Source organism: Bacillus sp. B4EP4a (genome assembly GCF_006680105.1).
GTDB lineage: Bacteria > Bacillota > Bacilli > Bacillales > DSM-1321 > Peribacillus > Peribacillus simplex_E.
Genome location: NZ_VHIK01000036.1, coordinates 1 through 57,671, shown reverse-complemented (window position 1 = coordinate 57,671; position 57,671 = coordinate 1). Strand labels below are relative to the sequence as shown.

The following is a 57,671-nucleotide window of genomic DNA, read 5'->3' as shown; positions in this document are numbered from 1 at the left end:
CATATGGTCGAATCCTAATAAATGCAGAAAACCATGCAGTGCTAAAAATCCAAGTTCCCGGTCAAATGAATGGCCATATTCTTCAGCCTGTTCTTTCGTGCGTTCAATGGAAATGATGATATCCCCTAACATGCGGGGCATTTCCGCACCGACAATTTCCACTTCATCTTCTCCCATTTCTTCAAGTGCAAAGGAAATGACATCTGTAGCTGAATCTTTATGTCGATATTCTTTATTGATTTCCCGAATCCTATCATTGTCTACAAATGTAACTGACAGCTCGGTGTCTTTTTCAATGTTTTCTTTTCTTGCCGCAAATTGCAGAATGCTCTCAACAAGCCGCTGAGCTTCCTCCGTTACTTCATTCGTTTCATCCATTAAATCGATAGCTAAAATCATTCTTTCACCTTCTGTCCTAATTTATCCGGCTCCGGATATTCAATCCTGGAGTGGAAGATACCATTCAGCGATTCACATAAGGAATGCTTCACGATACTCAATTCTCTCATAGTAATGTCACATTCATCAAATTGACCATCAGAAATCCTGTCCTGAATGATGAAACTTACCAGCTCTTCAATCTTATCTGGAGTTGGGTGCTTCATCGATCTCACTGCAGCTTCAACACTATCGGCTATGCCGATGACGGCTACTTCCTTCATTATCGCCCTCGGACCGGGATATCGGTAGGCCGCTTCGAGGGTGGTCTCATCCTGTTTTTTTGCCTTATGGTAGAAAAACTTCAATAAAGTCGTACCGTGATGCTGCTCTGCAATATCCACAATCTCTTTCGGGAATTTGTGACTGCGCAGCATCTCCCCGCCATCTACGGCATGGGCAATAATGATATCCCTGCTCGTTTCCGGCTGCAGCCGATCATGCGGGTTCTCTTCATTCATCTGATTTTCGATGAAGAAGTGCGGCCGCTTCGTTTTACCTATATCATGATAATAGCTGCCGACCCTTGCCAGCAATCCATTCGACCCGATGGCTTCACAAGCGGATTCCGCCAAATTGGCAACCATTACACTATGATGATATGTCCCCGGTGCCTCAATCAAGATCCTCCGCAATAACGGATGATTGGGATTCGCGAGTTCGATAAGCTTAATTGATGATAAGATCCCGAAACCAGCCTCGAAAAACGGTAACAGGCCCATTGTCAAAACGGCTGAACCCACTCCAGAACCTATGGCAGCAGCAGCATAATATAAGTACTCCATTCTAGTATAATGGCTGTCCATAATAAAGATGAGCGAAAAAACAAATGCCATATTGATTAAAGACAATAGCAGCCCCGCTACCAGCACCTTTGATTTGAAATTTGGCCTAGATAGAATGATGATTGCCGTCAATCCCCCGAAAATGATATAAAGCCCCATCGAGAAATCCAGATTTCCAGGTGTATCGCCATTAAATATAATCGTACCATACGAACCTAGCAATATGATCATTGCCACCGCTAACTTATCATTCAATAATATCTTGATGAGCATCGCCGCCATGGCACCCGGAAAAATGTATTCCAGGTTCGAGTTTTTCAGGTCTGCCAGAATGCTGACCGTTTTCATGGTAGCCATTGAAAGGATAAAGACAAGACTGAAGATCAATAACTGATTGTACTTGTTATCCTTTTTGGAAATGGAATAGTAGAAATAGTAATAAAAAGCGGCAAAAGTCAGGAATATGAATAACAGCAGGCCGATATACGGGTAAATGGTAGACTCCGTATTTAAGAAGCCTGCCAGTTCAAGCTGCCTATATACATCCCTGTCCACTAATTGATTTTCTTCAACGATGATTTGACCTTGAAGGATCCTGATTGGCTCCACGCTTTCAACCGCTTTCCTTCGCTGTTCTTCGGTTTTGTCCTTATCGAAAAATACATTCTGAATGATTGCCGTACGTGCAAGGGAAGTGGAGGCTTTTTTCATATCGCCACTAATGCTCATATAACCCAATTCCTCTACAACCTTCTTCTTGGCATTTTCGACGTCACTTGCAGCGATTCGGGAGCCCATCACATTATTCACGGCAGTAATGGTTGAATCCTTCGCTATTTTCAACTCATCTTCATCCGCCTGCACTAATGCCAGGAAAACGGATTCCTCGATATTTTTATTCACTTCATCGGTCAATTTTTCTTTTAATATGGAAACTTTTTGAGCATCCGTCTTTACGGGCTCTTTTTTATCATCTTTTTCCTCATCTTCTTTATGATCTCCATCGGGGTCCGTTTCTTTATTCACCTCTATTGCTGAATCGAAAATGGATGAAATCAGATCGACTTTATTTTTGGCATATTCCTTTTTTAAAGAATAAACATCCGCCACCTGTTTTGAAATCTCTTCTTTTTCCTGTTCCGTCTTATAGGTATCTTCCACAGTCTTGGTTGAACGTATTGTTTGTTCCGCAGGCTTAAAAAGCTCTACCTGAACCCTTTCCGGCTTAACATTGGAGAACATTAACCCATACGCAAACAAACCAAGTATGATGAACAAAAGCACTTGAAAAAAGCGATGGACCAACAGCCCTTTTATTTGAGTGAAAAATTTCTGGATACGATTCAAGGAAGGTCCTCCTAAAAAAAATGATGTTTATTATTCTAGATATGTAAAATCATAACAGTTTTTATGTGAATTTTCACCTTCGTATTGATAAATGAAGCTTCTTATCCACTTTTTCCCCATAAAGTTTGTCATTTAGACACATCACGAAAAATCCGCCGATTGAAATGGCGGATTTTTTCTTATGACTTCGCCTGCTCGTAAGCAGTAATGATTTTGGCGACAAGCGGATGTCTTACTACATCACTTTGTTCAAAATAAACAAAGGAAAGGCCTTTAACATTCTTCAAGATCTCTTCTACCCGGACCAGACCTGACTTCATACCTTTCGGAAGGTCAATCTGGGTCCGATCTCCCGTAATGACCATTTTCGATCCGAAACCAAGCCGGGTCAAGAACATCTTCATTTGGGCTTCCGTCGTATTCTGGGCTTCATCCAATATGACAAAGGCATCTTCAAGCGTACGGCCCCTCATATAAGCCAGAGGAGCTATTTCGATCGTTCCGCGCTCTATCATCCTTAGCGTCTGTTCCATCCCTAGAAGGTCATGGAGAGCGTCATACAGCGGCCGTAGATAAGGATCTACCTTTTCCTTCAGATCACCAGGCAGAAAACCAAGGCTTTCCCCTGCTTCGACGGCAGGCCGTGTCAGGATGATCCGTTTAACATGTCCATTTTTCAATGCATTGATGGCCATCACTACAGCAAGGTAGGTCTTCCCGGTTCCGGCAGGCCCAATTCCAAATACAAGATCCTGTTTCTTTATAGCCTGGATATAGTATCTTTGCCCGATCGTTTTGACTTTAATGGATTTCCCCTTAGCCGTTTTAGCGATTTCCTCATCATATAATTCACCGAAATACTCCAATGTGCCTTTTCTTGCCAATTCAATTGCATAAAGCACATCCCTGGAACTGATTGCAATTCCTTTTCTGACCACTGTCAATAATGCCTTGAGGATCTCCTCCCCCATCGTTACCCGCTCGATATCCCCGGCAACACTCACCGCTTCACCTCGGGTTATAACGGAAATGCCAAGCTCCTCTTCGAGCACTTTTACATTTGAATCCCCATTGCCCAATAATGCGATCGCTTCATTGGGTGATTCTATTTCGAGCTTAATTACTTTCACATCATCTGCCATTCGCTAGTCTCCTTGAATGATTGGCTGTCCAATCGCTATATCTTCAATAACTTGGTAATGTATAGATAATTTAACTTTACCATTCTCCATGCTTTCGTGCAAAATTTTTTCCTCGACGATTTCATCTTCCTCTTCTAAATGCTTTTTCAATTCTGCTTTAGCCATTTTCCTGCCTTCCTTCACCGCTTCTTTCTCCGTATAACTTCGTACAATATCTTCCTTGCTCCTCAAGGTCACTTGTTTATAGGAAATGGGAAGTTCCCATTGAAGAAAGTGAAATGGCCTCACTGTCGTTTCTTTTTCCTGTTTTTCATATCCCGGATCCTTGAAACCCCATACCGGAAGGGAAAATCCCCCCATTTTCAAAAAGTGCCTGCTCGTTTCATCTCCGTTAAAAACAGAAAACTTGGTTTTTAACGGAACTTCCACTTTCGCTTTATACCACGTTTTCCCTTTTATTACTCCCTGTGCGGATACAATTTCCTGTTTATCCTCTTTTCCAATCAATCCCGAAACAAGAAGCTGTCCTTTTCCTACATAATCATTCACATTAACAATAGATTGTCCCTTTTCAACGAACATATCAGTGATGATCGCCTTTTTGGAAGCTACCAAATTTTGCGGAGATGTTTCCTCGACCTCTTTAGGTTGCCGTTTTTCTACAACCCGAAAATGGTATGTCGTTCCCTTTAGCTCTACCCCTACCCATGTCAATGCACCAATCCGGTCCGACAACTTACGCTGAATCGTATCCACATCATCCACAAAGAATTGCACTTTCCCAATCTTCACGCCCATCTTGTCCAATTCTTTCCGGATGGCATGCTCGGTTGCGGGTTTGGCATCTTGAACCTCGATGCCCCAAACCATATTGGAAAGTACAAATATACAAAGCAGGAAAGCGATCATCCCCGCTAAAAACCCGCTGTTTTTCATGACTCTCTTCATTAGGAAAGGGAAACCCTTTCCCTGCATGAACTTTACTTTACAATCGCTCTTACGCATGACCTGACGGAGTTTGGGGATATCCCTGATATCCATATGGAAAATCAGGGCTTCACTTCCGACACGCTTCACATCCCAGATATGAAGCCCCCTTCTCGTCAGCATATTAATCAGCCGTTCTGCACCTTTGCCATAAGCCTTCACCTTTACATAGCCTGTATAATAGTTTGTCCATTGGTTTTTCATGGAGACCTCCCGGGATCATTCATTGATAAAATAGACCTTATCGATTTTGCCTTCGAGCATGATTTCTTCCGGCAAAATCGTCTTTATGACAAAGGCATTTCCCTTTATCAGCAACTGCCCATTTTTCAGCATCAATCGCACTTCGCTGTCTGTAAAAGCCAATAAGCCACGATGGTTTTCAATATAAATATGTAATTGTCCGATCATTGTAATTCGCGGCAGGTCCATCATGACATCTTGCGGAAGGTCCATTGTTTTGGTCATAAGCTGTTTCACTCTTTTTCCCCAATTGCGTGCCATAAAAAAGAACCCCCTTTCATCTCAATGTATGAAATGAAAGAGGGTTCTAGCACAAAATTATAAGTGAATGAGAGTCTATTTTTTCATGCTCATTTAATGACGGGCTTAAAAAAGCCCGGGGCTCCGAATCACCTTCTGGACCTCTGAAGACTTCTCTTCGCCCTTGGCGGTCCCAGCACTTCTGACATGATGATGCCATCAATCAGCTGTTTTTTACCAAAAGACGGCCCTTGGCGATAGACCGGACTTTTATTATCAGAAATCGTTGATGTAAGTTGATCCGCCTTCGCTTTTTGATATAAACGCTCCTGATCGTACTTCTGCTGAAGCCTTCTAAGCTCCGCAATCCTTTTGTTCGCATCGTTCGTCGTCTCATCGATCACTTCAACAGCCCGAGCTGCCTGCTGTTCGACTTTCCTTACAGGAGCAGGAGCAGGGGCAGGCCTTTGCTGCTGATTCCCTTGCTGCATTTCACCTTGAAGCTCCCGCATGACCTCCTGCCATTTCTTTTTCGGAGGCGTGTTAGGATCATCAAATTGCTGAGGCTGCTTTTTCTTTCCTAACATGGACGTTAAAATTCCGATCAAGACAATGATAAGGAATGGGTTCTTGAGAAAGAAATCAATAAAATCTCCCATTTAAAGACCTCCCTTCCCTGACCTAATTATTATTATTATTATGGTTATTGTTGTTATCTTTTGGATTTTCGGATATTTTACTGATGGAACCGCGCATATCCGTATCGGCCGTGATATTTTGGATATTCATATAATCCATCACTCCAAGGTTTCCGCTTTTCAGTGCATCGGCCATGGCCAACGGAACTTCCGCTTCGGATTGAACAACCTTCGCTCTCATTTCCTGAACACGGGCAACCATTTCCTGTTCAAGCGCAACAGCCATTGCACGGCGTTCTTCGGCCTTTGCCTGGGCTATTTTCTTATCGGCTTCGGCTTGGTCCGTCTGTAATATGGCCCCGATATTTTTACCGATATCCACTTCAGCGATATCAATGGAAAGAATTTCGAATGCCGTTCCTGAATCCAACCCTTTTGATAGAACCGTTCGTGAAATCAAATCGGGATGTTCCAGGACATCCGTGTGCATTTTCGAAGCACCGATCGTCGATACGATCCCTTCCCCTACACGGGCAATGATCGTCTCTTCACCGGCACCACCGACTAGACGTTCAATGTTGGCACGGACCGTGATCCTTGCCTTAGCTTTCACTTCAATACCATTCATCGCCACACCAGAGATGAACGGAGTTTCAATCACTTTCGGGTTAACGCTCATTTGAACAGCCTGCAATACATCACGACCGGCAAGGTCAATAGCTGCACCCCGTTCGAAAGGTAATGTGATATTGGCGCGTTCTGCAGCAATTAATGCATTCACAACTCGATCGACATTACCGCCTGCAAGGTAATGGCTCTCCAATTGATTCGTTGAAACATTGATTCCAGCCTTATGGGCCTTGATAAGAGGATTGACGACCCTGCTTGGTATAACGCGGCGAAGCCTCATCCCAACTAATGTAAATATACTGATTTTGACTCCTGCCGCTAAAGCGGAAATCCATAACATTACTGGTACGAATGTGAAAAACACTGCCAACACGATGATGGCAGCAATCACTGCCAGTACAATAAATATCGTTCCTGAAGTTATCACTTAATGATTCATCCTTCCTGTATCTTTTAATTTTAATTTGAATCCGGAATTTCCCGGACGACTACCCTTGATCCTTCAACTTTAACGATGATGATTGACGAACCTTTGGAAATAAAGCTTCCTTCGGTCACGACATCCACTCTTTCTTCTTTGACCAAAGCTGTTCCTGAAGGCCTCAAGTCTGTAAGGGCCTTCCCTTCTACACCTAATAAATCCAAACGATTCGGATTGCTCACATATCCTTGTTCCGTTTTTGTTGCATCGGTTAATATCATTTTCCTGAAAAATTTCATCTGTTTTCCAAACACCTTTACAAGTAGGATGAATACCAAAATGGATACGGTAACCGCAATTAGCAAGGATATCGTCATATGGACCGGATCACCTGTTGCGAGGAATAAACTCCCCACTATCGCGGTAAATCCGAGCAGCCCGATAATCCCCCCTGGGATAAAAAATTCAATTAGTACGAGAATGACCCCGATGATGAACATCGCTAACGATTCGTATCCGGTGATACCGGCGACAAGATGACCATAGAAGAATAAGACAAGACTGGTGATTCCAATGACCCCCGGAATTCCAAAACCGGGTGAAAACAATTCCATCACAATCCCGATTCCCGCTATCGTTAACAAAATGGGAACGACGATCGGGTTGGTCAAAAAGCGGGCAAGCTTCTCAGGAAAGCTTTCTTCGATTGACCGAATATCAGCATCCTCGACTCCAAGTATACTATACAGCTCCGCTTTCCCAGAGACGGTGCCTTCACTATATCCAGCCTTTTTTGCCTGTTCAGCTGTAAATGTCAGCAACTTCCCTTTTTCCGCTCCATATTCGGGTAGATCGATGTCAACATCCGCCATCGCCTGGGCGTAAATGGGATCACGTCCATTTTGTTCTGCAGCAGTCTTCATGGCAGCTAACCAATAAGATTGCGCTTTCTTACCTGCAGCGTTCCCTGTTGAATCAATCACAGCCGCAGAACCCATGGTGGCACTCGGAACCATATAAATCTCATCTGCGCTTAGAGAAATGTATGCCCCTGCAGATAAAGCCCTGTTATTGACGTAGGCAACTGTCTTGATTGGTGAATCCGACAGTAACTTTGCAATTTCCCCCGCTGCATCCACAGCACCTCCAGGGGTATTCACCTCGAAAACGACAAGATCTGCATCAGCTGCTTCAGCAGTGGTCAGCGCGCGTTCCAAAAAGGCCGAGAGTCCCTTTTCCACCGTTTCTTCAATTGGTACATGGTAAACGATCTTCTCGTTTGCAGATACCGTCGATCCCCCAAAAGAAGACATGGTGAACAGCAATCCAAATAAGAGTACAGATAAATAACGCCAAATTTTCAACGGAACGCCCCCTTTCCCGTATTAAACGCGGTAAGTGCCTCCAGTATTCAGGAGGAAAACCTACCAGTAAATTCAGCACACAACTAAAATTCGAATAAGGAGCAAATGAAGCAACCCTTTACTCTGTTCTTTAGTTATTACGTATGTATATGAAAAAGGTTTCAAAAAAAGCTAATAAAATTAAAAGTGCCCCTATTATCTTGGGCTACGTTTCAATAATATACGCATAAAAATCATGAAATACACAAAAACCACAGGCAATTTGCCTGCGGTTAGGTTTCGAGTTTTAAGTTTAGAGTTTAAGATAGATGTTGTTGTACTAATTTGTTTACTAGAGAACCATCCGCTTTACCTTTAACTTTAGGCATTAAAGCTCCCATAACTCGGCCCATATCTGCTTTGGATGTTGCATTGACTTCTTCAATCGTTTGTTTAACGATTTTAGAAATGTCTTCTTCTGAAAGTTGCTCAGGCATATATGCCTCTACGTATACTAGTTCGGTGCGGACTTTATCCACGAGATCTGAACGACCTGCGTTTTCAAACTCCTGGAGGGAGTCTTTGCGTTGTTTTAATTCGCGAGAGAGCACTGTCAATTCTTCATCATCTGTTAAATCTTGTCTCTGCTTCAGAGCTTCGTTTTGAATAGAAGCTTTCAGCATCCGAATAACAGATAGTTTGTCCTTTTCCTTGTTCTTCATCGCTTGTTTCATATCATTATTTAAACGCTCGAGAAGACTCATCTTTCCACCCTCTCTTAGAATTTACGTTTTCTTGCAGCTTCAGACTTTTTCTTACGTTTTACGCTTGGTTTTTCATAAAATTCACGCTTCCTAGCTTCCTGAAGCGATCCTGCTTTAGATACAGTACGTTTGAAACGACGAAGAGCATCTTCAAGCGATTCGTTTTTACGAACGACGGTTTTAGACATCTCTTTCCCTCCCTCCGAAAACAACACACTAACTCAAGTTGTCAACATGTTATACATGTACTAAACAATTATAATATATCATCTTTAGCAGGTCAACCAATAAAATCAAACTTATTTTGAATATCATCATGTTATTATCATAATTTTTCACGAAACGATGATTCAACCTGCATGAAAATCCAATTTATAGCATGTCTCCCGTCATTGGGCCATAAGCTTACTATGAGGTGACAGTCATGCATGAGCTATTTTTATTCCTTTTATTCATTGCGATATTTTTGGCAGGTATGTCGGTTTTACGAATCGGACTGTTCAATATGTCAGGTGCAGCATTAAAAACTTTTCTCTCAAAGGTTACGGATAAGCCATGGAAAGGCTTCATGGCCGGAACCATCTTTACCGGGATCCTGCAGAGCAGCTCGGCGGTAATGGTCATGACGGTCGGCCTCGTTTCCGCAGGAAGCTTAACGTTCCCGCAAACGATCGGGATTATTCTTGGAACGAATATCGGATCCACCTTTACAGCAGAGTTCATGACCTTCTCTCTGGATCGTTGGATCATTCCCGGTGTCGTAAGCGGCGCTTTCCTTTGCTTCATGCCAAAAACATTACCGAGAAGCATAGGGATGTCACTGATCGGAATCTCGGCCATCTTCGCGGCGATGAGTGGTTTTAAAACGCTTTCGACACCGATTGCAGCCTATCCATCCATACAAACGCTCATCCATTACATAGAGGGCCACATGAGCTATGCCCTATTAGCCGGGATATTATTGACGGCACTCATTCACTCCAGTTCGGCAACCATTGGGATAGCCATGAGCTTTTTGCTGAATGGGGAGTTATCCGTCTCTTCCGCAATCATCATCATGCTCGGATCGAATATAGGCACATGCATCACCGGATACATGGCCAGCATCGGTTCCGGTAGACAAGCTGCCTTCACAGCTTATTCACATATTTGGCTAAACGTCATAGGGGTTGCCGCATTCCTGCCTTTTGTGGACATCCTGGAAAGAACTGCTGCCTTTTTCACCGAAAACAAGGGGACACAGCTGGCCCATGCCAGTGTCATTTTCAATACCTTGACTTCTTTTGCCGTCTTGCCATTCGCACGGCAATTCTCCAACCTCATTCTTTTGGTGCATCGGCCAAACTTTAAAAAATAAGGAGCTGTCCAAAAGTCATTAGTGACTTTCTTTTAGGGCAGCTTCGTGTGAAGATTGGACATCATATGTAGCTGCACCAGATATAAAAGGATAAATGATTACTGGGAGGTTTTTTAGCTAATCTTTTTATAATTAGTTTTATGATTCAATAAGCTCAAACCACTCGATATAACAGGAGCTAATATCATAATAATCAAACCTATAAATAAAATGGTTATTGAAGTGTCATATACCCAAAATTTCACCACTCATCTAAAGTAGTGTTAATGATAAATGAAAAAATTAAAAACCTTTTTTCATTTCCCTCCCCATGTTCATGCATTTAATATAAGCAAGTTTACTCACTGTTGATCCCCCCTAATATTTATTAAATCCACAATAAGCTTTTTTTTGAATTTATGGGTTCCAAAAATGACAAGTACAAGTCCAAAAATGATACGGGTCCTCTTTTTTCATGGAAGAAATAGGCGCAATGCACAAACACATGGGATATCACCAGTTGAATTACAAACCGATTTTTTTATGTAAGTAATAAAAAAAAGGCGGAGAAAAATAAAATATTTTTCTCCGCCTTTTTTATTTCAGGGAGTTATTATACGGTCCCTTTTTAAAATCAATAATCGGAATCAGCCGTTAAGCCCTTTACGATGGAGACACCTGCACTCGCTCCAATTCTTGTTGCACCAGCTTCAATCACTTTCTGGGCATCACTCGTATTGCGGACTCCGCCTGAAGCTTTGACACCGATATCCGGGCCAACCGTTTTTCTCATAAGCGTGATATCTTCAACAGTCGCTCCGCCGGTCGAAAAACCAGTTGATGTTTTCACATAATCCGTTCCTGCTTTTACGGCCAATTCACATGCACGGACTTTTTCTTCATCAGTCAATAAAGAAGTTTCAATGATCACCTTTGAAAGAGCCTTACCAGTGGATGCCGCTACCACAGCACGAATATCCCGCTCTACCAACTCATCATCCTTGTCCTTCAATGCGCCGATATTGATCACCATATCGACTTCGTGAGCGCCATTGGAGATGGCGTCCTTCGTTTCAAAAGCTTTGGTTTCCGGTGTGGTTGCACCTAGAGGGAAGCCGATGACCGTACAAACTTTCACTTCTGAACCTTCCAAAAGTTCGCTTGCATATTTCACCCAAGTCGGGTTTACGCATACGGAAGCAAAGTTATACTCTCTCGCTTCTTCGCATAATACCTTTATTTGCTCTTTGGTTGCATCTGCTTTTAATAACGTGTGGTCAATTAAACCTGCTACATTTTGTGACATTAATAAATCCTCCTCAAAAACAATCTATAACTAGTTGTACGTACCTCTCATGATACCATAGTTTATCCACTTTGACGATATATATAGTCTTTACCCGAAAGTGCCAAGAAAACACATTAAAAAGAGGATAAAAAAAAGACAGCGATTAACCGCTGTCTTAGATATTGGATGCTTGTTGCAACGGAAAATCCTTCACTACCGTCACGAACTGACCTTCACTAAATGGATAGCCAGACTTTGTGATCTTCACTTTGACAATTTCACCGACCATTTCATCCGAAGCCGGAAAGACGATTTTCATGTAATTATCGGAGTAGCCCTCATAAAGGCCATTTTCCAACTTCGTTTCAGGAATGACTTCCAGAACTTCCCCCTCGAATCGGGAGGCATACTCTTTTGCCAGCTGATCCGACAACGCGATAAGGCGGTGGACGCGTTCATTTTTGATATCTTCATCCACTTGATCTTCCATACGGGCAGCCGGAGTCCCTGTCCGTTTTGAATATGGGAAAACATGAAGTTCGGAGAATTTATATTTTTCTATAAAGTTATATGTCTCCATGAATTCTTCTTCGGTTTCACCTGGGAAACCTACGATGACATCAGAGGTAACAGCAAGACCCGGAAGTGCAATTTTCAACTTTTCGATTCGATCACCGAAGAAATCCATCGTATATTTACGTCTCATCCGTTTTAGAACTGTATCGGAACCCGATTGGATTGGTATATGCAAATGACGTACCACTTTTTTCGAATTCGTCAGCACTTCAATGATTTCATCTGTAATTTGGCTGGCTTCAATGGATGAAATACGGATACGCTTCAACCCATCGACTTTTTCCAAGTCACGCAGCAGCATCGCCAAATTATAGTCTTTTAAATCATCTCCGTAGCCGCCAGTATGAATTCCGGTGAGGACTAGCTCTTTATAGCCTGCCTCGACAAGCTGTTCAGCTTGGTGAATGACTTCTTTTGGATCGCGGGAACGCATCAAGCCACGAGCCCAAGGGATGATGCAGAAAGTGCAGAAATTATTGCAACCTTCCTGAATCTTAAGTGAAGCGCGTGTACGGTCTGTAAAAGCAGGTACATCCAACTCTTCGTAGACACGGTTTTTCATGATATTTCCTACGGCATTGATTGGTTCACGTTCCACCTTGAATTGCTCAATGTAATCAAGGAGTTTAACCCTGTCTTGTGTTCCTACAACAATATCCACACCTGGTATGGCCATGATTTCTGCCGGCGACGTCTGTGCATAACATCCCGTTACCGCTATGACGGCATTCGGGTTCTTACGAATGGCACGACGGATGACCTGACGGCTTTTCTTATCGCCAGTGTTTGTCACCGTGCATGTGTTGATGACATATACATCTGATGCATTTTCAAACTCAACACGATCATATCCCCCAGTTTTGAATAATTGCCATATAGCCTCTGTTTCATAATGATTCACTTTACAGCCTAATGTATGGAAAGCGACCGTTGCCATTTTTCATCACCTCAAAAGTTCTACATGATAAGAAACAGCGGAAAGTGCATATAAAGGTGCTGTTTCAGTTCTTAATATTCTTGGTCCAAGACCGCAAGCCATAAAACCGGCATCAGTCAGTTTTTCAATTTCCTTATCTGCTAAACCACCTTCAGGCCCAAATACGAATAGGATGGATTGCCCAGCGGTAATATCTTTCAAGACAGAAGCGAGTACAGAAGTTTCCCCCCGTTTTGCCTCTTCTTCAAAAGCGATTAATTTATGATCGAAACCGGAAGCATACCCAGCTAGCTGATCTGCAGTCATCGGTTCCTTGATGGCAGGGATAACCGTGCGGTGGGATTGCTCAGCCGCCTCTTTTGAAATCTTCTGGAGTCTCTCCAATTTCTTACCTACCTTTTTGTGGTCCCATTTTACCACCGAACGAGCAGCAATAAAAGGGATAAATTCAACGGCACCCAGTTCAGTACCCTTTTGAACGATATATTCCAACTTATCCCCTTTAGGCAGACCGCTCGCTATCACAACCTTTACAGGAAGTTCCTTTTCTTCATTCTTCCATTCGGTAACTGTCCCTATAACAGCATCATCAGTAATTTCCGAAATTTCCGCGATAGCTGTCATGCCATTACCTTTCACCGTGATGATCCGTTCCCCTGGTCCCATTCTCATCACCCTGGCGATATGGTGAAAATCATCGCCTGATATCTTCACCGTGTTTCCATTGATGTCTACTTCGTTAAGAAAATACCGCTGCACACTGCCACCCACTTCGTCTAGTCTAAAAAACTCACAGGCTAACAGTCAGGAATCCAGAATGCAAGCCGTGCAAAGATTCAAGCTAAAAAAAGGTACTCTGACTATCAAAAAACCCGATAATCAGAGTAACTTTTTCAATTAATCATTTCTTTTCGCGATTATTGCCACCCAATCTTCCATCAAGATCGTTTCCTCAACGGTGAATCCAGATGCTATAATCGCTTCCTTCACATCTTGTTTCTTAGTTTGAATGATTCCGGAAGCGATGAAATATCCGCCAGGTTTAACCACTTTCGCTACATCATCCGTAAAACGCATGATCACTTCGGCAAGAATATTTGCGACGACGATATCCGCTTGTTCATTCACACCATCCAGTAAATTGCCTTGTGAAACTGACACTTTATCCTGCACGTTATTCAGTTCCACATTTTGTTTGGCTGACTGTACTGCCACTTCATCCAAATCAAGGGACTGAATCCGTTTTGCGTCCAATAATGCAGCTGCAATACTCAGAACACCAGAACCAGTTCCTACATCAACCACTAAATCCCCAGGCTGTACTGTACGCTCCAGCGCTTGGATGCACATGACCGTCGTCGGGTGTGTACCCGTTCCGAAGGCCATGCCTGGATCAAGTTCAATGATCAATTCGTCACTGCTTACTGGAGTGTAGTCTTCCCATGTTGGCACGATGGTAAAACGTTCTGATATCTTGACAGGGTTATAATACTTTTTCCAAGCCGTCGCCCACTCTTCTTCATTCACTTCACTAATTGAAACAACATTTTTCCCAAGGTCTATATCGAAAAGAAGGAGATTATTGATTGATTCCTTAATAGCATCAATGGTATCGCCAAGGAAACTGTTAACAGGCAGATAAGCTTTAATGACTACACCTTCATCCGGATAATCATCTGGGTTTAAGTGGTAGATCTCGCCAAAAACATTTTCTCGTTCCTTGACTAATTCTAGAGGATCCTCAATGACAACACCACTCGCACCTGCCTCATGAAGAATATTCGAAACAGGTTCAACCGCTTCATTCGTTGTTTGGATTGCAAATTCAGACCACTTCATAATCTACCAACTCCCAATTTGTTCTTTTACTTTTATTCACCTATCTTTAAAAGCACGCTTTACTTTTGAGAAAAAGCCATCATCTTGTTCATCTACACCTTGTCCGCTGATATCACTGAACTCACGAAGCAGGTCCTTTTGTTTTTCCGTTAATTTCTTAGGCGTGACAACTAATACGACCACATGCTGATCTCCTTGGCCATATCCTCTGACATTCGGAACCCCTTTGCCTTTTAAACGGAAACGAGTGCTTGTTTGTGTACCTGCAGGAATCTTCAGTTTCACTTTTCCATGAAGCGTCGGAACTTCTATTTCATCCCCTAATGCTGCCTGGGCAAAAGTAACCGGCATTTCACAATAAATATCATCGCCATCCCGCTCAAAGAATTCATGGCTGCGCACATGGAAGACTACATATAGATCTCCTGCCGGACCGCCATTGATTCCTGGCTCTCCTTGGCCGGTTACACGCAACTGCTGGCCATCATCAATTCCTGCTGGCACCTTGACTTGGATCTTTTTACGTTTTTGGACTTTTCCGTCACCGCCGCATGTTGAACATTTATTAGGAATGATTTTTCCTGTTCCTTGACAATGGTGACATGCTCTCCGGTTCACAATCCTTCCGAACGCTGTGTTTTGTTCAACATTCAATTGACCAGTTCCATGGCAATGTGAACAGTTTTCCACTTTTGTACCTGGTTTGGCACCGGATCCTTTACAAGTATCACAATTCTCTTCACGCGGAATTTCGATCTCAGTATCTTTTCCGAATGCAGCCTCTTCAAAAGATAGCGTCATCGTATACTGTAAATCCGCCCCTTGACGCGGTGCATTAGGATCTCTCCTGCGTCCGCCGCCACCAAAAAAGCTACTGAAAATATCTTCAAAACCGCCGAAACCGCCAAAGTCCTGACCGCCAAAGCCTTGATTTGGATCTGTGTGTCCGAATTGGTCATAATGGGCCTTTTTCTGTTCGTCACTCAATACTTCGTAAGCTTCCTTGATTTCCTTGAATTTATCCGCAGCATCGTCCGCTTTATTAATATCAGGGTGATATTGTTTGGAGAGCTTTCGATACGCTTTTTTGATTTCATCCTTCGAAGCACTCTTCGAAAGGCCTAACACCTCATAATAATCGCGTTTACTCATATCTAAAATCCACTCCCGATTCGATTCACATAAAGGTAATATTATCACTGAACGAAGATAATAATCAACTAGAAAAGTACAAACGGCTTTAACACATTTTTGCAAATGGTATTGCCAACGCCAATTTGCACACATTTCCCTTTAAAATCCAACGATTCCCCACCAGTGATTGTGATTGTAACACTTTCCGACAATGATTCCATTCACTGTAAAAAAAGCCAAAGTCAAGATAACCTGACTTTGACTTTTTTACAATGGCAGGCAGAAATACTGCCCAATATATCAGTGTCCCGATTGGGCCACTATTTATTTTTTCTCTTCTTCGTTAACTTCCGTGTATTCAGCATCAACCACATTATCGTCTTTAGCTGACTCGCCAGCACCAGCTTCGCCAGCTTGCTGAGCTTTTGCCGCTTCTTCATAAAGCTTCATAGTCAAAGCTTGAACGATTTCGTTAAGCGCATCTTTTTTCACGCGGATTTCTTCAAGCTCATTTTTCTCGATTGCAGCTTTCAGTTCATCCTTCGCTTCATTCGCTTTTGTTACTTCCGCTTCGTCCACTTTACCTTCTAGATCTTTAAGCGTTTTTTCCGTTTGGAAAACTAATTGATCAGCTTCGTTACGAAGTTCGACTTCTTCTTTACGTTGTTTATCGCTATCGGCATTTTCTTCCGCTTCACGTACCATGCGTTCGATCTCTTCATCAGAAAGTCCTGAAGATGATTTGATGGTAATCGCTTGTTCTTTGTTCGTACCAAGATCTTTCGCACGAACGTTCACGATACCGTTTTTATCGATATCGAATGTCACTTCAACTTGTGGAACTCCACGCGGTGCCGGTGGAATGTCACTCAATTGGAAACGACCAAGAGTTTTGTTATCCGCTGACATTGGACGCTCACCTTGAAGGACATGGATATCAACTGCTGTTTGATTATCAGCCGCTGTCGAGAATACTTGTGATTTACTTGTCGGAATTGTAGTATTACGGTCAATTAGTTTCGTGAATACTCCGCCCATTGTTTCAATTCCAAGTGAAAGTGGTGTTACATCAAGAAGGACAACGTCTTTAACATCCCCTGTCAATACGCCACCTTGAATTGCAGCACCCATAGCCACTACTTCATCAGGGTTTACACCTTTGCTTGGTTCTTGACCGATTTCCTTTTTGATCGCTTCAACAACCGCAGGAATACGTGTAGATCCACCAACAAGGATTACTTTGTCGATTTCAGATGCTGAAAGACCAGCATCTGAAATGCTTGACGAGTTGGTCCCATAGTACGTTCCACAAGTCCTGTAGAAAGCTCATCGAATTTAGCTCTAGTCATCGTTACATCTAAGTGAAGCGGGCCAGCTTCTCCTGCAGTGATGAACGGTAAAGAAATTTGAGTTGAAGTTACGCCGGAAAGATCTTTTTTCGCTTTTTCAGCTGCATCTTTCAAACGTTGAACCGCCATTTTATCTTTTGAAAGGTCGATTCCGTTTTCTTTCTTGAATGCTTCAACTAGGTAATCGATGATGACTTGGTCGAAATCATCCCCACCTAGACGGTTGTCACCAGCTGTGGACTTAACTTCGAAAACGCCGTCTCCAAGTTCCATGATCGAAACGTCAAATGTACCGCCGCCAAGGTCGAATACAAGGATCGTTTGATCTTCTTCCGTTTTATCCAAACCGTATGCAAGAGCTGCAGCTGTCGGTTCGTTGATGATACGTTCCACTTCAAGGCCGGCAATTTGACCAGCATCCTTAGTTGCTTGGCGTTCTGCATCATTGAAGTAAGCAGGAACAGTGATAACCGCTTTAGTAACTTTTTCGCCAAGATACTCTTCAGCGTATGATTTCAAGTATTGAAGGATGATTGCAGAAACTTCTTGAGGTGAGTATTCTTTTCCTTCAATTACTTCTTTATGGTTGGTACCCATATGGCGTTTAATGGAAATGATCGTGTTAGGGTTTGTAATCGCTTGGCGTTTCGCCACTTCCCCTACTTGCCTTTCTCCATTTTTGAATGCCACTACGGATGGAGTTGTACGGTTTCCTTCTGGATTCGGGATTACTTTTGGTTCCCCGCCTTCAAGTACAGATACACAAGAGTTTGTTGTACCTAAGTCAATACCAATAATCTTGCTCATAGTTTCACTACCTCCCAATTATTTATATGTAAAAACTCTATTCGTTCACTTTTACCATTGCAGGTCGAATCACACGGTCTTTAAGGATGTATCCTTTTTGGAATTCCTCGACGACGATGTTCGAACCGAAGTTTTCATCTTGAACTTGCATGACCGCTTGATGCAAACGCGGATCGAACTCTTCACCAACCGAACTGATCGGTTCGATGCCTTCTTTAGTCAATGCATCAGTAATCGCTTTATAGACCATTTCCATGCCGGATAGCAAGGATTTTGTCTGCTCATTATCCGCTTCGATTTTTGTAGCTCTTTCAAAATTATCAAGAGCCTCCACCAAATCACTAGCAATACTTTGAACTCTATATTTTTGAGCCGCCTCCATATCAAGCTTGGCACGGCGTCTTGAATTATCAAAATCGGCCTGCAGACGAAGATAACGGTTATCCATTTCTTCGATTTTCGCCTCAAGTTCGGCAATCTTTTCTTGAGCCAATTGAAGTTCATCTTTTTCAACCTGACCATGGTTTTCTTCCGCTGGAATTTCTTCTTCAGCGAAAACTGCTTCTGCAGCGCTTTCCTCGATTGTTTCATTTTCCAATGTTTGTTCTTCGTTTTTATTTTCTGTCACAATCTCACCTCCCTAAAAGGGTTATACAATTTATGCTAAAGTAATATGCCAGGCCGCGGAAAATACTCCTCCGCCACCTTAACAATATTACCTTTGCTACTATTTTTGATACAGTTTTGTCATCAGGGCCGTTAAATCTTTCGAGAAAAACGAAAGCAAACTGATCACTCTCGAATATTCCATTCTCGTTGGACCCAATATGGCCAATGTGCCAACTTGCTCCTGCCCGATTGAGTAGGTTGCCGTAATCAAACTGCAGTCAACGAGCACTGTGTTTTGATTTTCACGGCCGATTTTGACGTGGATGCCCGATGGATTTTGGGTAATAAGTTCATAAAATCCCTGTTCCTGCTCAATCATCGATAAAAGCGTGCTTACTTTAGCAATATCATGGAACTCCGGCTGCCTTAGCATATTCGTTTTCCCGCCGAAAAATATTTTTTCGGGCTTTGTGTCCGTCAGGGTCTCCGCAAGGACCGAGACCATCGATCCATAGTTATGAATGTGGCGGCTCAATAGAACTGCAACTTCCTTATAGATCTTATCCTTTAGATCAACTAGCGGAACATCGACCAAGCGGGAATTCAATATGTTCACCATCTTTTCAATTTCATTTATATCAAAAGAAGGCGGTAAGGAAATCATTCGATTTTCCACATGACCTGTATCCGTAATAATGATGGCTATTGCCGTTTCAGGACTTAAAGGAATGATCTGAATTTTTTTCAGCTTATGCTCATTCACTTTTGGCCCGAGTACAATCGCCGTATAATTCGTCAGTTCCGAAAGTATTTTCGCTGACTTCTGAACGATCTTTTCCAATTCATAAATTCGTTCTACAAAAACGGATTTTAATATCTTCATTTCATTCTTTTTCGGAGCTTGAGGAGAAAGTAAATGATCCACATAATATCTATACCCTTTTTCAGAAGGGATCCTACCGGAAGAAGTATGGGTTTTTTCTAAAAATCCCATTTCTTCTAGATCAGACATTTCGTTGCGAATTGTGGCAGAGCTGAACGTAATTTCATCTTTCTTCGACAAGCTTCGTGACCCGACTGGCTGGGCAGAATGGATGAAATCCTCGATTATCACTTGTAGAATCAATAATTGACGATCAGTTAGCATGTATGATCACCTCTGTTAGCACTCTGTCTCATCGAGTGCTAATATACTAATAAATTATCAAATGAAGCTTATGATGTCAACAATGAAAACCGCTAATTCATCGTTAAAATAACATAGATTTCCTTCAGTCGGAATCAATAACGCCTAAAAATGATTGGAACACTTCATTTCCCAGCAGTTTGCCCCGCTCAGTCAAGCGTACAAACCCGTCTTCCACCTTTAGCAGACCCTTTACCGACCCTTCTTCGAGCGGTTTCCTGAAAATCTCCGTCATTTCAACAAAAAATTTATTCTTAAAGATTTCCAATGAGACTCCTTCCGTTTTCCGGAGCCCCAAAAACATCTCCTCTTCCATCCGTTCATGAAGCGGTACCGGGTGTTCTTCCAACACAGGCAGCTCGTTCGCCAGCAATGGCGTGATATATTTCTTCACAGGCCCATTATTGGCCACCCTTTTACCTCCAGTATAGCCATGTGCACCTGCACCAATCCCATAATACTCCACATTATCCCAATATGTCAGGTTGTGCCTGCTTTCAAACCCTGCTCGGGCAAAATTACTGATTTCATATTGATGCAGACCATGCTTCTCCATCTCTTCCATCAGCCTCTCATACATCGAAGCCTCGAGCTCCTGCGGCGGCAGGTTTAATTTACCCCTTCGCATCTGATTATAAAAAACCGTCTTCGGCTCAACGATCAACGAGTAGCTGGAATAGTGCGGCAATTGAAGGGCAATCGCTTTATCCAGCGTATCCTTGAAATCTTCCATCGTTTGGCCCGGCAATCCATAAATCAAGTCGATGCTTATATTCGTAAAGCCAACCTCTTGGGCCAAATGAATCGTTTCATATACTTCAGAGGCCCGGTGAGTCCGGCCAATTCGTTTTAATAATTCATCATTGAAGCTTTGCACTCCAAAGCTAAGTCTATTGACCCCCGAATCATAAAGTATCTCGAGTTTTTCCCTCGAAAGATCCCCTGGATTGGCTTCGAATGTATATTCAGCCTTTTTAGGATCAAAGGGCAGGGTTTCATTGATTGCTTCACATAAGAATGCAAGCTGCTTTTCATCTAGAGAGGTCGGTGTCCCTCCACCGACGAAAACCGTCTCCAAACCTGCAGTCGGGTATTTGGAAAGCTGCATCACCATTTCCCTTTTCATCATCTGTAAATATTCGTCAACCGGCTGTCCCTGCAAAAATACTTTATTGAAATCACAATAATGACAAATATGTTCACAAAATGGTATATGGAGGTAGGCGCTTTTGATCATTGTGTTCACAACCTTTTAATCGAATGAGTCGATAGAAAAAGAGGCTAGATCTCCTCTACCCTCTTTTTTCTAACTATCGTTTATTTTATTTATTTTTTGGGTGTCGTATCATCCATTTTCAAAACAGCCATGAAAGCTTCTTGCGGAACTTCAACTGAACCTACTTGTTTCATCCGCTTTTTACCTTCTTTCTGTTTTTCGAGCAACTTACGTTTACGGGAAATATCGCCGCCGTAACATTTAGCCAATACGTTTTTGCGCATTGCACTAATCGAAGAACGGGCTATGATTTTTTGCCCGATTGCCGCTTGGATCGGCACTTCAAATTGTTGTCTTGGAATTAGCTTCTTCAATTTTTCAACAATGACTTTACCGCGTTCATAAGCAAAGTCCTTATGAACGATGAAACTTAAAGCATCGACAGTTTCAGAATTCAATAAGATATCCATCTTCACTAGCTTGGACGGTTTGTAGCCGATCAACTCATAATCAAATGAAGCATAGCCTCTTGTATTGGATTTCAATTGATCGAAGAAATCATACACGATTTCCGATAATGGAATTTCGTAATGAATGCTCACACGAGTCTCATCGATATATTCCATATCAATGAAGTTACCGCGTTTATTTTGACAGATTTCCATGATCGTCCCAACAAACTCCGTCGGTGCCATCATCGTTGCTTTGACATATGGCTCCTCGACCCGTTCGATCTTTTGAGCATCAGGCATATTAGACGGGTTATCCACTTTCAGGACCGTTCCGTCTGTTTGGACCACATCATAAATAACACTAGGTGCAGTGGTGATCAGATCGATTTTGAATTCACGTTCAATCCGTTCCTGGATAATTTCCATATGAAGAAGTCCAAGGAATCCACAACGGAAACCGAAGCCCAATGCTTGCGACGATTCCGCTTCGAACTGAAGCGCTGAATCGTTCAATTCCAATTTCTCCAATGCATCCCGTAAATCATTGAATTTCGATGCGTCAATTGGGTATAAACCACAATATACCATCGGATTCATCTTCCTGTAACCCGGCAATGGTTCTGTCGCACTGTTCACGGCACTTGTAATCGTATCACCAACAGTCGTATCACCAACGTTTTTAATGGATGCCGTAAGGAAACCTACATCACCGACGTTCAGCTCATCCAACAGCTGTGTCTTAGGGTTGAAGACACCCAATTCGGTAACATCGAATTCCTTGCCTGTGGACATCATTTTGATTTTGTCGCCCACTTTAACGGAACCCTCGACAACACGGATATAGGCAACTACACCGCGGTACGCATCAAACAGTGAATCGAAAATAAGCGCCTTGAAAGGAGCATCAGGATCACCTTGTGGAGCTGGGACCAATTCAACGACCTGTTCCAAAATCTCCTCGATTCCGATTCCGGCTTTAGCAGAAGCCAAGACTGCATCGGAAGCATCCAATCCGATCACTTCCTCGATTTCTCCACGCACCCGTTCCGGATCTGCACTCGGCAAATCAATTTTATTGATGACCGGAATGATTTCAAGGTTGTTGTCCAAAGCTAAATACACGTTTGCAAGCGTTTGGGCCTCAATACCTTGTGCCGCATCGACAACAAGGACAGCGCCTTCACACGCTGCAAGGCTTCGTGACACTTCATACGTAAAATCGACATGTCCCGGTGTATCAATAAGATGGAAGATATATTCTTCTCCATCTTTCGCGTTATATTTCAATTGAATCGCATTCAATTTAATCGTAATTCCGCGCTCACGCTCTAAATCCATGGAATCCAACAGCTGACTCTTCATTTCACGCTGAGTCATGGCGTTCGTTTTTTCAATGATACGATCCGCCAATGTAGATTTACCATGATCAATATGAGCGATGATGGAAAAGTTACGAATTTTTGATTGTCTTTTTAATTTTTCTTCTCTATTCATGACGTTCACTCCCACTAGTCGACACAATACACTATTTTTTATTATATCAATAGAAAATGCAAGATTCAACAGAATAGTTACAAAAGAAGCATCATTGCAGGGCAAAGGATAAAAAAAGGCTGCATTCCGGATTCGGATGCAGCCTTTTGGCAGGGCACACTCAACTTATTACATACCTAAATCATATCAATTAGTGCTTGAAAGGCCCCTGATATGGACTCTCCCAGCGTTTTGCCGATTGATGAAAAAAAGTTGAAGGCTTTCATTTCTTCAAGTTTTTCTTTTTTCGTCTCCAAATCATGACTTGTTACTTTTTCGCCAAGGATATCCGCTTCCATCTCCCCTTGGTCCGATTGGTTAATCATGAATGCACTATTCAAAGAGGGATCTTCATACCCCTTCATTTTTTTCATCCCGTCGTTCGCTTGCTGCATCCCAATCAGAACACCTAAAAATAATACGAGCACGATCCCTGTACATTTCAACCAAAATCGAACCATGATAAGAGAACTCCTTTCAAATTACCTCGCTTCCGAATCCCCGGTCGGGTTATCCACTGCTTTGGCATCCCAGTAAAATTCACTGAAAACATCGGTAAAGGCATCAACGGTCAAGTACATTTCCTCAAAAGTATTATCAACACCGCCAACTTCAATAAGCATGGCATTGCCTGATAAATCTTGATTATATATACCATTATGGCTAGATCCGCCTTGTTTCATAACCCCTCGTGAAATACCTGGGTATTTTTTCTCCAATGCTTTATGAAGCTTATTGGCAAGCGCCGCATTTTTTTCAAAGTTCGGGTTATTACCCCCGATTACGAAGGCGATTTTGGCATACTCTTTACCTTTAATCGTAATTGTCGTATCTTTTTTCCGCTTTGAATCGCGGTGAATATCAATCAGATATTCTAAATCTTTATTATTGGCCAATGCCGTCTGAACAGAACTTCGGGATTCTTGATAGGATTTGGCAAAATTCAAGCCTTTATTATTCAGATTTCCCATGATATCCGTTTTATCGAGCGAGGAGCCAATCCCTTTATCAGCCAAATCTTCAACCATCCGTTCCCCGAGTTTCGTAATATTGATTTTAGAATGGTAGGCCAAGTCCGGATTTGTCACACCTTTTAAATATGGAAGATATGACTCCCGATTATGGCTATGGTAAATCTCGACCACTTTCCGTCCATTGGTCGTTTGTTTCGGCTGATTGGCCGCTCCTTTTTCCGGTTCTTCAATCTCATCCAGGTTTTGCAGGGATGCATCCCTTTCTTCATTCAGGACGTCTACCGGCGGCGAGGATTCATATGGCATATTCGTATAATTCGTTCCTTCCCCAGCAACGAGGATCTCATTATCAAAAATTGAAAAGCCAGGTAGTTCCCTGCCAAGTAAACTTCGCGGGTCCTCGAGTGAAATGTTTGTCGAGACTTTTATCAATTGATTCGTGATCACCGATTCCTGCTTACCTTCCGGCAGGGCATTAAAAAGATAATGGTTTTCATTGGCCAGCATCGAGAACAGCATTTTTCCCGAGAATTGGTTGGCTACAGTATGTACGGAATTAGAAGATATCCGATACTCCGGTCTTAGGGAGGTCATGACCCCACTGACTGAAAAAACAAAAAGAAGCAAGGCGAGAATACCTAGAAAAGTTTTTATTATTGTTGATCCGTGAACGGCTGTTATGATTCCTGGGGAATTTCTTCTTTTCATCCTTCCACCCTCTCTATAGCTTGTCTATTAATACCTATGACTTTGCTAGAAAGGGTAGAACACCATTTTTGGGCACTGAAAGTGATTTAACGGGTGTAGTAGCCGGTATTATCCTGATTTATTGAATGATGCAGGGCTGCATTTAAACCATTGGCTATTAAATTGGCCATATCCTCAATGAAAACATCGACTTCTTTCGGTGTAACCATTAAATTTTGACCAAGCGGTGACAGCACTTCATAAATCAATTTCCGTTTCTCTTCATCAGGGAGGACACCTATCATTCCCAAGAAGGTTTGGCGCTCCTTTTCACCTGGCATATCCTCTTCGGTCAACTTCGTGCGTTTCCCAAAACTGAATCCAGCGGGTGCCAGCGATCGTGATGGTCTGTCCCCTTCATTCAGTTCCTTGCCAAAGTGCTTCAAAATATAATCTATCGTATCGCTGGCAATTGATACAGCATCCACGACGGTAGGTATTCCAATTGCTATAACAGGAACTCCCAGTGTATCTTGGCTTAATTCTTTTCGTTTATTTCCAACACCAGACCCTGGATGGATGCCTGTATCCGTAATTTGAATCGTGGAATTCACCCGCTCGATCGAACGGGCAGCCAATGCGTCAACGACAATCAGGAAATCAGGATTACTTTTTTCGATGACTCCTTTAATGATGTCACTCGTCTCGATTCCCGTAATCCCCATCACCCCGGGGGAAATCGCACTGACCGGCCGATAGCCTTCCTTGACGGACTCCGGCTGCAATTCGAACAAATGTCTTGTGACTACAAGGTTCTCAACGACTGCTGGTCCCAGAGCATCGGGAGTAACATTCCAATTACCAAGACCTACAACCAAACAACTGCTTTCTTTGGTGATTTTATTCCGTTTCAAGAAGTAAGCCAGTTCGTTGGCGAACACCTTTTCCACCCGTTGCTGCGTTTCCGTATCCTGCTGGCGGATGCCCTGCACTTCGATGGTCAAATAACTGCCCTGTTTCTTACCGATTTCTTTTTCACCCTCAGCCGTGACCTCGACCAAGGATACCTTCAGATCATCCACTTCTTTTTCCTTAATAATGACCCCTTCGATACGGGATACATCAACTTCCTCTACAACACCTTTATGTTCAAGGGCAATTTCCTTTGCCTCTATCGCCAAATCTGTACGAATTCCGTATTCACTAAGGTCCAATTTATTTTCCATAACGGCCTCCTGATGTTTTGAATTGTATCTAATCTAGTATTTTCAATAGTCTCTCTTAAACATTCTGTCATTTTTGCTTTTTTATTATTCATTTTTTTGGTACAATGAGTGATGACGAGATGAATTTATTCCCGAAATTATAATTCCTTTTCGATTCTCAATCTGAAGTATTGCATATTTATGAGCAGTCTGATAGAATATCACTTGTGCTATTTGATATGGATTTGAAAAGTCGAGTTCATATAATCTCGATTTCTTTGTAGGAGGTGAACGGAATGCCAAACATTAAATCTGCTATTAAACGTGTGAAAATTAACGACAAAAAACGCGTTCATAACATTACTGTTAGATCAACTATGCGTACTACAGTGAAAAACGCTGAAGTTGCATTAGCTGGTGAAAACGTTGAAGCTGCTAAAGAAGCTCTTTTAACAGCTGCTGTGAAATTAGACAAAGCTGCATCTAAAGGATTAATCCATAAAAATGCGGCAGCCCGTAAAAAATCTCGTTTAGCGAAAAGACTTAACGCTCTTAACGCATAATGACAAAAAATAAACGATCCAATCGGATCGTTTTTTTTGTGCCGTTTTTTGCATAAAAAAGGTGACAGGATATCTGCCACCTTTTTTATCATCTAATTTTCAAAAGCAGCAGCTCAAGCGTGATTGCCTTATCCGCTTGGCCGGTCTTCATTTTATAATCCGCTTCCGCTAAGTCGTTCATGATGCTCAACAGCTCGCGTTCCTGGAATTTCCCCGTCTTTTCAAGTGCCAGCTTTACCCGGTAAGGGTGCACCTTCAGTTGACCCGCAATTTTTTGCTGGCTATAGCCCTGACGGGAAAGCTCCTTCACTTGATACATGAGCCTGACCTGACCTGCAATGACACTCAAGATCTTGATGGGCTCTTCATTCTGCCTGAGAAGATCGTGCAGTATCGACATGGCACTCTCCATCTTTCGCTGTAACACATGATCAACAAGCGTGAAGATATTCTGTTCCAGGGATTTAGCGACCAGCTTTTCCACTATCTCGACCGTAATGTGTTTATCAGCTTCTGCATAAAGCACCATTTTATCCAATTCATTCGTCAGCATCATCAGATTCGTTCCTGCAAGTTCAAGTAAAAGCTCTGTTGCCTGCTCATCTATTTGGACTGAAGAAGCTTCGACCCTCTCCTTCACCCACCCCTTTAACTCATGATCACCAAGCTTCTTCGCTTCAACGAGAACCGCCTTACGCTTCAGTTCCTTGGTGATTTTTTTCCGTTCATCCAGTTTCTCATAAGGTGCGGTCAATACGACAATAGAATAAGGGACCGGGTCAGCCAAATACGCTTCCAGTCTTTTCACATTATGTTCAACTCTTGACTTCGTTTTTTCAGCTGTCAAAAAAAATGGGTTTTGCATGAAAACAAGGCGCCTTTCCCCGATAAACGGGAGTGTTTCGACATCTTCAAGCGCAGTTTCAACAGGCGTCTCTTCTAAATCAAATTGAGCAAAGTTAAAATCCATCTCATCTTCGTGAAGGACATTTTCGATCAATAGCTGCTTCGTTTCATTAATTAGATAGGCTTCTGTCCCATATAACAAGTATACTGGCGAGAATTGCCCTTTTTTTATACTTTTCCAAACGTCTAATACCAATAGAATCCGCCTCTTTACTATGTATTCTTCTCTAATGGTATAGGTGGATGGACCATTTGACAAGCTATAAAGGGAACTAGCCCTTAAAAAGGGCTAGTTCCGGATCTATATGAACACTTTCAAGAAAGGCCCGGGTAATCTCCCTTGAAAGCGGGTAGAGTATTCATGTAGAACAAAAAATGAGCTTTTCACTTTCGCTTGCTTTGTTTGTACTTATATTTTGACCTCAAAATCCCAAACTATTTGTGTCAACTCTTGTCAGTAAAGGAAATGAAGGAATGAAGCCTGTAGATTTTTTTTTGGTAATGTTTTATACTATTAGCAGAAATAGGAGGGGTAAATAATGAACGAATTCGAAAAGAATGTTCAGTCAAAAACAGATGACGTCGCTGATTCCGCTATAGGATTCATCGGTTCTTTTGTATTTTTCGCTGCCATGTTCACCATAGCTGTCGTCATTAAAGCTGTCGGATCCTGATTTCTTTAACTACATGCACTTATTTTTCCTGATGGAGGCTGCCGCTGCAGTCTCTTTCTTTTTGATTTTCTACATACTATGGGAGTGTCTTCCGAAAGGTTCCACTGCTTTTGTAATACTTGTAAATAATAGAACCATCCTCGTCCGTCCTGAACACCTTTATGCCATTTTTCTCAAGATTCCCAATTACGTCTCCATGAGGGTGACCGTAGCCATTATCTTTTCCAACTGAAATAAGCGCCGCTTTCGGCTGTATCTGTTCAAGGAAGGCCACGGAAGAAGAAGTTTTACTGCCATGGTGTCCAACCTTCAAGATATCCGCCTGCAACTGCGGAAATGTGCTCAATAGTTCCTTTTCCCCTCCTTCTCCCATATCACCGGTTAATAACCATGACAATCCCCCAAGCTCCGTGAATAGAACTACGGATGAATCATTCTTATTTTCTTCTTTCTCATATGGACTTAGCACAGCAAACGGCGCTCCGCCCGCCACCCAATTGTCCCCCCTTCTCAGGACAGTCATTTTCATTTTTTTATCTCTTGCCATGGACACAAAATCCATATCCCTATATTGCTCTTCACTCCAGCCTCCAATGATGATCTCCCCAACTTTAAAATTTTCAATCAATTCTTTTGCACTTCCCATATGATCTGCATCCGGATGGGTTAAAATGAGTTTGTCCAATTGGTGGATCCCCTTACTTTTCAATAATGGAATAATGATATCATCCGCGGTGTTGAACTTCTTTCGCTTTTTTGCCCACGTGTCGATTGGAAATGTAATTCGCCCACCCGTATCGATCAAATAATTGCCGCGATTGAACGGCAGGATGATTAAAATGGAGTCACCTTGTCCAACGTCGATGATCTGCACTTCACCAAAAGGAGAGAATCTTTGTAAATTATATTGAAAAAGCAAAAGGACAATCATTATTCCGCACCAGATTTTACTTTTTTCAAAAGATACATCCCAAGTCAGGTATAATCCTAAAAGGGAAATAACAAGTAATGCCATCATGATGAAAGGTGGTTTCCCAAACTGAATGGAAGCCAGCGGCAAATCCGATGCTGCATCAGCGGCTTTATTGCAGAGTACGAATGTGAAATTCAATAATGATATGAGGGGTTGCCCCAAGGGAGTCAGTAATAAATGAATAAGGAGGGAAATTAGTGAAAGTGGCAGCAATATGATGGAATAAAGCGGAACATACAATACGTTTAGAAACACGCCAAGAAAGGATACTTCAAAAAAGTGAAAAAGCAAAATCGGAAGGGCTGCCAATTGACAGATGGAACTGATGATGAATAGCTGCGTTGTTTTCTTAGGATATTGTAAGAAAATGCTTGAAGACATGATAATGGAGAAAGTGACTGCGAATGAAAGCTGAAAACCTATATCATAGATCATATTAGGCCGAAAAAACAATAATGCCATATAGGTCGATCCGATCGCGGCACCCGCCGAGATTCGCTTCTTGAATAGCAGGAGCAGAAAGAAAAGCATAGCCATTAAACAGGATCTCACCACAGATGGACTGGCACCTGAAAGTAACATGTAAACCGGAAGGAAGATTAAGATGGCCACCATCATTCTTTCCCGTGTAATCCCAACCCTGATGCCGAAGTAAAATAACATCCCCGTTAAAAAACTGACATGGAGACCGGAAATCGCCAGTAAATGAACCAGACCCAACCGCTGATAATTAGAAAGGTCGCCTTCATCTATATATGACTGGTCGCCGAATATGAGGGCTGTGACAAAACCGCTCGATTCTTCCGGAAAGTGTTCCCTAATATACGTAATTCCCTTCAGGCGCCAATTACGAATCAAAACTGGAATCGAGTTTCCAGCCTTTTTGCATTCTTCAAATGAAATGGAATCTGCTTTGAATATCCAATGGATGCCATGGCGGTAAAGATAACGCTGGTAATCGAAACTGTTTTCATTCCTGTTTTTGTCGGGAATTTGCAATGTCCCTTCTGCCGGACATGATAAACCGATTCGCAGAAACCGACTCAGCTTTTCCTGTTCCAATTCGGTTGTGATTTTATAACGAAGCACTAGCCGTTCACCTTTCTCACCGCGCACGAATCCTTTTAATGAATTTCCATCTATATTCGGTTGGTCGGTAAAAGTGATGATAAATCGGCTTTCCGTTCCATGATAGGCAGTTTTGTTTCGGTGATCGGAGAAGGAGGCGGCCCCTATAAATATCCCCATGATCACCAAATGAAAACTAAGGGCCTTCACGCTTAACCCCACCGAAAAATAGAGGAAACAGAGAAAAATAAGGATAATGATTAGCAGCCTTACATTTAAAAAAGAATGGGCCGTAACACCAAATGTAGCCGAAACAGCTAGTAAAATAAGATGTCTAGCCATGCCTGCCCCCCGTCTTATTTAATTTTCAAATATTTGATTGGCCTGCTTTTCCAACTCCAATAAATCTTCTTTTCCCAAGTCTGATCGTTCAAGTTGAGCCAGCAATGAGAATACAAAGTCCTTTTTTTGTTTTCCATTAACATCGATGGCCCCTTTTGCTTCAACCTTCTCGGTCTTGACACCAGCCTGTTTGAATAATTCCAGGGCATATGGATGATTTTTGTAATCCTCTGCATAATAAACAGCCTTTATGCCAGCTTGGATGAGTGATTTACAGCACTGAAGACACGGAAAATGCGTCACATATATTTCTGCCCGATCAGTAGGTACCCCAAATTTCGCACATTGTAAAAGTGCATTCATTTCTGCATGTATCGTTCTAACACAATGATTATCAATTACATAACAGCCGTCATCAATACAATGCGTCCCTCCCGCAATGGACCCATTATATCCCCCCGCAATGATTCGGTTGTCCCTGACGATGGTCGCCCCTACAGTGAGGCGTGTACATGTGCTTCTTAAAGCTAATAAATGGCTTTGCGCCATGAAATATTGATCCCAACTAATTCTGTTCATGTTCTATCCCTATCCCCTTACCACTAGAATGATTTTCTTCAATTTTACCTTCTTCCTGGCCATTTGTGTAGCATATTCAATCATTCATTTCACTGAAATGGAATCCCGTAACCTTTCAAACGTTTTATCACCGATTCCCGTTACCTTCTTCAAGTCATCGACCTCCTTGAATTTCCCTACCGTTTCTCTGTATTCCAGGATCGCATTCGCTTTGGATGGTCCAATTCCCGTCAAGGTTTCCAAATCTTCCTGTGTAGCTTTATTCAAGTTCACCAGTCCTCCTGATGTCCCCCCTGAAACGACATCACCAGTTGACCCGACCTGTATATTCTCCAACTTCCCCTCGTCTTCTTCACCTATTTCCGGAACATAAATGACCATTTGGTCTTCGACAATTTGGGCAAAATTCACTTTATCCTTATCAGCCTTGTCCGTAAAACTGCCCGCTGCCGAAATCAAATCGATCACCCGGTCACCTGCCTGTGCAGTGAATATGCCTGGGGACTTGACCGCCCCTTTAACGTCCACTTTAATGATCTCAGGTTCGGCAGGCGTTTCATCATCACTTTGTTTATGTTCAGATTCTTTTGCAGTAATGGAAAATATATCTTCCGTATCAGCCGGATCCTCCACTTGTTGCAAAAAAAAGTAAATGCCCGCTGCCACAAATGCCACGGCAACGGTTATAATCGTCAATTTTCTTTTAAAAATCCCTTCCATTTCTTTACCTCCTTGTTGGATTTCGCACGATACATTGTCATAGGACAGATTAAAAATACATAGTGTTTTTAGGAGAATCAATCGCTTTAAGTGAGAGGAGTTGATCGGAATTGAAGAAAATCGGTGTTATCGGAACCGGAAATATGGGTACCATTTTAATCGAGGCATGGCTGGAGGCAAAAATATTGAATCCGGCGGATCTAATCATTACAAATCGCACGCTTTCCAAAGCATTGGTGCTGAAAGAAAAACACCCTGGTATCAAGGTTGCGGAAAGCGCAGCCGAAATCGTCCAACAAGCGGACTTTATCTTTCTCTGTGTAAAACCATTGCAAATTAACAGCCTATTACAGGGCATCAAACATCATATAAAAAGGGATCAGCTGGTTATTTCCATCACAAGCCCGCTTTCGGTCTCCCAGCTTGAATCTGCCGTGAATGCCCCTTGTGCCCGTTTTATCCCGAGCATAACGAACCGTGTGGGTTCTGGGGTATCGTTACTTAGTTTCAGCAAGAGCTGCAGTAAGGAGAAAGTGTCAGCTTTATTTGATTTGGCCTCCGCCATATCGGCACCGGTCATCATTGAAAATGATATCACCCGGGTATCTTCCGATATCGTCAGCTGCGGTCCTGCCTTTTTCAGCTATTTAGCACAAGCTTTTATTGACGCGGCTTGCCAAACGACGAAGATAGATAAAGAAACGGCTACGACTTTGACTGAGAATATGCTGGTTGGCTTAGGGGAACTGCTTGGTAAAGGGGTTTATACATTGCCGACCTTACAGGAAAAGGTTTGTGTAAAGGGTGGAATAACAGGTGAGGGGATCAAGGTTTTAGAAGCTGAAACCGGGGAAATGTTCCATCATCTTTTTCAAGCGACACATGAAAAGTTTGCAGAGGATCTTCACGAAGTTGAAAAGCAGTTCGGCCATCCTTATTAATATTCGTAATCAATAACGTTAACTCCTTCTAAAAGTATAAAAAAAGAAGAGGTCAGACCTCCGCTCGTACAGAATGATGTACGAACGGGAGCTCTTGACCTCTTTATCATTTACTGGCTACAAATAAGATTCTTTCGGTTTCCGCTGCAAGCGGAGCGTCTTCAAGATCCGCCAGAATTTCAGAAACCGTAAAACCTGCTTGCTCCAACCACTTTTTATATTGTTCAACCGGATAGGTCCGTTGGTAATGCAGCTCATCAAATCGGTCATACATACCGCTTTCGTCCCTTACGAAAAAACTTAAATCATGTTCCACACTGTAAGGTTCAACACCTGGGAAGCACTCCCATATATAGGATACTTCATCTCCATTGACAGCAAACGTATTATCACGAAAGATTTCTTCCATTTTATAAATGGAATGGACATCAAACAAAAATAATCCGCCATCCTTCAAATGTTCATGTACCCGGCTGAACGTCTTGACTATATCTTCCTCATCGCGAAGGTAGTTCAGCGAATCACAAAAAATCGTGACACAATCAAATTGGCCAAGTCCTTCGAGTTCTGCCATATTCTGCTGGAAAAGCGGAATCGATAATCCAAGCTTAACCGCTTTTTCATTAGCAACAAGAAGCATTTCATCAGATAAATCCACACCGGTGACTTCGAATCCGTGTTGCGCCAATTCAACGGTCATTTCCCCGGTTCCACACGCTAAATCCAGGACTTTCCTACCGCCAATTCCGTACTGTTCCAGCTTCGCCGTAAGGATCATCAGCCATTTTTCATAGGGTGCGTCCTTCATCAGTTCATCGTATACATAGGCAAAGCGTTCGTACGTCATGAAGTCAGTTCACTCTCTAGATCTTCAAAAGGTGCATCTCCCCATAAACGTTCGAGGTTATAGTAATTTCTTTCATCTTTATGGAAAATGTGGGCCACTACATCGCCAAGGTCAACAAGCACCCATTTCGCCTCGTCAAAACCTTCAAGACGTTTTACATTGATTCCTGATTCATCAGCTTTGCTCTTCATTTCACGAGCAATTGCTTGTACTTGTTTTTCAGAATTACCGTGGCAGATCAAAAAGTAATCCGCTACAAGGGAAATACCTTGCATGTTCAATGCCACGATATCCTCCGCTCTTTTATCATCTGCCGCTTTTGCTGCAATTACAAGAAGTTCACGTTCAGTCATTACATCTTCTCCTTCAAATTCATGATCAAATCATTATATGTCTTAAATGTGTCAGGGTAAATTGCCTGATTTCTTTTCATTAAAAAAACAACTGTATTCCTTAAAGCCTGAATGACAGCATGATCCAAATTTTGCTTTGCCGTCTGCCTGACTTCGTCGACACCGGGAAAAGAACGTCCAGGCTCAATATAGTCAGCAAGGTATACGACTTTATCCAAAAGGCTCATGCCAACCCTGCCAGACGTGTGATAGGCAATCGCATCCAAGATTTCAGCGTCCTGAATGCCAGCTTCCTTTTTCACCAAATAAGCCCCGACAGGAGCGTGCCACAGCTCCATATTGTATTCAAGTAACGCCGGGTCCATTTTTTCAGCAATTATTATTTGCTCCATTTCCTCTTTTGGACGAAATTTTGCATAATCATGGAAAATGGCAGCCAGTTCGGCTTTTTTGACGTCGGCACCATACCGTTCAGCAAGTTCAATCGCAGACTCGACCACACCCAAGGTATGAATGTACCTGCGCTCGGTTATTTGTTCTTTGACCAGCGCCAATGCTTTCTCACGATTCATATAAACCATTCCCTTTAATATACTTCACCACTGGATCTGCTATTAAATATTTCACGGTTTTCCCCGTCCTTAACTTCCTTCGTATCATGGAAGACGAAATGAACATCTGGGGGACTTTCACCATCGTGATTGGGTATACGGTCTTTTCGTTATATCCAGGGCGCTTCACCCCGACAAAATTGACCATATGCACCAGCTCGTCGATACGGTGCCAATTTGGTAAGTACTCAATCATATCTGCGCCAATTATGAAATAGAACTCATTGGTTGGCTCAAGTTCTTTCAGCAATTTTATTGTGTCATACGTATAAGATGTGCCTTTTCTTTCTATTTCAATACCCTCAATATAAAAAGATGGGTTTCCGGCTAACGCGTTTTCCAACATGGCCAGCCTGTCCATATCGGTTACTTCCTCCGATTTTTCCTTATGTGGAGGAACGTGATTTGGCATGAACCTGATTTCATCTAGCTCAAGGGCATCCAGCACTTCATTCGCTATAATTAAATGCCCGATATGCGGAGGATTGAATGTACCGCCAAGAATTCCAATTTTTTTCATAGATAGGTTCCTTAAGGTAATTTAAGTTGTTTGTTTTCTTTTGATTCTTTATACAGCACAATTGTGTTGCCGATAATCTGAACCAATTCAGCCCGTGCACCTTTTGATAAAGAAAGTCCCACATCATTGCGGTCCTCTTCACAGTTTTGCAGGATGCTGACCTTGATTAATTCACGTACTTCAAGCGCCTCACCAATTTGCTTGATGAGATTATCATTGACGCCGCCTTTACCAACTTGAAAAATTGGATTGAGGTGATGGGCCTTTGATCGTAAAAATCTTTTCTGTTTTCCTGTTAACATGTGTTACCTCCTAGTTTGTTCAAGACAATATCTGTCATTCTTGCTGTATCCGGCATAATGCCTGTCCATATCTCAAATGCGAGCGCGGCCTGGTTGATGAACATCCCCAAACCATTTTGCGTTATCGCCCCTTTTTCCCCCGCTTCACGCAGCAGTTTGGTTTGCAAAGGGTTATAGATGATATCACTGACAATTGCACCGGTTTTAAGCTGGTCGACCTTTAACGGTGAATGATCCAATTCCGGGCTCATTCCAGAAGAGGTCGTTTGGATGATTAAATCATATTGTGATAAGCTTTCTTCCGCTTCGATAATCGAGAATGCCTTCGATACTTTATCATAGGGGCAATCAGAAACAAGCTGGGCCGCTCTTTCCTTTGTCCGGTTTGCAATATCAACTTGCTTTACCCCTTCTTTTACGAGGGTAAAATAAATCGCACGCGCAGCACCGCCCGCTCCGATCACTAACGTTTTTTTAGCCTTGATGTCACCTGATATTTCATCGCATAAAGATTTAAAAAATCCTTTTCCGTCTGTATTATACCCTATAAACCGACCATTTTTGTTAACAACCGTATTTACAGCCCCGATTGCAAGGGCCAGTTCATCCACTTCATCAAGGAAAGGGATGATTGAAGTCTTATGAGGAATCGTGATGTTAAACCCTTCTATACCAAGGGCTTTCATGCCTTTCACGGCATCGTTCAAACCTTCTTTCGTCACATGAAAATGATGATAAACCGCTTCTATATTTTCTTTTTCAAATGCATCATTATGAATGTCCGGGGACATCGAATGTGCAATTGGATCTCCCATTACCCCATATATCTTTTTCATAGACTAGACGACCCCTATATTTAGATTAATGATTTGCGAACGATCACATTGACGCCCTTTGGAACATGTGCAACGATTTTCGCTCCTGGCTCATTGACCGTCACCCAGCCAAGACCAGAAAACACAATATCCATTTTACCATCTTTCAAGGAGAATTCATGTGGAATCAGCTTCGGAAACTCCTCGATTTGTTCAGGCCGTGGTGGCGTCAGTAATTCCCCGGCATGGTTTTTATACAATTCATCGGCTTTTTCCAGTTTCGTACGGTGAATATTCAATTCATTCGAAAGGTAGCAAGTCAATGAACGCCTTCCGCCTGAGACATAGTCCAACCGGGCCAGACCTCCGAAAAATAGCGTCTGCGCTTCATTCAGTTGGTACACTCTCGGCTTGATTTCCTTTTTCGGCATAATCACCTTGAAGTCCCGTTTGTCCACATAGTGAGCCATTTGATGATGATTAATGATTCCAGGTGTATCGATCAACGCCTGTTCATCATCCAAAGGAATTTCGATCATATCCAAGGTAGTCCCTGGGAAGTGGGAAGTCGTGATGATATCACTTTCTCCGCTCACTTCTTTTATAAGACGGTTGATGAAAGTCGATTTCCCTACATTCGTACATCCCACCACATAGACATCTTTACCTTTGCGATACCGCTCAATCGCATCAGCCGCTTCAAGTATGTGCTTTCCCTTTTCCGCACTGACAAGCAGGACATCAACCGGGTTAAGACCCAATTCCTTGGACGATTGCTTCATCCAATTAATCAACTTGTTCGGTTTTACGGATTTAGGCAATAAATCAACCTTATTTCCGATCAGAAGAACATCATTTCTTCCTACAAATCGATGCAGGCCAGGCAGCCAGCTTCCATTGAAATCAAAAATATCGACGATTTTGACGATTAAAGAGTCGGTTTCGCCTACTTTATTCAAGATTTTCAAGAAGTCATCGTCTGTTAAGGAAACATCCTGAACTTCGTTATAATGTTTCAATTTAAAGCAGCGCTGACAAACGATGGTCTCCTTTTCCAGAGCTGATTTAGGGGCAAAGCCCAATTCCTTCGGATCTTCAGTCTGGACCTTCACACCGCAGCCGATGCACACTAATTCTTGATGATTGTTCAATTGTGATCCTCCCATTCTATCATTCCTTTTCGTTTAAAAAACGCCATGATCTTTCTTTCAAAATAACGATTGATCCTTGTTCTGAATTCGTCGGTTTGTGCTACAGGGAGCACTAAGATCGTATGAAACCCGCCTCTGTTCCCTCCCAATACATCCGTCAATAACTGATCGCCGATTACCACCGTTTCTTCCAATTTCAATCCCATTGCCTTACGGGCTTTATGGAAAGCTCTTGCCATCGGTTTTCTGGCCTGGAAGATAAACGGAATGTGAAGCGGATCGGAAAAAGCCCGAACCCGATTTTCATTATTATTGGACACAATCGTCACTAAAATCCCATGATCCCGCATATTGTCGAACCATTTGATTAAATCGGGGGTGGCAGTTGGTCTGTCCCATTCAACGAGAGTATTATCCAAATCGGTAATGACTCCCTTAATGCCTCTTTTTTTCAATTCTTGAGGATCTATATTAAAAATGCTTTTAACATGTTCACTCGGCAAAAATAATTTAAGCATATTGACACCTCTATATTTTCGTTAAAATTTACCGTCTCCATCATATCGAATTTTCAGCACACTTTCAAAAAAAATTAGGAAAGAAGGGCTGACGGTAAAGAAACATCATAATGTATGTTTTCTGATATGGAAAGGCATTTTTCATTAAATAATGGGAAATTTGCAGGCTGACCAGAACAAAAGAACTAATTATTCATAAAAGATTTCGACAAAAATTTCATTTATTCAATCTGTGGATAACTTTACTAACATTTTCCATACTGATGTGCACCATTTCGCTCACCTTGTAAACAACTTAACCACAAGTTATCCACTTTCAACTGTGGATAACAGAACGATTGTTCTCCAAGTTTATTTCTGATACAGTAGGGGTACATCAAGGAAGACTTATCAATATATGCAAGTAAACACCAAATTATTACTCGCAATCCCAATTGGAGGTGAGCAGCCGCAAATGGCGTTCTGATGCAAAAACTATCTGATGACCTGTTGCTTGAATCCTATTTTAAAGCACAGAATTTAAAGTTGAGTACCGATTTCATCCGCCTCATAGAAACGGAAATTCATCGAAGATCCCTAACACATAAAATCCGATCAATATTTTAATATGAAATACATAGGCTGACATCAAATGTCAGCCTCTTATTTTCATTTGAAGTTAGACGGCTCTCATGAATCCAATTGTTTCACCCACACGGACATCTGCGGGAATGGATATGTTTCCTTCAAGTTCAAAACTTCCTTTTTCAAAAAGAAGAACCACTGTGGACCCAAAGCTGAAATAAGAAAATTCCTGTCCTTTTTCCAATTCATCCGATTCATCAGTAATGACGATCGAATTTATGAACATGGCCCCGACTTTCACCATTGCCAGACTTCCCGCTTCATTTTGAAGTTCAGTTATTGTCCGGTAATTTTTTGATAAAGGCTCTTTTCCATATTTCATCCCCCATTTATTAACGGGGTACGATTTCCTTCCAAGTGTCCAACGTTTGACCACGGAACCCTTGATTGGTGCATGGATCCTATGGTAATGACTCGGGCTTAAGTATAACACGAGATATTTTCCCCCTAAGTACTTTTCCAAACAAAGCTCATCCCCCAGCATTTCCTCCATTGAATATACCTTTCCCTTAACGACGATATTTTTATCAGCGCGTATCTCCCCTGAATCCTCAAGAACACCGTCCACAGGACAAGCTACCGCAGAAGGAACTGCCGTAATTGGCCTGGCATCCGCCTTTAACTGCCTGGTAAATAGCTCGTGCAGGTTAGTATAAGCTTTTACCTCCTTACCAAATTCTTGTTGATTAAGGTTGAATGTTTTTACATAAAATAAAATTAAGGGCCTGCTCCAACGAGATTGGCTAAAATGCTTTAATAAACCTGATGAATACTGACCATTCGTCAGTTCAATAAGAACGCGATACAAAGACTGAAACAAATAAAACCACTCCAAATTGTAAAATTATTCTAAAAATCCCTTGCATAAATTGTGTTAAATAAAATATTATTATATAATAAATACTTATGTTTACTATATTTTGTTTTAATTTGTTTCATTTGAAAGGAGTGAAAAGATGTTTTTATTACACGCCCTAGATCAAACCATTAAAAAATTGAAAGCACAAACAGCAAATATACTTACTTTAATTAATTTATCCCTTGGTGGATTTGCGATAATTGCCGTAATGCACGGCCAATTGAATTTAAGCCTGCTATTAATTTTCCTGGCTGCCCTTGCAGATCGCTTTGACGGTATGGTTGCTCGGAAATTCAACATTGAATCGGAATTGGGTAAGCAACTTGATTCGATGTGTGACATCATATCCTTTGGCGTCGCACCAGCTCTATTATTATACCAAGGAATATTAATAGAATTCGGAGCACCTGGCACACTCTTCACGGTTTTCTATATTGGCTGTGGCGCATTTCGTCTCGCCCGCTTCAATATAAGCGAAAGCAATGGATATTTTACAGGAGTGCCAATTACGGTTGCGGGCTGCATCGCTACTTTAAGTTATCTAGCCATCCCGTATTTCCATCCGGTCTTTTTCTTATCCCTCATGATTATATTATCATTACTTATGGTCAGTCCATTTAAACTGAAGAAAGTTTAAATAAGAAAGGCGGATGTCCTATACCGGACATCCGCTTTTTTCATTCATATTCCATCCGAAAACCCATCTTAAGCTTTTCGGACTAGGGGGTCGGTCAAACGCAAGAATTCTTCTATATCCTCCATACAGGCATTGACCGCTTCTTCCCAAAAATCCCGGGTCTTCAAATCGACGCCTAAATGTTTTTCCGCCAAATCCTCGACCTTCATGGAACCGGTATCCTTTAATAGAGCGATATATTTTTCTTCGAATCCTGCTGGTTCTTTCAGGGCATTCGCGTATATGCCTAATGAGAATAAGTATCCGAATGTGTACGGAAAATTATAAAATGGTACACCTGTAATATAAAAATGGAGCTTTGAAGCCCAGAACGTTGGATTATAATCACTTAAAGCATCGCCATAAGCTTCTTTTTGTGCATCGACCATCAGTTCATTCAACCGTTCGGCACTGACATACCCTTGTTTCCTCTCATCATAAAACCTTGTTTCGAATAAGTAGCGGGCATGGATATTCATCAATAATGCCACGGACCGCTGAATTTTATCTTCTAAAAGCACCAGCTTTTCTTCCTCACTGGCCGCTTCCTTCACAGCTGCATCCGCAACGACCATTTCAGCAAAAGTAGAGGCCGTTTCAGCCACATTCATGGCATATGACCGATTCAATGGATGGATATCCCTCATCGCATATGAATGGAATGCATGTCCCAATTCATGGGCCAATGTCGATACATTGGATGGGGTACCCGAATACGTCATGAAAATTCTTGACTGCTTATTTAATGGAAAACCGGTGCAAAAACCGCCTGGTCTCTTACCTGGTCTGTCCTCCGCTTCAATCCAGCTGTCTTCAAAAGCTTTTTGGGTGAAGTTCGCTAATTGAGAGCCGAACTTAGAGAATTGCTGTATGATAAAGTCTGCACCTTCTTGATAATCCATTACTTTGGACTCTGCTGTAACAGCGAGCGGCGCATCCAAATCCGCCCAACTTAATTTATCCAAATCCAGTAACTCCGCTTTCCTTTCTAAAAACCTCACAAGCGGCTCCTTATGATCGGCAATTACATTCCACATGCTTTCGAGGGTTTCTTTTTTCATCCTCCCTATTTCAAGAGGCTCTTTCAAAATATCATCCCAGCCCCGTTTTTCATTCACACTGAGACGGAATCCAGCCAAGTGGTTCAAAGTCCGGGCAAAAAGGTCACTTTTTTCCTCCCAAGCCTGTTCCCATGCCGTAAATAATTCTTTCCGGTTCCTTTCATCAGGATCAGAAAATTTATTCGCCGCTTGGCCTACAGAAAGCTTTTCACCCTTATAAGGGATGGTCATTGAACCGACGATCGTATCATACATTTGGCTCCAACCTTCAAAACCGTCCATAGCCAATTGGGTGATTAATGATTCTTCCTTCACGGAAAGCTTTTCCTTTGCCTTTTCCCGACGTTCATTCAATACGAACTTCAATTCATTCAATGGTTCTTTTTCGAGGATTTTTTTAAAAAAAGCATCATCAAGCTGTATCAACTTTTCATCCAGCTTGCTTAACACCATTTTAAGTGAAGCGACTATCTTCATTTGTTTGATCCGCAGCTGACCAGCTTTTTTATCCTGCGCATTTTGCGCTTCCAGGCAGCCAATGAATGCACGTGCCTGCGTGGATTTCATATTTGTATTTTTAAAAAGATCAAATGCCTTAATTAAACTGCTCTCATCATTTCCTGCTGGATTGATATTGCTTACAAGTCGGTCTAATTCTTTTACCTCGTCGTTAATTTCATCTAAAAAAATCAGGAACTCCTTAGAAGAGCTTCCTCCTTTAAAAAAGATATCCAAATCCCACGTCAAAGAATATCCCATACTAAATTGCCCCCTTTTTATCATTAATCCCATTATAGAGGTAAATTCAATATTTTTCTAATTAAAATGAATTTTCAGTATTTTTTTAGAACATTTTTCTATATCCCAGATTAAAAGCATGTTATGATGAATATATTCTTTGGAAAGGGGTGGTTGATTCATATGAAATTCTTTATTCACATGTCTGCCATCATCCTGCTCCTTTGGACACTGCCCATACAGTTCCATCATCATGCACAGCAGCTAACCATTGAGGAACATACCGATGTTCACCATTGGGATAAGGCAGATAAGAAACAGCCTTTCGTGCCTACCTTTAGTTCCTGGCAGTCTCTTATCATTATTCTCTTTTTCGAATTTTCCATTTTAAGTTTTCTTTATTTTCACTCAAATCTTCGCCGACGATATCTCGGTCCTGTTTTTTTCCAGGCGAATTACGTAGCCTTACGCTCTGACATTTTATAAAAATAATAAAATGGAGGAGTGATTCATATGTGGTTTCGATTAATTATGGTAGGGGTATTTTCTTTAACCGCTTCACGTCTGTTCCTTTTTCAGGGAATCGAGATTTATCACGCATTTGCAGATATGATCAGAAATAAATATTAAAAAAAAGAGTGCGGGGAAATTTCCCCGCACTCTCTTTGCCTTTTACCATTCCTATCCTTTGGCTTTCTTTTCCTTCTCTTTTTCTGCTCTGTAAAATTCGTGGAACATCTTCATTAAGGCACGTTTTTCAATCCTTGATACATAACTGCGGGAAATGCCAAGCTCTTTAGCGATTTCCCTTTGGGTTTTTTCCTTTTTCAAATCCAGTCCGAACCTGCCTACAATGACTTCCTTTTCGCGTTCATCCAAAATATCAATATACTTTTTCACTTTTTCAATTTCCATATTGAGCTGAATCGTATCGATGACATCTTCCGATTCCGATTTCAGTACATCGATTAAACTGATTTCATTTCCTTCTTTATCTTGACCGATCGGATCATGCAGGGAAATATCTTTCTTCGTTTTCTTTGTCGCCCGTAAATGCATCAAGATCTCATTCTCAATGCATCGCGCCGCATATGTGGCCAGCTTCGTACCCTTCCCATCCGAATAACTCTCAATGGCCTTTATCAAACCAATTGTCCCAATCGAAATCAAATCCTCTGTATCTTCGCCCGTATTCTCGAATTTCTTGACGATATGGGCAACAAGCCTGAGATTATGCTCGATCAGGATGTTACGGGCATCACCGTCCCCCTCACTCATAAGCTTCAGATATTTCTTTTCATCCTGAGATGACAAGGGCTGGGGAAAAGCATTGTTTTTCACATAGGAAACGAATAAGTAAAATTCTTTGATAATATAGCCGACAACTGTAAGTATTCCGGGCATTGGCTTCATCCCCCGTTTCTTTGGCTTCCCTATTCATACCTATGCAACAGTGGGCTTGTTCGTGCCTGTCCCACTAAAAGAAATCACGAAAGTGTTAAATGTTCAAACCAGCCTGGATGAATTCCCAAACGAACGAAGGCAAATGTTCATATAATGATAGGGAATTTTTTAGGGAAAGGGGGTTTTTGCAATGGGATATAACTATGGACCATACGCATGCAGCTATGGTTATCCGGCTCCTGCGCCTTGTTATGCAGGGTCCGGTTACGGTTACTGCTATGGTTATGGCCTGTTTATTGTCCTCCTGATTTTATTGCTCATTTTCGGGTTTTGCTGGTTGCCGGGATGTGGATTTGGTTTTGGAGGATCAGGTTCGTGCTGCTGATTCAGGCAAAGAAAAAAACTCGGCCCGAGTGCCGAGTTTTCCATTTACATATTCATTTCCAACGTTGCAGTTCCGAGTTAAGCAGCGTCATAACCATTAATCACCATACCTTCACTTTATCATGTTTCCAATGGCCTTTTCCGCTGTACATATATATACAGACCATGACAATGCTTGGGTTCACCGGCAGATCCGTTAGCCGGTATCCTTCTCCTGCCAATAGCAACGCTTCTCTCCTTTTACGTATAACCAGTTCAACATATTAACCTCCACCTTTCTTAATTTTTTTTATGAGCGGGATACCAACCTCGTATATTTTTTAGAAAAAAGGACGATGCTTCAACGCTTTATCTAGATGTTCTTCTCGAATCTTGTGGATTCTCTCCTGTTGCAAACATTCCTCGGCAGTCATTTTTTTCATTTTAATCGTGATTGTGAAAAAAAGCATATTCAGTGTCATAATATCACCTCCTTTAAGGGAGCGGCCCAACAAAAAGGCATAAAAAGGCCGCAGAAAGTTACGTCCTCCTGCGGGATTTTTTAGAAAATATAAAAAGGCCGCAGGATAAAACACTTCTCCCTGCGGCCGCTATGTCTGAATGATTAATAAAGCCAAATTGCTTTAGAAATATTCCGCTTGGCACAGGTCGAATGTTATGTGATTGTCAATTGAAACGGACCGGCTAATAGTGACGACTCCATATAGATACAATGTCATTTTCTTCGACCTCCTTTGGAATATTTTTTATTACCTGGTAAGTATATCCATAAATCCGATTTTTGTAAACGGTTTTTGCCTATTTTTTTGAAATTTCCATCTTTTTCCCCATTTTCAAGGGCTATTATTACCTAAAGTGGCAAGTAGTATGATAAATTTGCCCCTATTGGGCAACAACTTTAGAAAAACAAAAAAACCTGATTCCATTAAAGAATCAGGTTTGCTTCTATTGTTGTAAAGAGTCTTGGTCATCCATTTCGGCCAGGATCTTTTTGTATTTTTTGGATAATGAGAAAAATACTATGGACATGCCCAGGAACATTATTGTCGCTCCCATATAGACATATGTGTCAATCATCGCTTTGTCGCCAGAGGGAAGGATGGTTCCTAAATAGAAGAACGAACCCACACATAACAAAGTGATCGCAAAATATTTAAAATCGACCATTTTCGAACGCAGCAATGCAACCGTTTGTTTTTTGCGGTTTTTCATACCATTCCACCTTCTTTCAAGCTAATAAGATATCGATATCTCATTCTACCATATTTATTCCAAATGACAGGGTGTAAATAATGGCAGCCAGCTATGAAGCGGCCCCTCTCCGATTATCCTTGCAGCGCTTGTTCCAAGTCTTCCAATAAGTCTTCAACATCTTCAAGACCTACTGAAATACGAATCAACCCATCCGTTATTCCAAGCTCTGCACGGCGCTCAGCGGGAATGGAAGCATGTGTCATCAAGGCCGGAATGGAAATTAAGCTCTCCACTGCCCCCAGACTTTCCGCAAGTGTAAAGAATTTCACTTTATTCAAAACGGATTCGGCTTTTTCGGCACTGCCGACATCAAATGAAACCATACCACCGAATCCACGCGATTGTTTTTTGGCAATATCATGATTTGGGTGGTTTTCAAGACCTGGGTAATAGATTTTCGAAACGTCTTTATGCCCGGATAGGAAACGGACGATTTCAGATGTATTTTTTTCATGTTCTTCCATCCTGATTCCCAGCGTTTTAATGCCTCGCATAAGCAACCATGAATCCTGGGGCCCTAGCACGCCTCCTGTAGAGTTTTGGATGAAATGAAGGTCATTGCCAAGATTCTCATCATTCACCACGACAAGACCCGCTACAACATCGCTGTGTCCCCCCAGGTACTTCGTAGCGCTATGAAGCACGATATCGGCTCCAAGTGAAAGCGGATTTTGCCAGTATGGCGTACTGAAGGTATTATCCACAATGGTGAGGATGCCGTTTTCTTTAGCTATTTTCGATACTTCTTCCAAATCGGTGATTTTCAATAATGGATTCGTCGGTGTTTCAATGAACAATGCCTTCGTATTGTCCTTTATCTCTTTTTCGATCGACTGTATGTCACTCGTATTGATGAACGTAGCTTCCACCCCGAAACGGTTAAGCACTTTAGTGATTACCCGGAAAGACCCTCCATAAACGTCATCTGTCATCAATACATGATCACCTTGACTGAACAGCATCATGACCGCGGTCATCGCTGCCATTCCTGATCCGAAGGCGAAACCTCTTTTTCCTTCTTCGAGATCCTTGATCAATTCTTCAAGGGCATGGCGGGTTGGGTTGCCCGTACGGGAATATTCATATCCCCGATGGTTCCCCGGACCATCCTGTTTATAGGTGCTCACTTGATAAATCGGCACCGAAACCGCTCCTGTTTTTTCATCACCAAAAATTCCGCCATGGATCAATTGTGTTTTCTTTCTCATTTTATATACCTCCCTGATAAATTTTTTTGCTTAAGTATCGTTCACTGGAATCCGGAAATATGACGACGATATTCGACCCCCGGGGAGCCTTTGCTGCTTCTTTCATGGCCGCTGCAAATGCCGCACCGGAAGAACTGCCGACAAGGAGGCCTTCTTTAATCGCCAATTCCTTTACCATATGGAAAGCGTCAAAATCGCTTACCGTATGGATTTGGTCAAAATACGTTTCATCCATATAGGCAGGTAAAAATTCCATCCCGATCCCCTCTGTTTTATGGGATCCCGCCTTGCCGCCGTTTAAAATCGATCCTTCTGGTTCGACTATGACCGTTTTGACAGCAGCGTCCTTTTCTTTTAAATATCGCGATGTTCCCATGAATGTCCCGCCCGTCCCGGCACCGGCTACAAACACATCCACATCGCCTTCCATCTGTTCCCATATTTCAGGTCCCAGCGTTTTATAATATGCATCAGGATTGGATGGGTTGGCGAACTGCTGGGGACAATATGATCCCGGAATTTCAGCCAGCAGCGCCTTTGCCTTTGCGATTGCTCCTGTCATTCCTTCCTCTGTCGGGGTCTGGATCACATTCGCTCCAAGGGCACGCATCAATTCCTGTTTCTCGGCACTGAATTTCTCCGGAACGCAAAATATCACGTCCACTCCACTGTTTATCGCAGCCAACGCCAAGCCAATCCCAGTATTTCCGGCAGTCGGTTCGATGATCGTCCCGCCCTTTTTCACCTTCCCTGTCTGTAACGCTTGGGCTAACAGTTCTTGACCAAGCCGATCCTTCACACTGCCTCCCGGATTAAAGTATTCGAGTTTGGCAAAGATACGGACCTCATCCGGAAGCGGGAAATGGGTGATTTCCATCATCGGCGTTTTCCCTATCAACTCATGAATGTTTTGAAAGACTTTCATATTCGGACACCCTTTCATAGTTATCCTACCAATTTAATAAGAATTATGCAATAAAGAATGATCAGCAGAAAGGCTTCCGCTGATCACTTACCATTCATTTCATTTTTTCAACCATTTTCAAAATCAGTGCCGCTGAATGAAGAGCCGCAGTTTCCAGGAATTTATCAAAGGAAATATTGGACTCTTTACCTGCGATATCCGAAAGGGAACGAATGATGACAAACGGTGTCTTGAATTGGAAGGCTACCTGTGCAATGGCTGCCGCTTCCATTTCCACCGCGTATAAATCAGAGAATTTCCCCCTGACGAATTCAACCCTGTCAGGATCATTCATGAAAGAATCCCCCGTCACGATCAACCCTTTTGCCACTTGTATATCCTCGATTTCTTTTGCTGCTTCTTCCGCTATTGCGAAAAGCTTCTCATCCGGAGTGAAAGCTGCAGGCAGCTGAGGGACTTGACCGTATTCATATCCGAAAATCGTCACATCGACATCATGGTGGCGTACTTCCGAGGAAATGACCACATCCCCTACATTAAGTGCTGGATGATAACCGCCGGCAGAGCCAGTATTGATGACCGCATCCGGTTTGAATTTTTCTAACAGGATCGCTGTGGACATTGCCGCATTCACTTTACCGATTCCCGATTTAAGCAAAATGACCTCGACACCATTCAGTGTGCCTGTATTGAACTCGGAACCGGCAATGGTCACCTGCTCCAAACCTTCCAATTTATCACGTAAAATCGTAACTTCTTCTTCCATTGCTCCGATTATGGCTACCTTCATTAGTAAAAACCTCTTCCTATAATTTTTCCGCCTCCATAATCCAGACAAATTGATTGCAGCGCTCGAAGTTCACTTTATATCCATTTACTTCAAGCACTTTTTCCAAAAAAGGAATCGTAGTATAATATTCCGTTTGCAAATCGTTTGCCAAATTATGAAAGCCTGCCTGCCTTGCATCTTGAATCGCTTGTTCATGCGCTTCCCTTGATTGATACATCGTATCCGCAAACACTATTTTACCACCAGTATTCAGTAACTTTCCATATTTGGCTATAGCTTTTTCTTTTTCTTCATCTGTTAAATGATGAAACGCGTACGTACTCACAATCGAATCAACCTGTTCCGGCTTCGGAAAATCGATAAAATCGCCATCCACAATTTCTGTTTCTCCGTCCAGCTTGCTTACCGCTATTTCCCTCATCGCGGGTGAAGGTTCTATTCCCGATACCTTCAGGCCTTTCTTCAAAAGCCTTTCCGTCAAATTCCCGGTACCTACTCCGAACTCCAGCACATGGCCATGAGCTCGATCTGTGACGCTGTTCAATATGTTATCATAATGTTTAAAAACCTCTTGATACTCAATATCGTGTCCACCAACCGTATCATCATACGATTTCGACCACTCTTCAAATAAATCTATAAATTCTCTGCCCATTTTTAATCACCTTTTATGATAAGATAATAAAACCTATAAGCATAATATGAAATAAACACAGAAACAGTTCTTGTTTTTTAGGCAAATCATTCATTCGGTTCAGATTCATCCAAAATGGTGTTAAACTAACAGTATCTGAATGTTGGAGGGGAACAGTCATGAGTTTTCAACTCGACTTAAACTTATTTGAAGATAAAATAGAATTTTTCGAGGCAGAAAGCATTAAGAATCTTGAAGAAAAAATCCAATCACAAATTGAAATCAATAAAGCGATCATGCTTCAGGTGGAATCCGTGTCACACCAAATGTATGTAAGTGAGGAAGGCAGACGTTTTTATAGTGCAGTCGTCCACTTTAAAGCAAAAAAGTGATCACCATGAAAAAACCCCCGAAAAGTGGAATTCCTTTCGGGGGTTTTCGTTTATACATTTTTGACCATTACCTTTTATCGTTTGTCTTCAGCTCTTCGACTTTTACAGGTTTCCAACCTGATCCGTCCACCCATTCAATATAAACGCGGTAGGTTTTAGGATTATCTCCTTCAGAAACGGTACCGATTGCCGTGCTGGGCGAACCGCCGTTTTGCAGCCACCATAGCTTCATGCTGCCTTCATCGATTCCAGCTCCGCTTGCTATGGCTTTACTCATTTCATTCCAATCGACCGAGCCCTTTTCAAAGCTTGTAGTGTGATCCCCGGATTGCTCAGTTCCTACTGGTTTCCAGCCCTCACTCGTATATGTTGCCGCAACATTGCCATCTCCGCTGCCTTCCACTTCCACAAGTTCGGCATCTCCCGCTTTTTCTGAATCTGCACCATCTTCAGCCTTCTGTTCTGCATCTTCCTCTGTTGCTTTACTATCTTCTTCTACTGCATCTTCTTCTTTTGCTTCACTATCTCCTACTGCGTCTTCCTTCTCTGAATCCGTTTCTTCCTCTTTCCCAGCAGGCTTGTCCGCTACTTTCCCCGAATCTGTATCGGCGATTTGCTTCGGTTCAGTCGTAGCTTTTTTTGTTTCGGTGCCATCATCACTTAAGAAAATCGTGACTGCGACAATGACGATTAAAATGGAAACGATGGTGATTGCAATATTATATATTTTATTTACTTTTCTTTTTTGATCTCTCTGATTAAAACGTGAGCCCAAGGTCCATTCCTCCCTTACCATTTCTTACTGACTCATTTTAACATGATTTAGCCAGAGATAGAAGGGAAGGGTTTCCTACACCTTTCGTCAATTCTCGCTTTTGTCCTGGTCCTTGGAGTACAGGACTTTTACAATATCTGAAAAAAGAGGCGTCATGCTGGAACTGTTTTCCTTCGTTTCAAAACTTACGGTAACAAGAGCATATTTGGGATCTTTATATGGAAAGTAGCCCGCAAACCATTTATTCAGCTGCCCCTTTTTGATATTGGTCTGAGCCGTTCCAGACTTGCCAGCGACCTCCACAGGCAAATCTCTCAAGGAAGCGCCCGTCCCTTTCTCTTCCGTCACGACCTTCCTAAGAAGATGCTGCATCTTCATCGTTGTATATGGAGACAGTGTATCACCGCCAATAGTTTGATTGGGAAAATCGACTACCGTCGTACTATTGTTAAATTCGACCTTGGAAACGGCTTTGACCTGTTCCTTCTTGCCGCCGCGGGCAATCGTTGCCATCATATTCGCTATCGCGAGCGGTGTCGTTTGGACATCCTGCTGGCCAATTGCTGTTTTGGCAATCATTTTAGGATCTTTTTTTAAATCGTCATCATGCCAGACCTTCCCGGTTTGTTCTTGATGCAATTGGGTGACTTCAGTGTGATAGACGTCCCCTTGCCAGCCCGATTCACCAACCAGCCCTAACATTTTTGCATATTTGTCCAAAAATTCCGGATCCTTCTCTGCTATTTCCTGTGACAATTCGGCAAACGTCCTGTTGCAGCTCTGGGCAAAGCTATTTTCAAAATTAAGCATGCCCAGTTCCCTCTGTTTATCCGTTTTGCCGTCTATCGTCAAATTACAATTAAATGTCCTGGTGGGACTAGCCGCTTCATAATCGATGGCCGCTGCTGCCGTGACCGTTTTAAAGACGGAACCCGGCGTTTTTTGAGTCAGCATCATATTGACGGCCCCTTCGCCATTCGGATCTTTTACATTAAGTGCCGGACGTGATACCATTGCGACGATTTCACTTTTTTCGATATCGATCAGTACGAGACCGCCTTTTTTTATCCCGCGTTCATCGACGAGCTTCTCCGCTTTCTCCTGAATTTCTTTATCGATCGTCGTCACGACCTTCACCGGGTAAAGCGGATTTGCAGGTTCCACATATTTAACATCTACACCGAACATTGGGCCTCCACTGGCGTCCACGTGAAAAACGAGCTTCGATTCCCCAGAGGAAAGCAAGAACTCATCGAAGGTCCTTTGCAGCCCCGTATTGCCTATTTTCGTTTCAGGAGATAAATTCATGTCCGGATAACGTTTTTTCTTTTCCGCATCTGATATATTCGTCGTTCCGATCAATTGCGCTGCAGGGGTTTGATCAGGATATAATTTCTCATTCACGGCAAAGACCCCGGGAATCTTCAATTCATTGATTGCCTTGGATTGACTGGACGTCAACTCTATCGGTTCATCTCCGCCAAATACGAATGGTTCATCCGCTTGTTCTATCGCCCGTTTTAACTCCGCTTCCGATTTGCCTATTATCGAGGCCACTTCATCTATGGGCCATGTCATTTTTTTTAAAAATGGAAATAGGACGAGCGTCGGGATTTCTTCATGTGCAAGCGGTTCTCCATTTCTGTCATAAAACTTTCCGCGTCCATCATCAATCTTTAATATTTGTGAACGCTGATTTACGCTTGCTTCTAACAGGTTCACATCATGCTTTGAAAAAGATTCTGTCGATACAAGTTGGATATAGGCAAGCCTGCCTAAGAGCATCAGCATGAAAGTGGTCAAAAAAACAGCCAGCAACCTCATTCGTTTCTTTTTCATAAAATACACCTCGTAACCATTGTTGACGAGGTGCAAATTTTTAAACAATTATGAACAAATTTAACGCGGCACTTTTCCGATAAAAAAGAGGATGCCCCATGGACACCCTCTTTTGCTTTTATTTAGTCGATGGATACGATCTTCACGCTCATTTCGCCGCCAGGTGTCATGATCGATACCTTGTCGCCGACCCTTTTCCCTATCAGGCTTTTCGCGATCGGGGAATCATTGGAGATTTTCCCTTCGAATGGGTCCGCTTCAACGCTTCCTACGATGGAATATGTTTCTTCGTCACCATTTGGAAGTTCTACGAATGTTACCGACTTCCCTAGTGAAACTGTATCTGTATTCGAATCATTGCCTTCAATGATTTTTGCATTACGGATCATGTTTTCGATTGTTGTAATGCGTCCTTCAACGAAAGCCTGCTCTTCTTTTGCGGAATCGTACTCTGAGTTCTCGGAAAGGTCCCCAAAACTGCGGGCGATTTTGATTCTTTCCACCACTTCTTTACGTTTAACCGTTTTTAACTGTTCCAGTTCCTGTTCAAGCTTTAACTTACCTTCTTTAGTCATTGGATATTCTTTTTCAATTGCCAAAACCCTTCACTCCTTCAAATTCTTTACAGCAAGCTTTCGCTGTGACAAGTTTATGTACTATATAGTGCTTAACCCTGAAATCGAGTCAAAATATATAATTGCGCGACTTAAAAAGTACACGCTTCGATACTAAGAAACAATCCGTTCCTTAGTATATAAACCGACTGCGGTGAGCAGCCGGTTCGTTCTGTATCAAGAATAGAGTATTGCGTTTTCCAACATTTGTCCAGTCTTTCCCAATAAATAAATGGGATTATTTAAATAAACGGAGGAAAATGGCACCTATCATTATTTATGCTATGTTATTACAAAAAAGACTTTTGTTCAAGGATTGTTTGAATTTTTGTCACCATAAGGTCAATCGCCACATGGTTCTGACCGCCTTCTGGTATGATGATGTCGGCATAACGCTTCGTCGGTTCTATGAACTGATTATGCATCGGACGGACGACACTGATGTATTGCTCGATGACGGAATCTATGGATCGGCCGCGTTCTTTAATATCACGGGTCATCCGACGAAGGATCCGCAAGTCTGCGTCCGTATCAACATAAAGCTTCATATCCATCAGGTCCCGGAGGCGCTCATCCTCCAGCACAAGAATCCCTTCAAGGATGATGACATCCTGAGGCTCAACTGTGATGACTTCTTCTGAACGCGTATGGATCGAATAATCATAAACCGGTTTTTCTATCGTTTCATAACGCAGCAATGCGTTAATGTGATCGATTAGCAAATCATTATCAAATGCAAGCGGATGATCATAGTTCGTTTTCAAGCGCTCTTCAAAAGGCAGATGACTTTGATCTTTATAGTAATAATCTTGTTCGATCATCAAGATGGAATGTCCTTGAAAGAATTCAAAAATGGAACGGGTAACACTTGTTTTACCTGATCCCGACCCTCCGGTAACTCCGATGACCACTGGTTTCTTTCTTGTCATATCAATTCTCCTTCCGCATCATATTGTTCACATGAACTCTATTATCTACTTGAATGCGGACAATTTGAAGCGGATGGCGGGCTGCCTCCAGCTCCTTACCTGACTCATCCCAGATCGTACCGATTTTTTGAGTGAAGTTTTCGATTTCCGGTCCAAAAAACTCCACTTCATCCCCAGGCTTGAAGAAATTACGTTGCTGCATGGTAACGATTTTAGTTTCCTCGTTGTAATCAAGCACCAATCCTGCGAAGTCGAAGCGAGTCTTTACGGTATGATTCCCGAACATTTGCTGTTTATACCCAGGAATTTCCCCTTCCATGAACGATGATGCCGTCTCACGGTTCGCACATTTATCAAGCTCTTCCAGCCATTCTTGTTTAATCTTGAAATTGTCAGGATCGGCACAATACGCATCAATCACTTTACGATAGACGCTGACAACTGTTGCAATATAATGAATCGATTTCATTCTTCCTTCGACTTTTAAGCTGTCTATGCCAATTTCAATCATGCCTGGCAGTGATTCAATCAGCTTCAAGTCTTTTGGACTCATTGCGAATGGAGCATCTTCTTTATCGAATAAAGCCTTTTCCCCGTCTTGATCCAACTCATATAAATCATAATCCCAACGGCAAGACTGACAGCAGCCGCCGCGGTTCGAATCACGTGCCGTCATATGGTTTGAAAGGGTGCAGCGTCCAGAATAGGCAATGCACATGGCCCCATGAACGAAAGCCTCGATTTCGATATCGACCTTCTCCTTCATTTCACGGATTTCATCAGCACTCGTCTCACGTGCCAAAACAACACGCTCCAAGCCTTCTTCTTTCCAATACTGAACAGCCTTCCAGTTCGATAGCGATTGCTGCGTGCTTAAATGGATCTCGACGTTCGGAGCGACCCTTTTACATGTTTCAATGATTAATGGATCGGCGACGATGATACCATGAACCCCAGCCTCCTGAAGACCTTCCAGGTATTCATCCAGACCATCGATATTTTCATTATGCGCGAAGATATTTGTGGTTACATATACTTTAGCTCCATACTTATTAGCGAATTCGACGCCTTCCTTCATTTCCTCAAACGTGAAGTTGCCGGCATTGGAACGAAGACCATATTCCTGACCGCCAATGAACACGGCATCCGCACCGTAATGGACGGCAATTTTTAATTTTTCAAGGTTGCCGGCCGGAGCTAGCAATTCCGGTTTTTTTACAATGACTCTCTTTCCATCAATGATCTTGGAAATTTTATCAGCAATAGCATTCAAGGCTATTCCTCCTCTTTCTCTTACCCTTTTCTTTAATAAACCGATTCTTTAAAGAAGAACCCGGTATCCAACTCACGGTTATCCGGCTGAATCGCTTTGACTTTTTCAAAAAGTTCCGATTTCACATCATCATAGCGGTCAGGGTCTTCAGCACATACGTCAATCGCTTCCCGATATAACTTTGTCATTTCAATGATATATTCCGGTGTTTGTAATAATCCTTCGATTTTCAGTGAATCGATTTCCGCTTCAATCAATTCCTGAAGTTCATCGATCATGCACATATCATTCGGACTCATGATATGTGTACCATTTTCATCTTCATAAATCGGATATTTATTTTCACGTTCCTTATCATGCAAGAACATATTTCTATGTTCCTTCCGATTTTCCACTTCCAATGCCTTGCCTTGGTATTCAAAGTAATTACCAAGAAGCGTACGTTTCGATTGGAACATGCATGTCATGCCATGCACTTGGACTTCAATCTCCACTTCGGCATTTTCCTTCATTTCCACTATCTCGTCCAGACTTATCTCACGGGCAGCAACGGCACGGACAGCACCGCGTTTCCCCCAATAATTACATGTGTACCAGTTCGTTACCGTCATCTCTGTATTCCAGTGCAGGGGCATTTCAGGTGCCACGGCACGGACAGCCATCAAGACTGCGGGATCACCGAATATGATCCGGTCGGCACCAGCCTCTTTAAGGAATGTGACATACCCTTCAAGCTCGTCCACTTTTTCATTATGGAAAATGGCGTTCATGGATACGTACACTTTCTTGCCCGCGGCATGTGCAAGCTCAATCGCCTTCTCTACATCTTCACGTTTGAACTCCCCTGCCAGCCTTAGCGCATAACGTTGTTCGCCAATGACGAAGGCGTCAGCGCCAGCATCGATGAGTTCTGTTATATGGTCGACACTTGTCGGAGTCACAAGTAATTCAGGCTTTTTCATTTTTGTCACCTCTATGTTTACTAATGGCCACACCATCACCAATCGGCAAAATTACGGTATCGAAGTTGGGATGGTCATGTAACCAGATGTTAAAGTCCCTGATTTTTTTAATAAGAGCTCGCTTTCTTCTCGTCATTTCCATTTCTTCAATGTTTTCGGCAACCAAGCCTTTGAATAAAACATTATCAGTAATGATAATGCCAGCACCAGCAAGGAATGGTTCAAACAGTTCAAAGAACCGCTTGTACTGCCCTTTAGCTGCATCAACGAAGATGATATCAAACGGACCATGTTCCATCACTTTCGGTCCCGCTTCAAGGGCATCCCCTTCAATGAGGGTGATCCTTTCCGACAGTCCCGCTTTCTCGAAGTTAGCCCTTGCCTGCTCAATACGGGCTTCATTCCGTTCAAGTGTGACGATTCGAGCTTCCGGAAGGGTCTCAGCCATCCTAATGGCCGAATAGCCAATTGCCGAACCTACTTCCAATATCCTCTTTGGCTGATGAAGCCTTAAAATCTGAAGCAGCACCTCAATGCCTTCGGGCTCCATGATCGGCACATTATTTTCCATCGCAAAATCTTCCAACTCCTTAAGCAAACCCGTACGCTCCGGAATTAAGGAATGAAGATATTGTTCTATTTTTCCGTTCAAAACGTTTCCTCCATTTATAAGGAAAACAAAAGCGCTTGGTCAGTAACATGAAAAAACTGATTGGACAATTTCTTCACAAGGAGCTGAAACAAGTATGCTTGACGATCTACATTTCCTTATCTTTCAAAATAAAACCCGGCATTCGCCGAGTTACGTCACCGATAAGAATCGGATCAAAAATTCACTTGTACTATTCTATCATAAAAACAAGGGGAAAGTAATATCTCTCCCCCCACAGTCTCATTGCTATTTTTTATTTATTTATTGGAAATATGCTCTGCCTTTTTGTTATTGTGGTCATCCAAGGTCTTGGAGTAAAGGACTTCCCCTTCAGGTGTAGCCAAAAAGTACAGATAATCCGTTTTCTCAGGTTTCAGTACCGCATCGATCGATGTCGTTCCGGCATTGGCAATCGGTCCTGGCGGCAGCCCCTTGTTCTTATACGTATTATAAGGGGATTTCACCTCAAGGTCTTTATAATACACCCTGCTCTTATGTGAACCCTTCGCATACAAAACGGTCGGATCAGTTTGAAGCGGCATACCTTCCTCAATACGATTGTAAAAGACAGAAGCTATTTTTCCGCGATCGACTTGCGCCGTCGCCTCTTCTTCGACAAGCGAGGCGAAGGTCAGCATCTGGTGTACGGAATAATCGTTCTTGTCCATTTGGCTCTCGTAAGCCTGCAATGTTTCTTCGGTTTTCTTCAGCATCTCGATGACGATCGATTCCAGGGTCGGCTTTTCCTCATAAAAGTCATAAGTAGCCGGGAAAAGGTACCCTTCAAGCGGATATAAAACCTTTTCATTTTCAATTTCCGAGGTCAAGAGCTGCGGAAATTTCTCTTGCATGGTATTTACGAACTTTTTATCATTCAATTTCTTAAAGACCTTTTTCGGATCTTCACCCGTCTTCACTGCGATGATATCAGCAATTTGGATAAGCTGCTTTCCTTCAGGAATGGTTATCTTCATTGCAGCTTCCTTCATGAGTTTTCCGGTTTTGATGCTTGTGACGATATCTTCAATTGGCATGGAAGGTGATAATTTATACTCCCCTGCCTGAAAACCGGATTCATTGCGGAATTTAATATAATATTTGAATACGCGTGCGTCCTTGATTATTCCCTGCTCTTCAAGCAGCGTTGAAATTCCGTTAACGGAAGAACCGATTGGGATTTTCACTTTCTTGATGGTATCATCATCCGGATCGACTGGTTTCATGGCTGAGTTGATATATAAAAAGCCCACAAGACCAACTATCCCAATTAGTAAAATAAGCGAAGCTACCGTAATCATGATGATTTTACGAACCAGCTTGGCTTCTCCTTGCTGTTCTAACAATTTCATTCGGATATGTTCCTTTTTAGATAATTTTTTATCTTTTTCATCCATTTTCATTCCCCCTGCAAACTCACACCAACTACAGCAATGGTTTCTAGATGATGCTTTCTCTAATTAATCTTTGCTTCGAACATTATACTAAAATCAACAAATAATTACATGTTTTTTGCAAAACTACATTGATCAATACTCTATTTATGGCAAAAATGCACTAGTTTTGTCAATATACAGGTGTAATTTAATAGGAAAATAGTGATATCTTTGTCTACAGTTTTTTTGAGGGTATGTTGATTTTCACTCCAGGCACTCACTTTGACGCGTTTTTCCCGCAGGAGTCTCGCACCTT

60 protein-coding genes and 1 pseudogene (1 of these 61 running past the window's edge) are annotated in these 57,671 nt (G+C 42.2%); 8 read left to right on the top strand and 53 right to left on the bottom strand.

What is annotated here, in order from left to right; genetic code table 11:
- The 10 genes from ybeY to rpsU all read right to left on the bottom strand — a co-directional run.
- Nucleotides 1–399, bottom strand: the 5' portion of a protein-coding gene (gene ybeY / locus FNK51_RS17995) for an rRNA maturation RNase YbeY (protein ID WP_076365237.1). The gene continues 78 nt to the left of window position 1, outside the view; only the first 399 of its 477 coding nucleotides appear in the window; the start codon lies at nucleotides 397–399; its stop codon lies beyond the left edge, outside the window.
- A complete protein-coding gene (locus tag FNK51_RS17990; protein WP_141994197.1) occupies nucleotides 396–2,570 on the bottom strand; it encodes an HD family phosphohydrolase in 2,175 nt (724 codons plus the stop codon). Before FNK51_RS17990 ends, ybeY begins: the two co-directional genes overlap by 4 nt.
- 179 nt (nucleotides 2,571–2,749) lie before the next feature.
- The gene (locus FNK51_RS17985) at nucleotides 2,750–3,712 is read right to left on the bottom strand and encodes a PhoH family protein (protein WP_057278839.1); all 963 of its coding nucleotides are present in this window, start codon (nucleotides 3,710–3,712) and stop codon (nucleotides 2,750–2,752) included.
- A gap of 3 nt (nucleotides 3,713–3,715) precedes the next feature.
- On the bottom strand, nucleotides 3,716–4,903 hold the full coding sequence (gene yqfD / locus FNK51_RS17980; RefSeq protein ID WP_141994196.1) for a sporulation protein YqfD: 1,188 nt from the start codon (nucleotides 4,901–4,903) through the stop codon (nucleotides 3,716–3,718).
- Between the two features lie 15 nt (nucleotides 4,904–4,918).
- Nucleotides 4,919–5,203, bottom strand: coding sequence for a sporulation protein YqfC (gene yqfC / locus FNK51_RS17975; protein WP_098369773.1), 285 nt, complete (start codon nucleotides 5,201–5,203; stop codon nucleotides 4,919–4,921).
- Nucleotides 5,204–5,331: 128 nt separating this feature from the next.
- Entirely contained in the window at nucleotides 5,332–5,841 is a 510-nt protein-coding gene (locus FNK51_RS17970) for a hypothetical protein (protein WP_141994195.1), read from the bottom strand.
- Nucleotides 5,842–5,863: 22 nt separating this feature from the next.
- Nucleotides 5,864–6,859, bottom strand: coding sequence for a flotillin-like protein FloA (floA, locus tag FNK51_RS17965; RefSeq protein WP_375781867.1), 996 nt, complete (start codon nucleotides 6,857–6,859; stop codon nucleotides 5,864–5,866).
- 50 nt (nucleotides 6,860–6,909) lie between these two features.
- Nucleotides 6,910–8,184 carry an NfeD family protein gene (locus tag FNK51_RS17960; RefSeq protein ID WP_141994200.1) on the bottom strand — a complete coding sequence of 425 codons (1,275 nt, stop codon included), beginning with the start codon at nucleotides 8,182–8,184 and terminating at the stop codon, nucleotides 6,910–6,912.
- 350 nt (nucleotides 8,185–8,534) lie between these two features.
- On the bottom strand, nucleotides 8,535–8,978 hold the full coding sequence (locus tag FNK51_RS17955; protein WP_063233003.1) for a GatB/YqeY domain-containing protein: 444 nt from the start codon (nucleotides 8,976–8,978) through the stop codon (nucleotides 8,535–8,537).
- 14 nt (nucleotides 8,979–8,992) lie between these two features.
- Nucleotides 8,993–9,166: a 30S ribosomal protein S21 gene (rpsU, locus tag FNK51_RS17950; RefSeq protein WP_028391853.1), complete on the bottom strand. Its 174-nt coding sequence runs from the start codon at nucleotides 9,164–9,166 to the stop codon at nucleotides 8,993–8,995.
- Between the two features lie 236 nt (nucleotides 9,167–9,402).
- On the opposite strand from rpsU, the gene FNK51_RS17945 reads away from it, so the two are divergent.
- Nucleotides 9,403–10,335, top strand: a complete 933-nt coding sequence (locus FNK51_RS17945) for a Na/Pi symporter (protein WP_141994194.1) — start codon at nucleotides 9,403–9,405, stop codon at nucleotides 10,333–10,335.
- 613 nt (nucleotides 10,336–10,948) lie between these two features.
- On the opposite strand, the gene deoC is transcribed toward FNK51_RS17945, so the two are convergent.
- The 13 genes and pseudogenes from deoC to gpr all read right to left on the bottom strand — a co-directional run bounded on the left by deoC (nucleotide 10,949) and on the right by gpr (nucleotide 26,127).
- Nucleotides 10,949–11,620 (bottom strand): deoxyribose-phosphate aldolase, encoded by a 672-nt coding sequence (gene deoC / locus FNK51_RS17940; RefSeq protein ID WP_063233000.1) that lies wholly within the window; start codon nucleotides 11,618–11,620, stop codon nucleotides 10,949–10,951.
- 157 nt (nucleotides 11,621–11,777) lie between these two features.
- Entirely contained in the window at nucleotides 11,778–13,115 is a 1,338-nt protein-coding gene (mtaB, locus tag FNK51_RS17935) for a tRNA (N(6)-L-threonylcarbamoyladenosine(37)-C(2))-methylthiotransferase MtaB (RefSeq protein WP_098369768.1), read from the bottom strand.
- Between the two features lie 6 nt (nucleotides 13,116–13,121).
- Nucleotides 13,122–13,874: a 16S rRNA (uracil(1498)-N(3))-methyltransferase gene (locus FNK51_RS17930; RefSeq protein ID WP_098369767.1), complete on the bottom strand. Its 753-nt coding sequence runs from the start codon at nucleotides 13,872–13,874 to the stop codon at nucleotides 13,122–13,124.
- 138 nt (nucleotides 13,875–14,012) lie between these two features.
- The gene (gene prmA, locus FNK51_RS17925; protein WP_098369766.1) at nucleotides 14,013–14,954 is read right to left on the bottom strand and encodes a 50S ribosomal protein L11 methyltransferase; all 942 of its coding nucleotides are present in this window, start codon (nucleotides 14,952–14,954) and stop codon (nucleotides 14,013–14,015) included.
- Between the two features lie 36 nt (nucleotides 14,955–14,990).
- Entirely contained in the window at nucleotides 14,991–16,106 is a 1,116-nt protein-coding gene (gene dnaJ, locus FNK51_RS17920) for a molecular chaperone DnaJ (RefSeq protein ID WP_076365210.1), read from the bottom strand.
- Between the two features lie 306 nt (nucleotides 16,107–16,412).
- A pseudogene (gene dnaK / locus FNK51_RS17915) lies at nucleotides 16,413–18,244 on the bottom strand (molecular chaperone DnaK).
- Between the two features lie 37 nt (nucleotides 18,245–18,281).
- The gene (grpE, locus tag FNK51_RS17910; protein WP_098369763.1) at nucleotides 18,282–18,872 is read right to left on the bottom strand and encodes a nucleotide exchange factor GrpE; all 591 of its coding nucleotides are present in this window, start codon (nucleotides 18,870–18,872) and stop codon (nucleotides 18,282–18,284) included.
- Nucleotides 18,873–18,971: 99 nt separating this feature from the next.
- Nucleotides 18,972–20,000: a heat-inducible transcriptional repressor HrcA gene (gene hrcA / locus FNK51_RS17905; RefSeq protein WP_141994193.1), complete on the bottom strand. Its 1,029-nt coding sequence runs from the start codon at nucleotides 19,998–20,000 to the stop codon at nucleotides 18,972–18,974.
- Between the two features lie 124 nt (nucleotides 20,001–20,124).
- Nucleotides 20,125–21,276 (bottom strand): radical SAM family heme chaperone HemW, encoded by a 1,152-nt coding sequence (gene hemW / locus FNK51_RS17900; RefSeq protein ID WP_141994192.1) that lies wholly within the window; start codon nucleotides 21,274–21,276, stop codon nucleotides 20,125–20,127.
- 89 nt (nucleotides 21,277–21,365) lie between these two features.
- Nucleotides 21,366–23,201 (bottom strand): translation elongation factor 4, encoded by a 1,836-nt coding sequence (gene lepA / locus FNK51_RS17895; RefSeq protein ID WP_098369760.1) that lies wholly within the window; start codon nucleotides 23,199–23,201, stop codon nucleotides 21,366–21,368.
- Nucleotides 23,202–23,377: 176 nt separating this feature from the next.
- Complete coding sequence (locus FNK51_RS17890) at nucleotides 23,378–23,701, bottom strand: YqxA family protein (RefSeq protein WP_098369759.1); 324 nt, start codon at nucleotides 23,699–23,701, stop codon at nucleotides 23,378–23,380.
- A gap of 21 nt (nucleotides 23,702–23,722) precedes the next feature.
- Nucleotides 23,723–24,922 carry a stage II sporulation protein P gene (gene spoIIP, locus FNK51_RS17885; protein ID WP_141994191.1) on the bottom strand — a complete coding sequence of 400 codons (1,200 nt, stop codon included), beginning with the start codon at nucleotides 24,920–24,922 and terminating at the stop codon, nucleotides 23,723–23,725.
- An 86-nt stretch (nucleotides 24,923–25,008) separates the two neighbouring features.
- Nucleotides 25,009–26,127: a GPR endopeptidase gene (gpr, locus tag FNK51_RS17880; protein WP_098369757.1), complete on the bottom strand. Its 1,119-nt coding sequence runs from the start codon at nucleotides 26,125–26,127 to the stop codon at nucleotides 25,009–25,011.
- A gap of 275 nt (nucleotides 26,128–26,402) precedes the next feature.
- Here gpr and rpsT point away from each other — a divergent pair, with 275 nt between their 5' ends.
- Entirely contained in the window at nucleotides 26,403–26,669 is a 267-nt protein-coding gene (rpsT, locus tag FNK51_RS17875; RefSeq protein ID WP_034308554.1) for a 30S ribosomal protein S20, read from the top strand.
- An 88-nt stretch (nucleotides 26,670–26,757) separates the two neighbouring features.
- Here the strand turns inward: rpsT and holA are convergent, their stop codons facing one another.
- Nucleotides 26,758–27,771: a DNA polymerase III subunit delta gene (holA, locus tag FNK51_RS17870; RefSeq protein WP_098369756.1), complete on the bottom strand. Its 1,014-nt coding sequence runs from the start codon at nucleotides 27,769–27,771 to the stop codon at nucleotides 26,758–26,760.
- A gap of 343 nt (nucleotides 27,772–28,114) precedes the next feature.
- Between holA and FNK51_RS17865 the strand changes: the two genes are divergently transcribed.
- Entirely contained in the window at nucleotides 28,115–28,249 is a 135-nt protein-coding gene (locus FNK51_RS17865) for a YqzM family protein (protein ID WP_034308559.1), read from the top strand.
- Nucleotides 28,250–28,325: 76 nt separating this feature from the next.
- Here FNK51_RS17865 and FNK51_RS17860 read toward each other — a convergent pair whose 3' ends face one another.
- The 3 genes from FNK51_RS17860 to FNK51_RS17850 form a co-directional block, all read right to left on the bottom strand.
- Nucleotides 28,326–30,632, bottom strand: coding sequence for a DNA internalization-related competence protein ComEC/Rec2 (locus tag FNK51_RS17860; RefSeq protein ID WP_141994190.1), 2,307 nt, complete (start codon nucleotides 30,630–30,632; stop codon nucleotides 28,326–28,328).
- 18 nt (nucleotides 30,633–30,650) lie between these two features.
- Complete coding sequence (locus FNK51_RS17855) at nucleotides 30,651–31,211, bottom strand: ComE operon protein 2 (RefSeq protein ID WP_098369754.1); 561 nt, start codon at nucleotides 31,209–31,211, stop codon at nucleotides 30,651–30,653.
- 84 nt (nucleotides 31,212–31,295) lie between these two features.
- Nucleotides 31,296–31,931: a helix-hairpin-helix domain-containing protein gene (locus FNK51_RS17850; RefSeq protein WP_141994189.1), complete on the bottom strand. Its 636-nt coding sequence runs from the start codon at nucleotides 31,929–31,931 to the stop codon at nucleotides 31,296–31,298.
- 110 nt (nucleotides 31,932–32,041) lie between these two features.
- Between FNK51_RS17850 and comER the strand changes: the two genes are divergently transcribed.
- Nucleotides 32,042–32,872, top strand: coding sequence for a late competence protein ComER (gene comER / locus FNK51_RS17845; RefSeq protein WP_260397975.1), 831 nt, complete (start codon nucleotides 32,042–32,044; stop codon nucleotides 32,870–32,872).
- 106 nt (nucleotides 32,873–32,978) lie between these two features.
- On the opposite strand, the gene FNK51_RS17840 is transcribed toward comER, so the two are convergent.
- Genes FNK51_RS17840 through FNK51_RS17805 form a run of 8 tightly spaced genes read right to left on the bottom strand, consistent with a single transcriptional unit; the run spans nucleotide 32,979 to nucleotide 37,989 of the window.
- The gene (locus tag FNK51_RS17840; RefSeq protein WP_141994188.1) at nucleotides 32,979–33,719 is read right to left on the bottom strand and encodes a class I SAM-dependent DNA methyltransferase; all 741 of its coding nucleotides are present in this window, start codon (nucleotides 33,717–33,719) and stop codon (nucleotides 32,979–32,981) included.
- Nucleotides 33,716–34,072 (bottom strand): ribosome silencing factor, encoded by a 357-nt coding sequence (gene rsfS / locus FNK51_RS17835; protein WP_034308569.1) that lies wholly within the window; start codon nucleotides 34,070–34,072, stop codon nucleotides 33,716–33,718. Before rsfS ends, FNK51_RS17840 begins: the two co-directional genes overlap by 4 nt.
- Nucleotides 34,072–34,644 (bottom strand): bis(5'-nucleosyl)-tetraphosphatase (symmetrical) YqeK, encoded by a 573-nt coding sequence (gene yqeK / locus FNK51_RS17830; RefSeq protein WP_098369750.1) that lies wholly within the window; start codon nucleotides 34,642–34,644, stop codon nucleotides 34,072–34,074. The genes rsfS and yqeK overlap by 1 nt, the downstream gene beginning before the upstream one ends.
- A complete protein-coding gene (locus tag FNK51_RS17825; RefSeq protein WP_141994187.1) occupies nucleotides 34,634–35,203 on the bottom strand; it encodes a nicotinate-nucleotide adenylyltransferase in 570 nt (189 codons plus the stop codon). Before FNK51_RS17825 ends, yqeK begins: the two co-directional genes overlap by 11 nt.
- A gap of 11 nt (nucleotides 35,204–35,214) precedes the next feature.
- Nucleotides 35,215–35,505, bottom strand: a complete 291-nt coding sequence (gene yhbY / locus FNK51_RS17820) for a ribosome assembly RNA-binding protein YhbY (RefSeq protein WP_098369748.1) — start codon at nucleotides 35,503–35,505, stop codon at nucleotides 35,215–35,217.
- On the bottom strand, nucleotides 35,499–36,341 hold the full coding sequence (gene aroE / locus FNK51_RS17815; protein ID WP_141994186.1) for a shikimate dehydrogenase: 843 nt from the start codon (nucleotides 36,339–36,341) through the stop codon (nucleotides 35,499–35,501). The genes yhbY and aroE overlap by 7 nt, the downstream gene beginning before the upstream one ends.
- A 20-nt stretch (nucleotides 36,342–36,361) precedes the next feature.
- On the bottom strand, nucleotides 36,362–37,471 hold the full coding sequence (yqeH, locus tag FNK51_RS17810; protein WP_483296127.1) for a ribosome biogenesis GTPase YqeH: 1,110 nt from the start codon (nucleotides 37,469–37,471) through the stop codon (nucleotides 36,362–36,364).
- Nucleotides 37,468–37,989, bottom strand: a complete 522-nt coding sequence (locus FNK51_RS17805; RefSeq protein WP_076365171.1) for a YqeG family HAD IIIA-type phosphatase — start codon at nucleotides 37,987–37,989, stop codon at nucleotides 37,468–37,470. The genes yqeH and FNK51_RS17805 overlap by 4 nt, the downstream gene beginning before the upstream one ends.
- A 465-nt stretch (nucleotides 37,990–38,454) precedes the next feature.
- Here FNK51_RS17805 and FNK51_RS17800 point away from each other — a divergent pair, with 465 nt between their 5' ends.
- On the top strand, nucleotides 38,455–38,595 hold the full coding sequence (locus FNK51_RS17800; RefSeq protein ID WP_034311351.1) for a sporulation histidine kinase inhibitor Sda: 141 nt from the start codon (nucleotides 38,455–38,457) through the stop codon (nucleotides 38,593–38,595).
- 52 nt (nucleotides 38,596–38,647) lie between these two features.
- On the opposite strand, the gene FNK51_RS17795 is transcribed toward FNK51_RS17800, so the two are convergent.
- Nucleotides 38,648–39,433 (bottom strand): phosphatidylserine decarboxylase, encoded by a 786-nt coding sequence (locus FNK51_RS17795; RefSeq protein WP_141994184.1) that lies wholly within the window; start codon nucleotides 39,431–39,433, stop codon nucleotides 38,648–38,650.
- A gap of 136 nt (nucleotides 39,434–39,569) precedes the next feature.
- Here FNK51_RS17795 and pssA point away from each other — a divergent pair, with 136 nt between their 5' ends.
- A complete protein-coding gene (gene pssA / locus FNK51_RS17790) occupies nucleotides 39,570–40,109 on the top strand; it encodes a CDP-diacylglycerol--serine O-phosphatidyltransferase (RefSeq protein WP_098369745.1) in 540 nt (179 codons plus the stop codon).
- Between the two features lie 68 nt (nucleotides 40,110–40,177).
- On the opposite strand, the gene FNK51_RS17785 is transcribed toward pssA, so the two are convergent.
- Nucleotides 40,178–41,968: a M3 family oligoendopeptidase gene (locus tag FNK51_RS17785; protein ID WP_141994183.1), complete on the bottom strand. Its 1,791-nt coding sequence runs from the start codon at nucleotides 41,966–41,968 to the stop codon at nucleotides 40,178–40,180.
- Between the two features lie 162 nt (nucleotides 41,969–42,130).
- On the opposite strand from FNK51_RS17785, the gene FNK51_RS17780 reads away from it, so the two are divergent.
- Complete coding sequence (locus FNK51_RS17780; RefSeq protein WP_141994182.1) at nucleotides 42,131–42,433, top strand: hypothetical protein; 303 nt, start codon at nucleotides 42,131–42,133, stop codon at nucleotides 42,431–42,433.
- 195 nt (nucleotides 42,434–42,628) lie between these two features.
- On the opposite strand, the gene sigK is transcribed toward FNK51_RS17780, so the two are convergent.
- From sigK to FNK51_RS17740, 8 genes are all read right to left on the bottom strand, one after another.
- Nucleotides 42,629–43,351 carry an RNA polymerase sporulation sigma factor SigK gene (sigK, locus tag FNK51_RS17775; protein ID WP_034308596.1) on the bottom strand — a complete coding sequence of 241 codons (723 nt, stop codon included), beginning with the start codon at nucleotides 43,349–43,351 and terminating at the stop codon, nucleotides 42,629–42,631.
- Between the two features lie 485 nt (nucleotides 43,352–43,836).
- The gene (locus FNK51_RS27275; protein ID WP_286176875.1) at nucleotides 43,837–43,962 is read right to left on the bottom strand and encodes a hypothetical protein; all 126 of its coding nucleotides are present in this window, start codon (nucleotides 43,960–43,962) and stop codon (nucleotides 43,837–43,839) included.
- A 93-nt stretch (nucleotides 43,963–44,055) separates the two neighbouring features.
- Entirely contained in the window at nucleotides 44,056–44,196 is a 141-nt protein-coding gene (locus FNK51_RS17765; protein WP_076365157.1) for a YrzI family small protein, read from the bottom strand.
- A 484-nt stretch (nucleotides 44,197–44,680) separates the two neighbouring features.
- Nucleotides 44,681–44,947, bottom strand: a complete 267-nt coding sequence (locus FNK51_RS17760) for a YrhC family protein (RefSeq protein WP_141994180.1) — start codon at nucleotides 44,945–44,947, stop codon at nucleotides 44,681–44,683.
- 113 nt (nucleotides 44,948–45,060) lie between these two features.
- The gene (locus tag FNK51_RS17755) at nucleotides 45,061–46,197 is read right to left on the bottom strand and encodes a bifunctional cystathionine gamma-lyase/homocysteine desulfhydrase (RefSeq protein ID WP_141994179.1); all 1,137 of its coding nucleotides are present in this window, start codon (nucleotides 46,195–46,197) and stop codon (nucleotides 45,061–45,063) included.
- A 1-nt stretch (nucleotide 46,198) separates the two neighbouring features.
- Nucleotides 46,199–47,122, bottom strand: a complete 924-nt coding sequence (locus FNK51_RS17750; protein ID WP_141994178.1) for a PLP-dependent cysteine synthase family protein — start codon at nucleotides 47,120–47,122, stop codon at nucleotides 46,199–46,201.
- A gap of 94 nt (nucleotides 47,123–47,216) precedes the next feature.
- Nucleotides 47,217–47,912: a 5'-methylthioadenosine/S-adenosylhomocysteine nucleosidase gene (gene mtnN, locus FNK51_RS17745; RefSeq protein WP_098369738.1), complete on the bottom strand. Its 696-nt coding sequence runs from the start codon at nucleotides 47,910–47,912 to the stop codon at nucleotides 47,217–47,219.
- A gap of 16 nt (nucleotides 47,913–47,928) precedes the next feature.
- On the bottom strand, nucleotides 47,929–48,567 hold the full coding sequence (locus tag FNK51_RS17740) for a class I SAM-dependent DNA methyltransferase (RefSeq protein WP_141994177.1): 639 nt from the start codon (nucleotides 48,565–48,567) through the stop codon (nucleotides 47,929–47,931).
- A gap of 158 nt (nucleotides 48,568–48,725) precedes the next feature.
- Between FNK51_RS17740 and FNK51_RS17735 the strand changes: the two genes are divergently transcribed.
- Nucleotides 48,726–48,938, top strand: coding sequence for a DUF2536 family protein (locus tag FNK51_RS17735; protein WP_048682770.1), 213 nt, complete (start codon nucleotides 48,726–48,728; stop codon nucleotides 48,936–48,938).
- A 67-nt stretch (nucleotides 48,939–49,005) separates the two neighbouring features.
- Here FNK51_RS17735 and FNK51_RS17730 read toward each other — a convergent pair whose 3' ends face one another.
- From FNK51_RS17730 to mltG, 8 genes are all read right to left on the bottom strand, one after another.
- Nucleotides 49,006–49,713 carry a YrrS family protein gene (locus FNK51_RS17730; RefSeq protein ID WP_181762291.1) on the bottom strand — a complete coding sequence of 236 codons (708 nt, stop codon included), beginning with the start codon at nucleotides 49,711–49,713 and terminating at the stop codon, nucleotides 49,006–49,008.
- 87 nt (nucleotides 49,714–49,800) lie between these two features.
- Nucleotides 49,801–51,552 carry a peptidoglycan D,D-transpeptidase FtsI family protein gene (locus tag FNK51_RS17725; RefSeq protein ID WP_141994175.1) on the bottom strand — a complete coding sequence of 584 codons (1,752 nt, stop codon included), beginning with the start codon at nucleotides 51,550–51,552 and terminating at the stop codon, nucleotides 49,801–49,803.
- A 122-nt stretch (nucleotides 51,553–51,674) separates the two neighbouring features.
- On the bottom strand, nucleotides 51,675–52,151 hold the full coding sequence (greA, locus tag FNK51_RS17720) for a transcription elongation factor GreA (RefSeq protein WP_034308617.1): 477 nt from the start codon (nucleotides 52,149–52,151) through the stop codon (nucleotides 51,675–51,677).
- Nucleotides 52,152–52,456: 305 nt separating this feature from the next.
- Entirely contained in the window at nucleotides 52,457–53,095 is a 639-nt protein-coding gene (gene udk / locus FNK51_RS17715; RefSeq protein WP_034308619.1) for a uridine kinase, read from the bottom strand.
- A 1-nt stretch (nucleotide 53,096) separates the two neighbouring features.
- The gene (locus FNK51_RS17710) at nucleotides 53,097–54,368 is read right to left on the bottom strand and encodes a peptidase U32 family protein (RefSeq protein ID WP_141994174.1); all 1,272 of its coding nucleotides are present in this window, start codon (nucleotides 54,366–54,368) and stop codon (nucleotides 53,097–53,099) included.
- 32 nt (nucleotides 54,369–54,400) lie between these two features.
- The gene (locus FNK51_RS17705) at nucleotides 54,401–55,330 is read right to left on the bottom strand and encodes a peptidase U32 family protein (protein WP_098369733.1); all 930 of its coding nucleotides are present in this window, start codon (nucleotides 55,328–55,330) and stop codon (nucleotides 54,401–54,403) included.
- A complete protein-coding gene (locus FNK51_RS17700; RefSeq protein ID WP_098369732.1) occupies nucleotides 55,317–55,982 on the bottom strand; it encodes an O-methyltransferase in 666 nt (221 codons plus the stop codon). Before FNK51_RS17700 ends, FNK51_RS17705 begins: the two co-directional genes overlap by 14 nt.
- Nucleotides 55,983–56,239: 257 nt before the next feature.
- Nucleotides 56,240–57,376, bottom strand: coding sequence for an endolytic transglycosylase MltG (mltG, locus tag FNK51_RS17695; RefSeq protein WP_098369731.1), 1,137 nt, complete (start codon nucleotides 57,374–57,376; stop codon nucleotides 56,240–56,242).
- Between the last annotated feature and the right edge of the window lie 295 nt (nucleotides 57,377–57,671).

What these genes read in the sequence shown, in the direction of transcription:
- udk (WP_034308619.1), bottom strand. Translation starts at nt 53,095, where the DNA reads ATGACAAGAAAGAAACCAGTGGTCATCGGAGTTACCGGAGGGTCGGGA.
- rpsU (WP_028391853.1), bottom strand. Translation starts at nt 9,166, where the DNA reads ATGTCTAAAACCGTCGTTCGTAAAAACGAATCGCTTGAAGATGCTCTT.
- FNK51_RS17800 (WP_034311351.1), top strand. Translation starts at nt 38,455, where the DNA reads ATGCAAAAACTATCTGATGACCTGTTGCTTGAATCCTATTTTAAAGCA.
- FNK51_RS17960 (WP_141994200.1), bottom strand. Translation starts at nt 8,184, where the DNA reads ATGTCTTCTTTTGGGGGATCGACGGTATCTGCAAACGAGAAGATCGTT.
- FNK51_RS17755 (WP_141994179.1), bottom strand. Translation starts at nt 46,197, where the DNA reads ATGAGAAAGAAAACACAATTGATCCATGGCGGAATTTTTGGTGATGAA.
- yqeK (WP_098369750.1), bottom strand. Translation starts at nt 34,644, where the DNA reads ATGAATCGTGAGAAAGCATTGGCGCTGGTCAAAGAACAAATAACCGAG.
- FNK51_RS17825 (WP_141994187.1), bottom strand. Translation starts at nt 35,203, where the DNA reads ATGAAAAAAATTGGAATTCTTGGCGGTACATTCAATCCTCCGCATATC.
- FNK51_RS17970 (WP_141994195.1), bottom strand. Translation starts at nt 5,841, where the DNA reads ATGGGAGATTTTATTGATTTCTTTCTCAAGAACCCATTCCTTATCATT.
- FNK51_RS17840 (WP_141994188.1), bottom strand. Translation starts at nt 33,719, where the DNA reads ATGACGTACGAACGCTTTGCCTATGTATACGATGAACTGATGAAGGAC.
- FNK51_RS17765 (WP_076365157.1), bottom strand. Translation starts at nt 44,196, where the DNA reads ATGACACTGAATATGCTTTTTTTCACAATCACGATTAAAATGAAAAAA.
- FNK51_RS17985 (WP_057278839.1), bottom strand. Translation starts at nt 3,712, where the DNA reads ATGGCAGATGATGTGAAAGTAATTAAGCTCGAAATAGAATCACCCAAT.
- FNK51_RS17785 (WP_141994183.1), bottom strand. Translation starts at nt 41,968, where the DNA reads ATGGGATATTCTTTGACGTGGGATTTGGATATCTTTTTTAAAGGAGGA.
- rpsT (WP_034308554.1), top strand. Translation starts at nt 26,403, where the DNA reads ATGCCAAACATTAAATCTGCTATTAAACGTGTGAAAATTAACGACAAA.
- pssA (WP_098369745.1), top strand. Translation starts at nt 39,570, where the DNA reads ATGTTTTTATTACACGCCCTAGATCAAACCATTAAAAAATTGAAAGCA.
- hrcA (WP_141994193.1), bottom strand. Translation starts at nt 20,000, where the DNA reads ATGCTAACTGATCGTCAATTATTGATTCTACAAGTGATAATCGAGGAT.
- FNK51_RS17945 (WP_141994194.1), top strand. Translation starts at nt 9,403, where the DNA reads ATGCATGAGCTATTTTTATTCCTTTTATTCATTGCGATATTTTTGGCA.
- FNK51_RS17750 (WP_141994178.1), bottom strand. Translation starts at nt 47,122, where the DNA reads ATGAAAGTCTTTCAAAACATTCATGAGTTGATAGGGAAAACGCCGATG.
- mltG (WP_098369731.1), bottom strand. Translation starts at nt 57,376, where the DNA reads ATGGATGAAAAAGATAAAAAATTATCTAAAAAGGAACATATCCGAATG.
- FNK51_RS17725 (WP_141994175.1), bottom strand. Translation starts at nt 51,552, where the DNA reads ATGAAAAAGAAACGAATGAGGTTGCTGGCTGTTTTTTTGACCACTTTC.
- FNK51_RS17740 (WP_141994177.1), bottom strand. Translation starts at nt 48,567, where the DNA reads ATGGGCAGAGAATTTATAGATTTATTTGAAGAGTGGTCGAAATCGTAT.
- FNK51_RS17760 (WP_141994180.1), bottom strand. Translation starts at nt 44,947, where the DNA reads ATGAAAAACCGCAAAAAACAAACGGTTGCATTGCTGCGTTCGAAAATG.
- FNK51_RS17705 (WP_098369733.1), bottom strand. Translation starts at nt 55,330, where the DNA reads ATGAAAAAGCCTGAATTACTTGTGACTCCGACAAGTGTCGACCATATA.
- spoIIP (WP_141994191.1), bottom strand. Translation starts at nt 24,922, where the DNA reads ATGAAAAGAAGAAATTCCCCAGGAATCATAACAGCCGTTCACGGATCA.
- FNK51_RS17855 (WP_098369754.1), bottom strand. Translation starts at nt 31,211, where the DNA reads ATGAACAGAATTAGTTGGGATCAATATTTCATGGCGCAAAGCCATTTA.
- FNK51_RS17890 (WP_098369759.1), bottom strand. Translation starts at nt 23,701, where the DNA reads ATGGTTCGATTTTGGTTGAAATGTACAGGGATCGTGCTCGTATTATTT.
- FNK51_RS17860 (WP_141994190.1), bottom strand. Translation starts at nt 30,632, where the DNA reads ATGGCTAGACATCTTATTTTACTAGCTGTTTCGGCTACATTTGGTGTT.
- mtaB (WP_098369768.1), bottom strand. Translation starts at nt 13,115, where the DNA reads ATGGCAACGGTCGCTTTCCATACATTAGGCTGTAAAGTGAATCATTAT.
- aroE (WP_141994186.1), bottom strand. Translation starts at nt 36,341, where the DNA reads ATGAAAAAGATATATGGGGTAATGGGAGATCCAATTGCACATTCGATG.
- sigK (WP_034308596.1), bottom strand. Translation starts at nt 43,351, where the DNA reads ATGCCCGGAATACTTACAGTTGTCGGCTATATTATCAAAGAATTTTAC.
- mtnN (WP_098369738.1), bottom strand. Translation starts at nt 47,912, where the DNA reads ATGAAGGTAGCCATAATCGGAGCAATGGAAGAAGAAGTTACGATTTTA.
- gpr (WP_098369757.1), bottom strand. Translation starts at nt 26,127, where the DNA reads ATGGAAAATAAATTGGACCTTAGTGAATACGGAATTCGTACAGATTTG.
- hemW (WP_141994192.1), bottom strand. Translation starts at nt 21,276, where the DNA reads ATGATCAAAAGCGCCTACCTCCATATACCATTTTGTGAACATATTTGT.
- FNK51_RS17805 (WP_076365171.1), bottom strand. Translation starts at nt 37,989, where the DNA reads ATGCTTAAATTATTTTTGCCGAGTGAACATGTTAAAAGCATTTTTAAT.
- deoC (WP_063233000.1), bottom strand. Translation starts at nt 11,620, where the DNA reads ATGTCACAAAATGTAGCAGGTTTAATTGACCACACGTTATTAAAAGCA.
- prmA (WP_098369766.1), bottom strand. Translation starts at nt 14,954, where the DNA reads ATGAAGTGGTCTGAATTTGCAATCCAAACAACGAATGAAGCGGTTGAA.
- FNK51_RS17780 (WP_141994182.1), top strand. Translation starts at nt 42,131, where the DNA reads ATGAAATTCTTTATTCACATGTCTGCCATCATCCTGCTCCTTTGGACA.
- FNK51_RS17955 (WP_063233003.1), bottom strand. Translation starts at nt 8,978, where the DNA reads ATGAGTCTTCTCGAGCGTTTAAATAATGATATGAAACAAGCGATGAAG.
- yqfD (WP_141994196.1), bottom strand. Translation starts at nt 4,903, where the DNA reads ATGAAAAACCAATGGACAAACTATTATACAGGCTATGTAAAGGTGAAG.
- dnaJ (WP_076365210.1), bottom strand. Translation starts at nt 16,106, where the DNA reads ATGAGTAAACGCGATTATTATGAGGTGTTAGGCCTTTCGAAGAGTGCT.
- rsfS (WP_034308569.1), bottom strand. Translation starts at nt 34,072, where the DNA reads ATGACTGAACGTGAACTTCTTGTAATTGCAGCAAAAGCGGCAGATGAT.
- yhbY (WP_098369748.1), bottom strand. Translation starts at nt 35,505, where the DNA reads ATGTTAACAGGAAAACAGAAAAGATTTTTACGATCAAAGGCCCATCAC.
- FNK51_RS17865 (WP_034308559.1), top strand. Translation starts at nt 28,115, where the DNA reads ATGAACGAATTCGAAAAGAATGTTCAGTCAAAAACAGATGACGTCGCT.
- FNK51_RS17850 (WP_141994189.1), bottom strand. Translation starts at nt 31,931, where the DNA reads ATGGAAGGGATTTTTAAAAGAAAATTGACGATTATAACCGTTGCCGTG.
- lepA (WP_098369760.1), bottom strand. Translation starts at nt 23,201, where the DNA reads ATGAATAGAGAAGAAAAATTAAAAAGACAATCAAAAATTCGTAACTTT.
- yqfC (WP_098369773.1), bottom strand. Translation starts at nt 5,203, where the DNA reads ATGGCACGCAATTGGGGAAAAAGAGTGAAACAGCTTATGACCAAAACA.
- FNK51_RS17735 (WP_048682770.1), top strand. Translation starts at nt 48,726, where the DNA reads ATGAGTTTTCAACTCGACTTAAACTTATTTGAAGATAAAATAGAATTT.